Source organism: Candidatus Zixiibacteriota bacterium (genome assembly GCA_034003725.1).
Lineage (GTDB): Bacteria > Zixibacteria > MSB-5A5 > GN15 > FEB-12 > WJMS01.
Genome location: JAVEYB010000018.1, coordinates 1 through 49,076, shown reverse-complemented (window position 1 = coordinate 49,076; position 49,076 = coordinate 1). Strand labels below are relative to the sequence as shown.

General features: G+C 57.8%; 40 protein-coding genes and 1 tRNA gene. 30 read left to right on the top strand and 11 right to left on the bottom strand.

Annotation, left to right across the window (positions count from 1 at the left end; all coding sequences use genetic code 11):
• Positions 1-97: 97 nt before the first annotated feature.
• Positions 98-174: transfer RNA gene (locus RBT76_14985), tRNA-Met, on the bottom strand.
• Between the two features lie 280 nt (positions 175-454).
• Complete coding sequence (locus RBT76_14980; protein MDX9859089.1) at positions 455-1,807, bottom strand: cation:proton antiporter; 1,353 nt, start codon at positions 1,805-1,807, stop codon at positions 455-457.
• Between the two features lie 226 nt (positions 1,808-2,033).
• On the opposite strand from RBT76_14980, the gene motA reads away from it, so the two are divergent.
• Together motA and RBT76_14970 are read left to right on the top strand one after the other, a co-directional pair.
• Positions 2,034-2,894 carry a flagellar motor stator protein MotA gene (motA, locus tag RBT76_14975; GenBank protein ID MDX9859088.1) on the top strand — a complete coding sequence of 287 codons (861 nt, stop codon included), beginning with the start codon at positions 2,034-2,036 and terminating at the stop codon, positions 2,892-2,894.
• Positions 2,895-2,899: 5 nt separating this feature from the next.
• On the top strand, positions 2,900-3,751 hold the full coding sequence (locus RBT76_14970) for a flagellar motor protein MotB (GenBank protein MDX9859087.1): 852 nt from the start codon (positions 2,900-2,902) through the stop codon (positions 3,749-3,751).
• A 10-nt stretch (positions 3,752-3,761) separates the two neighbouring features.
• On the opposite strand, the gene RBT76_14965 is transcribed toward RBT76_14970, so the two are convergent.
• On the bottom strand, positions 3,762-4,256 hold the full coding sequence (locus tag RBT76_14965; protein MDX9859086.1) for a hypothetical protein: 495 nt from the start codon (positions 4,254-4,256) through the stop codon (positions 3,762-3,764).
• Between the two features lie 643 nt (positions 4,257-4,899).
• Between RBT76_14965 and mfd the strand changes: the two genes are divergently transcribed.
• On the top strand, positions 4,900-8,334 hold the full coding sequence (gene mfd / locus RBT76_14960) for a transcription-repair coupling factor (GenBank protein MDX9859085.1): 3,435 nt from the start codon (positions 4,900-4,902) through the stop codon (positions 8,332-8,334).
• Between the two features lie 63 nt (positions 8,335-8,397).
• On the top strand, positions 8,398-8,883 hold the full coding sequence (locus RBT76_14955) for a DinB family protein (protein MDX9859084.1): 486 nt from the start codon (positions 8,398-8,400) through the stop codon (positions 8,881-8,883).
• A gap of 325 nt (positions 8,884-9,208) precedes the next feature.
• On the opposite strand, the gene RBT76_14950 is transcribed toward RBT76_14955, so the two are convergent.
• Positions 9,209-9,892 (bottom strand): HNH endonuclease, encoded by a 684-nt coding sequence (locus RBT76_14950; protein ID MDX9859083.1) that lies wholly within the window; start codon positions 9,890-9,892, stop codon positions 9,209-9,211.
• Between the two features lie 123 nt (positions 9,893-10,015).
• Here RBT76_14950 and RBT76_14945 point away from each other — a divergent pair, with 123 nt between their 5' ends.
• The 3 genes from RBT76_14945 (at position 10,016) to RBT76_14935 (ending at position 13,172) form a co-directional block, all read left to right on the top strand.
• Positions 10,016-11,092 carry a hypothetical protein gene (locus RBT76_14945; protein MDX9859082.1) on the top strand — a complete coding sequence of 359 codons (1,077 nt, stop codon included), beginning with the start codon at positions 10,016-10,018 and terminating at the stop codon, positions 11,090-11,092.
• A 338-nt stretch (positions 11,093-11,430) separates the two neighbouring features.
• Positions 11,431-12,051, top strand: a complete 621-nt coding sequence (locus tag RBT76_14940; GenBank protein MDX9859081.1) for a hypothetical protein — start codon at positions 11,431-11,433, stop codon at positions 12,049-12,051.
• A gap of 137 nt (positions 12,052-12,188) precedes the next feature.
• Positions 12,189-13,172 (top strand): HD-GYP domain-containing protein, encoded by a 984-nt coding sequence (locus RBT76_14935; GenBank protein MDX9859080.1) that lies wholly within the window; start codon positions 12,189-12,191, stop codon positions 13,170-13,172.
• 72 nt (positions 13,173-13,244) lie between these two features.
• On the opposite strand, the gene RBT76_14930 is transcribed toward RBT76_14935, so the two are convergent.
• The gene (locus RBT76_14930; GenBank protein MDX9859079.1) at positions 13,245-14,360 is read right to left on the bottom strand and encodes a right-handed parallel beta-helix repeat-containing protein; all 1,116 of its coding nucleotides are present in this window, start codon (positions 14,358-14,360) and stop codon (positions 13,245-13,247) included.
• Positions 14,361-14,722: 362 nt separating this feature from the next.
• A complete protein-coding gene (locus RBT76_14925) occupies positions 14,723-15,808 on the bottom strand; it encodes a tetratricopeptide repeat protein (GenBank protein ID MDX9859078.1) in 1,086 nt (361 codons plus the stop codon).
• Positions 15,809-15,973: 165 nt separating this feature from the next.
• On the opposite strand from RBT76_14925, the gene RBT76_14920 reads away from it, so the two are divergent.
• The 14 genes from RBT76_14920 to RBT76_14855 all read left to right on the top strand — a co-directional run bounded on the left by RBT76_14920 (position 15,974) and on the right by RBT76_14855 (position 28,310).
• Positions 15,974-16,360, top strand: coding sequence for a RidA family protein (locus tag RBT76_14920; protein MDX9859077.1), 387 nt, complete (start codon positions 15,974-15,976; stop codon positions 16,358-16,360).
• A gap of 260 nt (positions 16,361-16,620) precedes the next feature.
• Positions 16,621-16,974, top strand: coding sequence for an NADH-quinone oxidoreductase subunit A (locus RBT76_14915; GenBank protein ID MDX9859076.1), 354 nt, complete (start codon positions 16,621-16,623; stop codon positions 16,972-16,974).
• Positions 16,971-17,474: an NADH-quinone oxidoreductase subunit B family protein gene (locus tag RBT76_14910; protein ID MDX9859075.1), complete on the top strand. Its 504-nt coding sequence runs from the start codon at positions 16,971-16,973 to the stop codon at positions 17,472-17,474. The genes RBT76_14915 and RBT76_14910 overlap by 4 nt, the downstream gene beginning before the upstream one ends.
• Before the next feature lies 1 nt (position 17,475).
• Positions 17,476-17,952, top strand: coding sequence for an NADH-quinone oxidoreductase subunit C (locus RBT76_14905; GenBank protein ID MDX9859074.1), 477 nt, complete (start codon positions 17,476-17,478; stop codon positions 17,950-17,952).
• Entirely contained in the window at positions 17,949-19,061 is a 1,113-nt protein-coding gene (locus RBT76_14900; protein MDX9859073.1) for an NADH-quinone oxidoreductase subunit D, read from the top strand. The genes RBT76_14905 and RBT76_14900 overlap by 4 nt, the downstream gene beginning before the upstream one ends.
• Positions 19,061-20,107 carry an NADH-quinone oxidoreductase subunit NuoH gene (gene nuoH, locus RBT76_14895; protein MDX9859072.1) on the top strand — a complete coding sequence of 349 codons (1,047 nt, stop codon included), beginning with the start codon at positions 19,061-19,063 and terminating at the stop codon, positions 20,105-20,107. The genes RBT76_14900 and nuoH overlap by 1 nt, the downstream gene beginning before the upstream one ends.
• A gap of 16 nt (positions 20,108-20,123) precedes the next feature.
• Positions 20,124-20,759 (top strand): 4Fe-4S binding protein, encoded by a 636-nt coding sequence (locus tag RBT76_14890; GenBank protein MDX9859071.1) that lies wholly within the window; start codon positions 20,124-20,126, stop codon positions 20,757-20,759.
• A 2-nt stretch (positions 20,760-20,761) separates the two neighbouring features.
• A complete protein-coding gene (locus tag RBT76_14885) occupies positions 20,762-21,265 on the top strand; it encodes an NADH-quinone oxidoreductase subunit J (protein MDX9859070.1) in 504 nt (167 codons plus the stop codon).
• Positions 21,265-21,564, top strand: coding sequence for an NADH-quinone oxidoreductase subunit NuoK (gene nuoK / locus RBT76_14880; protein ID MDX9859069.1), 300 nt, complete (start codon positions 21,265-21,267; stop codon positions 21,562-21,564). Before RBT76_14885 ends, nuoK begins: the two co-directional genes overlap by 1 nt.
• 10 nt (positions 21,565-21,574) lie before the next feature.
• Positions 21,575-23,659, top strand: coding sequence for an NADH-quinone oxidoreductase subunit L (gene nuoL / locus RBT76_14875; GenBank protein MDX9859068.1), 2,085 nt, complete (start codon positions 21,575-21,577; stop codon positions 23,657-23,659).
• A gap of 28 nt (positions 23,660-23,687) precedes the next feature.
• Positions 23,688-25,166 carry an NADH-quinone oxidoreductase subunit M gene (locus tag RBT76_14870; GenBank protein MDX9859067.1) on the top strand — a complete coding sequence of 493 codons (1,479 nt, stop codon included), beginning with the start codon at positions 23,688-23,690 and terminating at the stop codon, positions 25,164-25,166.
• Between the two features lie 6 nt (positions 25,167-25,172).
• A complete protein-coding gene (locus RBT76_14865; GenBank protein ID MDX9859066.1) occupies positions 25,173-26,681 on the top strand; it encodes an NADH-quinone oxidoreductase subunit N in 1,509 nt (502 codons plus the stop codon).
• A gap of 76 nt (positions 26,682-26,757) precedes the next feature.
• A complete protein-coding gene (locus tag RBT76_14860) occupies positions 26,758-27,411 on the top strand; it encodes a DUF502 domain-containing protein (GenBank protein ID MDX9859065.1) in 654 nt (217 codons plus the stop codon).
• Positions 27,408-28,310, top strand: a complete 903-nt coding sequence (locus RBT76_14855) for a CBS domain-containing protein (GenBank protein MDX9859064.1) — start codon at positions 27,408-27,410, stop codon at positions 28,308-28,310. Before RBT76_14860 ends, RBT76_14855 begins: the two co-directional genes overlap by 4 nt.
• Positions 28,311-28,393: 83 nt before the next feature.
• Here the strand turns inward: RBT76_14855 and RBT76_14850 are convergent, their stop codons facing one another.
• Positions 28,394-29,074: a PhoU domain-containing protein gene (locus RBT76_14850; protein ID MDX9859063.1), complete on the bottom strand. Its 681-nt coding sequence runs from the start codon at positions 29,072-29,074 to the stop codon at positions 28,394-28,396.
• A gap of 6 nt (positions 29,075-29,080) precedes the next feature.
• Positions 29,081-30,205, bottom strand: coding sequence for a Na/Pi symporter (locus tag RBT76_14845; GenBank protein MDX9859062.1), 1,125 nt, complete (start codon positions 30,203-30,205; stop codon positions 29,081-29,083).
• A 464-nt stretch (positions 30,206-30,669) separates the two neighbouring features.
• Between RBT76_14845 and RBT76_14840 the strand changes: the two genes are divergently transcribed.
• The 6 genes from RBT76_14840 (at position 30,670) to RBT76_14815 (ending at position 40,225) form a co-directional block, all read left to right on the top strand.
• Positions 30,670-31,110 (top strand): hypothetical protein, encoded by a 441-nt coding sequence (locus RBT76_14840; GenBank protein MDX9859061.1) that lies wholly within the window; start codon positions 30,670-30,672, stop codon positions 31,108-31,110.
• A gap of 166 nt (positions 31,111-31,276) precedes the next feature.
• Entirely contained in the window at positions 31,277-32,998 is a 1,722-nt protein-coding gene (gene secD, locus RBT76_14835; protein ID MDX9859060.1) for a protein translocase subunit SecD, read from the top strand.
• 14 nt (positions 32,999-33,012) lie between these two features.
• A complete protein-coding gene (secF, locus tag RBT76_14830; protein MDX9859059.1) occupies positions 33,013-33,939 on the top strand; it encodes a protein translocase subunit SecF in 927 nt (308 codons plus the stop codon).
• 166 nt (positions 33,940-34,105) lie between these two features.
• Positions 34,106-34,834 (top strand): DUF4159 domain-containing protein, encoded by a 729-nt coding sequence (locus RBT76_14825; protein MDX9859058.1) that lies wholly within the window; start codon positions 34,106-34,108, stop codon positions 34,832-34,834.
• Between the two features lie 73 nt (positions 34,835-34,907).
• Positions 34,908-38,327 (top strand): hypothetical protein, encoded by a 3,420-nt coding sequence (locus tag RBT76_14820; protein MDX9859057.1) that lies wholly within the window; start codon positions 34,908-34,910, stop codon positions 38,325-38,327.
• Positions 38,328-38,338: 11 nt separating this feature from the next.
• Complete coding sequence (locus tag RBT76_14815; protein MDX9859056.1) at positions 38,339-40,225, top strand: tetratricopeptide repeat protein; 1,887 nt, start codon at positions 38,339-38,341, stop codon at positions 40,223-40,225.
• Positions 40,226-40,239: 14 nt separating this feature from the next.
• Here RBT76_14815 and RBT76_14810 read toward each other — a convergent pair whose 3' ends face one another.
• Positions 40,240-40,461 carry a hypothetical protein gene (locus tag RBT76_14810; GenBank protein ID MDX9859055.1) on the bottom strand — a complete coding sequence of 74 codons (222 nt, stop codon included), beginning with the start codon at positions 40,459-40,461 and terminating at the stop codon, positions 40,240-40,242.
• 184 nt (positions 40,462-40,645) lie between these two features.
• Here RBT76_14810 and RBT76_14805 point away from each other — a divergent pair, with 184 nt between their 5' ends.
• Positions 40,646-43,414, top strand: a complete 2,769-nt coding sequence (locus RBT76_14805; GenBank protein MDX9859054.1) for a DUF2723 domain-containing protein — start codon at positions 40,646-40,648, stop codon at positions 43,412-43,414.
• Positions 43,415-43,497: 83 nt separating this feature from the next.
• Here RBT76_14805 and RBT76_14800 read toward each other — a convergent pair whose 3' ends face one another.
• Positions 43,498-43,995 carry a DUF2087 domain-containing protein gene (locus tag RBT76_14800; GenBank protein MDX9859053.1) on the bottom strand — a complete coding sequence of 166 codons (498 nt, stop codon included), beginning with the start codon at positions 43,993-43,995 and terminating at the stop codon, positions 43,498-43,500.
• Between the two features lie 195 nt (positions 43,996-44,190).
• On the opposite strand from RBT76_14800, the gene RBT76_14795 reads away from it, so the two are divergent.
• Complete coding sequence (locus RBT76_14795) at positions 44,191-45,078, top strand: EamA family transporter (protein MDX9859052.1); 888 nt, start codon at positions 44,191-44,193, stop codon at positions 45,076-45,078.
• Between the two features lie 7 nt (positions 45,079-45,085).
• Here RBT76_14795 and RBT76_14790 read toward each other — a convergent pair whose 3' ends face one another.
• Positions 45,086-46,981 carry a hypothetical protein gene (locus RBT76_14790; protein ID MDX9859051.1) on the bottom strand — a complete coding sequence of 632 codons (1,896 nt, stop codon included), beginning with the start codon at positions 46,979-46,981 and terminating at the stop codon, positions 45,086-45,088.
• Between the two features lie 181 nt (positions 46,982-47,162).
• Between RBT76_14790 and glnA the strand changes: the two genes are divergently transcribed.
• A complete protein-coding gene (gene glnA, locus RBT76_14785) occupies positions 47,163-48,575 on the top strand; it encodes a type I glutamate--ammonia ligase (GenBank protein MDX9859050.1) in 1,413 nt (470 codons plus the stop codon).
• Positions 48,576-49,076: the final 501 nt, after the last annotated feature.

Genomic DNA, 49,076 nt, shown 5'->3' with positions numbered 1-49,076 from the left:
GATCTTCGCTGTAGCCGGTGTACCGTCGCCCCGACTCAGACAAAATGACATAGACGGTAAACAGAATTCCCTCTCCCCAGAGGAATGGACTGCTATTTGGTGGCGGGGGCAGGATTTGAACCTGCGACCTTCGGGTTATGAGCCCGACGAGCTACCAGACTGCTCCACCCCGCGGTTTCTATCTTTTCACGTCGCGGCGAGCTACTCCGCCAGTGGCGGACTCCACCCCGCGGTTTCTATCTTTTCATGTCGCGGCGAGCTACTCCGCCAGCGGCGGACTCCACCCCGCGGTTTCTATCTTTTCATGTCGCGGCGAGCTACTCCGCCAGCGGCGGACTCCACCCCGCGATCAGACCCCGATAATAACGGGCTCACCACGGTCCTGTCAAGCGCCTCGCCAAAGAATTCCGATTTTTATTCGCGTCTGGCCCATCCACAGGCCCCGCGCCGAGCATTACGCCGCAGGAGGCAAAACCTTGGAACCGCGCTTCATTGACCAAACCAGCAGCGGCGGTGTAACGAGGGTCGTGACAATCACCATAATCACGACCGCGGAATACGTGGAACTGGTGATCACCGCCTCACCGTCAAGCATCAGTTTCGCCCCGATTCCGGCAAAAATGAGCCCCACCTCGCCACGGGGAATCATTCCCAGGCCGATCGCAAGACGGTTTGTGTCACGATCCCAAATGGCCAGCGCACACGCCTGTTTGCCCGCAATAGCCGCCAGTGTCAATACTGCGGCGAATCCGAGAATCTCAACCTTGGCAAACGTGGACAAATCGACCAGCATTCCCATCCGCACAAAGAAAATAGGGACTAGAAACGTCGCGATCGGTGCGATCAGTTCCTCAATTACGTGCTCGCCTCGCTCAGTGAAACCCTTGTAATGGATATCATCCAGTATCAACCCTGCCGCAAACGCTCCGACGATCGGTGCGAGGCCGACTTTGCCCGCGATATATGCCAGTGAGAAACAGACCAGAAGCGCGAACGAGAGGAATACGCCCTTTCCTTTTAATACGATGGCAAACCGGAAAAAGTAAGGCAATACCAAAGACCCGATCACGATCGCGCCGACCACGAACAGCACTGACTTGCTGATAATCCAAAGCACCTGCAGTGAGCTTACTCCGCCGTCGCCGCCGCTCGCAGCAGCCGTTATAATTCCCGTAACGACCGCCAGAATCACCAGACCGAGAATGTCGTCGATAACCGCGGCCCCAAGAATAATCTTGGCTTCCCTCGTGTTTATCTTGCCCGTGTCTTTGAGTACCCGCGCGGTAATACCGACGGAGGTTGCGGTGAGCGTCGCTCCGATAAAGACATGGACCAGCGTCCCGTGGTCCGGAATGAACCACGCCCCGACTCCCCATCCGAGGAAAAACGGCGCGATGACGCCAAACGTGGCGACCATGAACGCCGTACCGCCGACCTGGAGCATTTCCTTGACAGTGGATTCGAGCCCCACCTCAAACAGCAGGATAATAACCCCGATCTCAGCCAGTATCTCCAGCACGATGTGGGTCTTGAACGGCTCGAAAACGTCGAATCCCACCAGATGGAGATTTCCGATGACAATTCCCATGACCAGTTCGCCCAGCACAGCCGGAGCGTTGAAGCGCTCGAACAAGTCGCCGCCCAGCTTTGCTGCCAACAGGATAACGACCAGCTCCAGCAACGTGGAGAGGACTTCGCCGCCATGACCACCTTCGCCACTCTCGGAACCGAATGCCAGAGAATGTCCTAGATAGACCGTGATTACGGCGAGAAACAACCACCAGCGACGGCCAGTCAGTACTCGCACGTCAGTTCCTCCTTCCAGGGCCGACAATTTTTCGCGGAATCTAGGGCCATCGCCCGTCCCTGACAAGTGTTTTTGGCCCCGGCCTGACTGCTCATTTACTGCACCGTCGAAAGCCACTGGAACAGCAGAGACAGGCAACGGCTTCAGGTTTTGCCGCGACCTGACGAAAATCATAGTAATATGCAATTGGGCTCGAACCACTCCTGAAGAGGCAAGACGCGCACCTATGCTGTTTTTTCTTGGAGCAATCGTGGTACTGGGGAGCGTTCTGGGCGGGTTTATGTGGCACGGCGGTCATCCACTGGCCCTGAACCAGCCGAACGAGGTGCTGATCATCGGCGGCGCCGCTCTCGGATCCCTGATTATTGCCACCCCGATGCCGGTCATCAAGGCGCTGATCGGCCAACTGAAAGGCGTGCTCGTCGGGGGTGGGTATAAGAAACAAGACTACCTCGACCTGCTCGTCATGATGTACGAGATCTTCAACGTTGCCCGCCGCGACGGCCTGGTCGGTCTGGAAAACCACATCGAGCACCCCAACGAAAGCGAGATCCTCAAGCGGTACCCCAAATTCCTGAAGAATCACCATGCCGTTGCGTTTTTTGCCGATACCATGCGCGTCGTTATCTCCGGTTCCGTGCAGCCTCACGACCTGGAGGACCTGATGGATTCGGATCTTGAGGTCCTGCACGACGATGAGGGACGGCCGTCGGACGCCGTCGGCGCAGTCGCGGACGCGTTACCGGGACTCGGTATCGTCGCTGCCGTTCTCGGTATTGTCATCACCATGGCCCAGCTGGACTCGGGACCTGAAGTGATAGGTCACAGCGTGGCCGCGGCTCTCACGGGGACGTTTATGGGCGTATTGGCCTGTTATGGATTTGTAGGACCGATTGCCCACAGCATGAAGCACCGGGTCAAAGAAAACGGCCAGTACCTGACCTGCATGAAACAGGCGCTGCTTTCCTTCCACAAAGGGGTAGCGGGGGTGATTGCCGTGGAATTTGCCCGCCGCTCGCTGTTCGCCGAAGTGCGGCCCACCTTTCTGGAGCTCGAGGATGCCTGTAATCAGGCCAAACGCAGGTAGCAGCCATGGCTGACAGCGAACAGCCAATCATCATAAAACGTGTCAAAAAATACGGACACGGCCACCACGGCGGGTCATGGAAGGTCGCCTTTGCTGACTTCATGACGGCCATGATGGCCTTTTTCCTTGTGATGTGGCTCGTCGGTCAGTCCGACCAGGTCAAGAAAAACGTCAGTGAGTACTTCCGTGATCCCGGCAAGTATCAGACGAAAGGCGGAGCCGGCGTCCTCAAAGGCAGTGCGTCGGTGTTGAAAAAGGAAGGCAGCTCGGCGAATACGCTCGTGAAGGAAGTCATCAAAAAGGAACATCTCCCCAGCGCCGAGGAACAGAAACAGATGGCCGCCGCCGCGCAGGGAATTCTCCATGAACTGGAAAAACAAGACGCCTTCAAGCGTCTCAAGAAAAACGTCAAGTTGCAGATGACCTCCGAGGGTTTGCGGATTATCCTCAACGAATCGGAAAACGCACCCGCCTTCTTCGAGCCCGGGTCGTCCAAGCTTCTTCAGAAGAGCGCCATAATCCTGGTAACGATCGCCCGCCAGCTCGGCCAACTCCAGAACTCCCTGGTCGTCGAGGGGCACACTGATCGGTCCATTACCGGCGATGCTGCATACTCCAACTGGGAGTTGTCAGCCGACCGCGCCAACGCCGCGCGGCAGTTGATGGAGGTCTCCGGCCTGCGTTTCGGGCAGGTGCGCGAGGTTCGCGGGTATGCGGACAAGATCCCCATGATCGCGCACACTCCGGATGACCAACGCAACCGCAGGGTCAGCATACTTGTGCTGTACGAGTCACGCGAACGGGCGTATGACCAGATGGAAGTTGGTTCGGATCTGATGGCCGAGGTTGGAGACTGAGCTTGACCGCCTACGCCAGGTACTCCGCCGGCAGCGGCACATTCGGCGTCTCGTCTTCCCAGAAGATCGTGAGCACCCACCACCGGTCGTGGTGGTAGACCAGTTGAATGCTGTTGATTCCGCGCGTGAACGGCTCACCACCGTCGGCGAACGACGACTGATAGGTACTCCAGACATGCACGATACCGCCGAACCGCTCGATACGCCGGGTGATTTCTCTCTCGATAAAGCCTCTGCGAAGAAACTGCCCGGCACGCAGTACCGGTTCTGATCGCGTGATAAACCCCTCGATGTTCATGGACTGGACTTCCGGCAGGGCGCCGGGACGACGGGGAATCAGTCTTCCGGAATCGAGAAACAACGAACGCAATCGGTTCCAATTGGGCTCAGAACCGGGCTCGAACGATACCGACTCGTACAACGCGGTGATGATCGCTTCGATCGACCCCACGTCATTCGGGTCCGCAATGAATCGTCTTACCGGACTGCCGGCACTTCCGGTCATACCCCGGGCTCCTTTCCCTGACACCTGTCAACCGTAGTCCTATCGCCGCTAATCATATACATAAGATCGGCAGTGGCAAGACTTTTGGCGAGAAAAGGGGGCACCGAGTTCAGTAGGTGCGGCTGAGCGCGACTTTTTTCTTGGTGTCGAGGACGCGGAACGACTCACCTGAATGCCGGTGTTCCCGCGCCGTCTCGGGAGCCCGTATTACACTTTGCTCAGGGACCGCTCGCCGAAGACCGGGGGCACCGGGCCAAAGGCCACGGCCGCGAACGCCAGTAGTGTCATTATTATCTCTGCTTTTATAACGCCGGCTGATTGAATGCAGAGTGACCGCCATGAGTCAGAGTCTATAAACCCCGTTAACCATCAAATAGCCGCTTGCTAACACAATCTTGACAATTCCTCCCGCGCCGCCACGGTTTGCCATATCTCATCATGCAACATATACTTATGACCCGGGCCGGGATCCCGTCCGGCGGACGCAACGTAGTGTTCTATAGTCCATATTATACGCACCGATACGTCCCGCAAAAAACTTGTCGAATTCGACCGAAATATGTATACTGCTGGCCGCATACCAGTACAGACCCCGGTAAGAAGCTTGCCGGGGGTTTTTGTGTTGGCGCAGTAACGGAGAACAATGAACGATCGAATGGAAACCCGCGCCGCTTCGCGTACCCGACTCGAGTACGTATTCGAACGCTTTATGTCCGGCCGACCCTTCGTTCGGCTGTCACACATGCTCGAGCAATCACAGCCGGGGATTCCCTGTGTCGTCACCGGGCTCGCCGGGTCGTCCACGGCGGTGCTGATCCGCTCGCTTGCCGCCACAGGGAAATCACCGATTCTGGTCGTCACGCAGCGCTCCGAAGAGGCCGGTGACCTGTATGAGGATCTGCTGTTTCTCCTCGGACCCGAACGGGTCGGACATTACCCCTCGCGGCAGATTCTTCCCTACGACTTCCGCGCGCCCGTCGGCGAGATTATGGGAAAACGTATTTCCACGCTGGCCGCTTTGCGCGCGGGCGATCTCGATGTCGTCGTCACGCCTGTTCGAGCCCTGATGGAACCGACTATCCCGCCGGAGAACCTTGCCTCGGCGATGATTGACCTGAAGGCTGGCGACGAGCAGGACATCGATAGCCTGGTCGACAAGCTGGTATCGCTGGGGTTTCATCGTGTACCCCTGGTTGAAGAAGTCGGCGATTTCGCACGTCGCGGTGGGTTGGTGGATTTTTTCACTCCCGGCGCCGAGGCGCCTGTCAGAATAGAGTTTTTCGGCGACGAGATCGAAACCATTCGACATTTTGACGTCGGCACCCAGCGCACTGTCGATTCTCAAAAGCGCATCACCCTCCTGCCTCGACGTGAAATCCCCATCACGCAGGAGACCCTCGAGCAGTATCTCGCCGAGATGCCCGAAGACGACGGGGATTATATCCGTCGACGCTACGTCAATGATCCCGAACTGCCCGGACTGGAATGGCTGGCCCTGCTTTTCGGCATCCCGCAAGGGCGCTTGTCCGACTATCTCCCCCGGGATACGGTGGTGATCTTCGACGGCCACGGAACAATCGGCGAGGAAGCTGACTCCATCCTTGCAGAGGCAGGCTCGCTGCGTGAGCGCCTCGCCGGCCGTCTGCAGCGGCTCCCCGATCCGGACCAGTATTATGTGACGCGGAGTCTGCTGTTTGACCGCCTCGATCAATTTCGACAGATTGACCGCGTTCCCTTCAAGGGGGGACGCGGCGAGATTGTCAGCTTCGACTGCCGCGAGCATCCGGCGCTCGGCTCCCGGTTGGACCTGCTCGGTGAGACCATCCGTGAGTACGAATCGGCCGGCATCACCTATTTCATCGCCACCGATTCCGAGGGACAGGCCGCCCGGCTCGACGAGTTGATCGCCGAGAAAGCCAAGCTCGATACCCGTCCCCCGATCGAAGTCGCTGACCTCAAAGGCGGGTTTGTCTGCCCGAGCGACGGTTATGCAATCCTTACCGACCACCAGATTTTCAGTCGCTATCACCGCCGCGTCCGTCGCAAAAAGTTCAAAGAAGGCGTGGCGATCGCCGACTATTCGTCCCTGAACCACGGTGATTATGTCGTTCACACCGATCACGGCATCGCCCGTTATATCAAACTGGAAACGCTGACAGTGGATGGTCGGAACCGGGATTGCCTGCTGCTGCAGTACGCGGAACAGGACAAGCTGTACGTCCCGATCGAGGAATTCAACCGTGTGTCAAAATACGCGGGAAAGGACAGCGCACCGGCGCTGACACGACTCGGCGGGCCGGGTTGGGATAAACTGAAAGCCCGGACCAAAAAGGCGGTCGCCGATATGGCCGCCGACCTCATTAAGCTGTACGCCGAGCGAAAGTCACAGCCCGGGTTCGCATTCGGTCCCGATACCACCTGGCTCAAACAACTCGAGGCGTCGTTCCCGTTCGAGGAAACACGTGACCAGACAAGGGCGATCGCCGACGTCAAACGCGACATGGAAAAAGATCAGCCGACCGACCGCCTGATTTGCGGCGATGTCGGCTACGGAAAGACCGAAGTCGCCGTCCGGGCGGCATTCAAAGCCGTCGATGCCGGCAAACAGGTTGCCGTGCTGGTACCCACGACTATTCTCGCCCAACAGCATTACGCGACCTTTCGCGAACGTCTGGCCGAGTTCCCGGTACGCACCGAAGTCCTTTCGCGCTTTCGCACCCGCGCCGAGCAGCTTGCAACAGTCGATGGTCTCGCTGCCGGGACCGTTGATCTCGTCATCGGCACTCACCGACTGCTGTCGGCCGACGTTCATTTCAGGGATCTGGGGCTGCTGATCATCGATGAAGAGCACCGATTCGGTGTTCGGCACAAAGAAAAGCTGCGACGGCTCAAGGCGAGTGTTGACACGATTGCCATGACGGCCACCCCGATCCCGCGCACACTGCAGATGTCTTTGATGGGAGCGAGGGATATGTCGATCATCAATACCTCGCCCAAAGACCGCCTGCCGATCATCACGGAGATTGTCGAATTCGACCCGGCCGTCATTGCCACCGGTATCCTCCGCGAAATCGACCGGGGGGGACAGGTGTTTTTCGTTCACAATCGGGTCCAGACGATCGAAGCGATGCACCGCTATCTCAAAAAACTGCTGCCCCAGGTCCAGTTTGCCGTCGCTCACGGCCAGATGCACGAGAAATCGCTCGAGGGTATCATGCTCGGGTTTATGGCTAAGCGATATGACGTGCTGATCTGTACGTCCATCATCGAGTCAGGTCTCGACATCCCCTCAGCCAATACGATTATCATAAACCGCGCCGACCGCTTTGGACTGGCGCAACTGTACCAGATACGGGGCCGGGTAGGACGATCATCGCGGCGCGCCTATGCATACCTGATGACACCGCCGACACGGTTGATGAACGCCGACGCCATCAAGCGGCTTCGTGCGCTCGAGGCGCACTCGGATCTCGGCGCCGGATTCGCCCTGGCCATGCGCGATCTGGAAATCCGCGGCGCCGGGACTATTCTCGGGGCACGACAGTCGGGATTCATCGAAGAGGTCGGATACGACCTGTACAACCGACTGCTCGAAGAAGCGGTCGCCGAGCTCCGCGGACAACCTCTGCAGCGCCTCCCCGAAACCCGCATTGAACTCGATGTCGAGCTCTTCCTCCCCGGGAACTACGTCAATGACAACCAGCAGAAAGTCGATATTTATCGACGGGTCGCGGATTGCCGCAACCTCGACGAACTCGAGCGTCTTCGCGATGAAATCACCGACCGCTTCGGCAAACTACCACCGTCGGCGGTGAACCTCTTCGATGCCGCAGGCGTCAAGATCTGCGCGTCCATGATGGGACTCGAAAAAGTGACCATGCGCGCCGGACGGGTCAACTTGTTCTATGAAGAGCAGCACCGACTCAGTCGCGCCGAGGTCGAGTCCCTGCGCAAGGCTACCGACCAGCCGATGGAGTTCTCCATGCTTGGTCACCCGCGAATCACCCTTGACCTCGGTCAGATAAACCACCTCCAGCGACTCGGCTACCTGCGCGGCGTCCTGAGCAAGGCAATATAGGAACCTGCTCGACTGTTGTGACGTTTAGGCTGTACTTCACGTGATCAAACCCAGGAGGAAATTATGCATCCCAGCATCAAAAGCATGGCCGATCTGTACGCCCTGCACCACCGGATTCTCGAAATGACGATCAAAGGCGTGCAGGAGGAAGATCAATTCGTACGGCCGGTGAACAAGGCGAACTCGATCAATTTCATCGTCGGTCATATCACCTCGATTCGCTTTGCCATCGTGCGCATGCTGGGCGAGCAGATGGAGACGCCCTGGGGAGATATCTACGACCAGGGTAAGCCTGTTCTCGAGAACAGCGCGTATCCCGTGCTCTCCGAAATACTCGTAGAGTGGAAAGCAATTGCCGACCGCCTTCCGGCCCTGCTGGAACGCGCCACCGAGGAACTCCTGTTGAGTGCGGCTCCGTTCGAAGGGCCCGGGCAGGAGAAAAATCTCCGTGGGACCATTGCGTTCCTGCTGACACACGAAGCCGTTCATCTCGGGCAACTTGCCTATATCCGTCGGTTGCTCGGCTACAGCCCCGCCTTTGACCGGTGATGCTTCATCCGCCGAGACATACCTTGTGACCGAAGCAGATGGGTAGAACTTCCAGATGCGATCTTGTATGCGGATCCTAAGCAGTAGGATAAGGGTGGTGGTGACGATGTTGAGGCGGATAAAGGGGCGGAGATTCAAGGATTCACTCGGATTCATCACAGCAGGGCTATCCGAGATCCGATAGAGCGACTTCCCTCTGGTCGACGATATTTAACCCTACTACCGCACCTTGCTGAGTTCAAATTGGCGGGATATGTGCCATGTAAGCCGATTACTTTACCGACTGCCAGGTATTCAGTTAACATTCTCCAAATCTCGACTATCGCTATTCTATGCGACTGCTCTTCTTGAGATTGTGGCGGGCACAAAGAATGCGCACGTTCGCCGCTGTAATACTCGTACCGCCTTTCGAAAAGGGTATTTCGTGATCAAAATGCAATTCGTCCGTCGCTCCACATATGACACACTTTCCTCCGTCGCGCTTCCAGACCTCCATCTTTACATTTGATGGAATAATCCTGCTCCTCACCGGCAAGTCACGCTCCCTGTTCTCTGGTACTCGATCACAAAGGACCAATCTGAACTTGAATACATTACGAATTCCATCACTCACAAACTGATAGTCTATCAATTCAAATAGACCCTTGAAAGACCACACGCCCGAGAGTACTTTTTCGTAGACTTTTACAATCTCGGCTGGTTCGCCACTCCTGAAACGCTGTACTGCTTCGACGAATCGACCATTCTGGGTTAGCCCTCCGTTCTTGGTGAATTGGGGCTGGTCTACGGATTTCGGACTTGGTTCATCAGGCGTTTTCGGTGTATCATGTCCTTCATAGATTATTGTAATCCCATCTGGCAGAATCTCGTCTCTATATGGAGCATTGTTGCGCTGCGACATCAGAATTACACTGTAAGCAGGATTCAGCCGGAAGTTCATGCCCCGCTGCAGGGTCTGCACCTGTTCAGAGTCACACATCTGACGATAGGTGAGAATATCATCTTTCATATCGTTCCTACCCCTTGATTCCGCACGATGGATTCGAGTTGACCTCGAATAAGAAATTACTATAATCCGATTGTGAGACCAAGCGGCTTATGTCTGAAAATCAGAATGAGGAGAATAAGCACTTTGTACAACACGTATGTTCTTGCGATTATTCTGCTGCTCGTCACAGGCTGCAGCCAAAAAGCCGAACAGGCGAAAAAAGCGGACACCCCCGCCGCCACACCTGTCATGGCAACTATATTTGAAGGCGAGAAACACCTAACGAATGTCCGGCAGTTGACGTTCGGCGGCCAGAATGCCGAAGCGTACTTCAGTTACAACGCCGACGAACTGATTTTCCAGGCGATGGTCGACACCATGCAGTGCGACCAGATCTTTCGGATGAATGTCGATGGCTCCAACAAGCGCATGGTCTCGACCGGCAAGGGGGTCACGACATGCTCATTCATTTCACCCGACGGCAATTCAATCATCTACGCCTCGACTCATCTGGGTGGCGACGAGTGCCCTCCCAAACCGGATATGTCGCGAGGCTATGTCTGGCCGCTCTATGATACCTACGACATTTTCAAGGCCGACTCGGACGGCTCCAATCTTGTCCGGCTGACCGATACCCCGGGTTACGACGCCGAAGCAGTCTATTCGCCGCAGGGAGACAAGATTCTGTTTACCTCGGTGCGTTCCGGTGACCTGGAGTTATATACGATGAATCCCGATGGTTCCGGTGTCGAGCAGATTACCGATATGCCGGGCTACGACGGGGGCGCGTTTTTCTCGTACGACGGGAAATGGATTGTCTGGCGCGCCTCCCGGCCGGACGGGGAAGAGTTGGAAGATTACAAGGCGCTTCTGGCGGATGGCCTGATCCGGCCAAGCAAGCTCGAGATATACATCATGAACCTCGAAGAACGGCAGCCGATTCAGCTGACCGATAACGGGGCCGCCAATTTCGCCCCGTATTTTCATCCCGATCAGAAACACGTGATTTTCTGCTCCAACGTTCATTCCGAGAGCGGTCGCGAGTTCGACCTGTTCCTCATCAACCTGGACACCCGCGAAATAGAGCAGGTCACCTACAACGACACGTTCGATGGGTTTCCAATGTTCTCCCACGATGGCACGAAACTGGTGTTTGCCTCCAACCGCGACAACAGCACTCCCGGAGAGACCAACGTGTTTATCGCCGACTGGGTTTGGTGATCAAGCTGACTGCAAGCCATCATCATTAAAGAAGCGGGCGCCCCTGACTCGGGCGCCCGTTTTCTTTTGCCCAAAGGCGACTTTATAGTCGCTGGTCCGGGATCCGCAGCCGTCTTACGATCATGAGCTACCCTGCGATGAATCTGCCGACGGGCGCATTTGCTTGCGCATTTCGGCGGTCAGTCGCCGGGCCCGCACAAGCTGGTTGTCTCGGCTTAAGTTGTTGTCCAATCGCGTCTTAGCCAATTACCCCGGTGTCGAACGCCGCTGCTGTCCGTCACGGCACAGCGTATGCAGTTGGACCCTGCAGCGATAGCAAACTGACAGGAGTGGCAGGAATGTTGGAAGCCAAATATCACCGAGGGTTCTCGCAGGAACGGCTGGGCACCGGTACCGAGCCGAGAGTCCGCCACGACGAGTACGGGCACTATATCATGTCGCTGTCCGAAAACGCGAAAGTCTACTTCGAAGACTTCTACCAGTTTCTGGAGAACACGTACAACCGGGCGCTGGCCGAACGCGATATCATTCAGGCCAAAATCTTCGGGACCACTCCCGCTCAGGGCGAAACCATGGCCTATTACCGCGCCCGACTCGCCATTATCGACCAGCTGCTCAAATCGATCCGGCGCTTCTATACGGATGGCTCCAATTTCGGCGTCATCATGACCCCCTGGTGCTTCGGCACGGTTATGCTGGAAAAAGTCGAGGTGTACAAAGAGCGCATCGGCAGGGGAGAGGTACATGATGCCGACCTGGGCGACTATCCTTTCGACGTCATTCGGTACATCGACGAGATATACAAGGCGACCCTGCTGGAACTCTTCGACTTTCCGGAAGAGGCCTTCCGGATGCGCTGGCAATACTCGGAACTACTGAAACGATATTCCCAGATGCTTTCAGATATAACGACTTCCCTCCAGTCGGTCATCAAGTCGGTCAAGAATCTGGGAGCCTGAAAAAAGCCCCCCTCCCACGGCTCCGAACGCAGTCCGCGTCTCCCGCCCGTCGCCCGGGCGGGAGTTTTTTTAAGCCTTTGCGCCTGTTCTGCCGATACAGTGAACGATACCCGCGAGACGGTTATCGGGGATACGACATGGCATCAACGGCTATCAAAAACCGCACCGAACAGAAATTCATGCCGATCTACCTGGACTCGCTCCGGGTCGATTCGGTCCTCGATTTTGACCTGTACCTGCTGGTGAACAACCGCCTCGTCCTGTACCGGTCCGCCAACCTGCCCTTCACCGAGCGGACCCGACGTAACCTGCTCGAAAACCGCGTCGACCGACTCTTCATAACCAGCGCCAATCGAAGCAACTACCAGCACTACATCGAGCAGAACCTCGAGAAGATCCTCCGCGATCCCTCGGTGCAGGAAGACAAAAAAGCCGGTATCCTGTACGATACCTCGACCAATCTGGTCAAGGAAGTTCTGTCCAACCCGACCTACGGGGAAAACGTTCGCCGATCAAAAGACCTCGTTACCCATACGGTCGAGTACATTCTCAAGGGTCGCGACGCCTTTCTCAATCTGCTGAGAATCACGTCGTTCGACTACTACACGTACACCCATTCGGTCAACGTCTGCACGTTTTCGATCGCCCTGGCCCAGCAACTCGGCTTCAAGGACGAGGAGTTCTTGAACGAACTCGGCATGGGCTCGCTGCTGCACGATATCGGCAAGTCCAAGATATCCGACCGAATACTCAATAAGCGGTCGACCCTGAATCCGATCGAATTCGAAATAATGAAAAAACACCCGCAGTGGGGCGTGGAAATCCTGTCCGAGTCGGATATGATGTCCGATGCGTCATATTATCCCGTCCTGCAGCACCATGAACGCGGCGATCGCCGCGGCTATCCCCATGGGCTGTCGCTGGGCGAGATGCACCTGTACTCCAAGATCGTCGCCATCACCGATTCCTTCGACGCGATGACGACCGAGAGAGTATATCAGCGCGCCATGGATACCTTCCCGGCCATGAAGATCCTGTTCTCTCTCAAGGGCGCCTACGATGAGCGGCTCCTTCGTTCATTCGTCGAACTGATGGGGCCGACCGGTCTGCTCGAGGTCTAATCCCCGGCCGTCGATCCAGCCACGGCGCCCGCGCTGCTCGCGGCCTGCACCGATGCACTCAATCCACGCGCGTTATTTTGGCGCCTCGCATGTGTCCGCAGCCCCCGGCCCGAACGCCACGCTTCCGGCACCTGACACCTCGATATCCGTCCCGCAGACAGGGGGCATATTCGGCCAGGTGTTGCCCAGCGCGCTGACCATCGCCACCGACTCCGAATACACGCATGGTCCGCCCCCCGCGGCAAACGTGTTCCCGCCCGGCTCACCCGCCGTTCCCAGGTCGGGATTGGCGTTCCCGAGAATCTGCACGCAGTACCCGGCGTTCGCCGTAATCGAGGTATTCCGGACAGTCGGAGTCGCCCCCGACATTAACCGTAACGCCGCGTATACGTAAGAACCGACGATCACATTGCTATCGATAAAGGCTGAATGATTGTTGGACGAGATCGCCCGATGCGCATTGCCCGAAAACGCATTGTGGATGATGTTTGCGTCACCTGTGACGTTCTCGATATATGAGCCATCAATGAACTCATTATCGCGGATCAGCGCTACCCCCGTGCAGTTACTGTATACTCCATAGTAGCTCGATGACAGCGTGTTGTCGCTGATAACGGGGTCGCCGCTGCCGAGCAATCGAATGCAGCCGTACTCGCTGCGGAACGTGTTGGCGATTACAGTGCACGTTGCGTCCTCGCTGACAATTCCATAGCGCGTCAGCGCCGTGCTCGGCTGACGGATAAAGAACCCCGTGATCACCGAACTGTCCCCGGCTACCAGCGTCGCCCAGTTTGTACCGTCATAGTCGCCGACCCCGTCGATCCGCACGGTATCGTCTCCGACGCCGCGGTTGACTACGTCGCCGATCAGGGTGATACTGTCCGGGATGGTGATCGGGAAGGTCTCGCCGGACGCGGCATTGTACGTGCCCGGACGCACCTTGATCGAATCGCCGGGCTGCGCCACCGACAACGCGTGTGTAATAGTCTTGAAGCACGAATCTCGGCTACCGCTGTAGCCGTCGCTGCCGGTTGTCACGTCGACATACAGGTCATAGACCGGTTCCGGCTCTCCGCTTGGACCGGACACTTTGTCGTCGTCGTCACTACACCCGGCAAGCCATGCCCCGGCAACCGCCAGCGCAAGCGTCACCAACCCGATCGCCGCCAACCTTCGTCTGCCTCTCATACAACCCTCCTGACCGTGAAATCCCCATGCCACTGATGAATCAAGCTATCGGCCCGTTCACAGGCTCGGCTCGGACTTCCATCGGGCTTACTACGCCCCTGCAAAACCGCCGACTGCCTGCGTACCGGTCGGATTCTCACAGTACGTATTGCACTACCGTTGCGGATTCGTATTGGCGCTCTCGGCGCACCAGTCTACAACGGATGTGAGAGTCTTTACCCGCTGTCGTGCTGTGATTCGAGGGAGACCGTCATCAATGATGAGAAATCGTCGAGACCGACAAGACTCAGATGTAAAATCAATACGGAATAAATCGGACGGATACAAGCAGAAAAACGCCGGTCGTGGAATCGCCGTCAGCGCTATTCTGAATCTGGAGCCGCCGAATCCGGTTCGCCGCCCGCCTCAGCGGCGCGCGATGAGTCCACCGCCAACGCCATCGCTTCAGACAGTGATTTCCGTACATCGAGCACGGCCCGGTGTGACGGACCGGCCAGTGACATCAGAAGAGCCTCGGCCTCACGCAAGGATTCCACCGCGCGGTCATACTGACCGCTCCCCAGAAAGATTTCCCCGCGAAGGACCAGAGACTGGGCCACTTCGGGACTCCCCTCGCCCGGTGTCACTCGAAACACGTCGAGTGCGAGTGACGACAGCCGCTCAGCCTCGGTATATCGTTTCTGACGCAGATACAGCCGCGCAAGATTGTCCATGCAGTATGCCGATGCTACGTCGTCGGGACCGTTAACCTGTTCCACGATCGTCAGCGCCCGCTGGTACACCCGTTCGGCTTCTTGTAACGAGTCGAGCGCGACCAGGCAGACTCCGATACTGTTCAGTGTCTGGGCAACCGAGAGGTTGGCCGGACCTTCAAGCGTGTTGCGGATCTCCAGCGACCGCCGGTACGCCGGCAAGGCTGACTCGCAGTTTTTCAAGGCGCGGTATGCCTCGCCCTGCGTGTAGTACGCGTCGCCGACATGCTGGTCCCGGCTCCCGAGCGTGGCCTCGAGTACGACCGCAGCCCGCGCAAGCGTGCTCACGGCGTCGCCGGGTCGTCGTTTCTCCAGCTGAATCGTCCCGTAATTGTAAAGGGCCGCTCCGAATAGGGTACTGTCGATCGGCGGATGCTGCTCCCAGATCGTGAATATTCGCGTATACAGGCTTTCGGCTTTCTCGATCCGGCCCCAGTTGTACATGAGCGCCGCCAGTCCGTTGAGACTGAGGGCGGTTACCGGATGATCCGGTCCGAGGACGCCCTCGCTCAGGCGAATCGCACTGTCGGCTGCGATCCAGGCGCTGTCAAGCATCCCGATCCTGTCGAAACGGGCCGCAGCCTCGTTGAGCGTTATGACCTGCCGTTCGGTATCAGTCGCCTGTGTGTTAACGGGCGAACCACAGCCCAGAATAAGCAGGGAAAAGCACCATACCCGCGAATAACTGGCTCTCACCGTGATACTCCTCCGTTGAAACTACCTTGGTTATACCGCATCTTCGCCGTTGACGCAACGGAATAGTCGTAGATTCCCCAGCGAGTGCCTCGGTATGCCGCCGCATTTCAACCTTGCAAACCGATGGCCCTCCGGCTATGCTTAAGAGATTGACAAGGAGGTTTCATGAAGCAGGTTATTCAGACCGATACCGCCCCGGCCGCGATCGGACCCTATTCACAAGCCGTCAAGGTGGCCAGCGGCAGCTTCGTCTTTTGCTCCGGCCAGATACCACTTAATCCCGCCACAATGGAAGTCATCGGCAATAATGCCGCCGAGCAGTGCGAACAGGTGATGAAGAACATCGGCGCCGTACTCGCAGCCGCCGGGCTGGATTACGGTGATGTCGTAAAAACCACCATCTTTCTCAACGACATGGCCGACTTCGCCGCCATCAACGAGGTGTACGGACGATACTTCGTCGATAAACAGCCTGCCCGCTCCACCATTCAGGTGGAACGGCTGCCGCTGGACGCCATGCTCGAGATCGAAGTGATCGCCATCGAGAAATGAGTGGCGCGTGTATTGACCGCATTCGCGTAACGTGAAAAAATAATGGTATAATCTACCGTATTAGTCCATTTACGTGACTCTGACAAATGTCTGCCGGTCGGCAAAACGTGTTGTCGGGCATACTGATTGGCAATAAAGGAGTTGTACGGTTGGAGATTCAAAAAAGTGCTTGACAATATCCAAAATCCCGCTTTCTTGCGGGGTCAAATATTGTGAATTCGGTCACATAGTCGGACCGACGAGGTGAGGGTTGAGGCAGCATGACCGAGTATCTTGCGGTTCTTTGTTTTATCGCTGTAGGGACAGGAATAGTCCTGTTTACCTTTTTCTTCTCCCGGCTCATCCGGCCCCATAACCCCTATCCGGAAAAAGATCTCAACTACGAATGCGCCGAGTTGCCGCAAGGTGACTCGTGGATTCAGTTCAACAACCGCTTCTACATCTTCGCCCTCATTTTTGTCATTTTTGATGTTGAGGCCATCTTCCTGTTCCCCTGGGCGGTTGCGTTCGGTCAACTGGGGCTGTACGCGCTGGTTGAGATGGTCATCTTCATTCTGATCCTTATGTTCGGTCTGTTTTACGCCTGGAAAAAAGGAGCCCTCAAGTGGGTGTGATAAAGAAGATTCCGGTGTATGCCGAGCGCATTCCGGGCGGTTCGATTGTGACGACCAGTCTGGAGGCGGTGTTGCATCACGGCCAGGCGTCCTCGTTGTGGTACCTGCTGTTTGGAACCGCCTGTTGCGCTATTGAACTGATGTGTACCGGCGCGTCGCGCTACGATTTCGACCGTCTCGGGATGATCTTCCGCGCGTCGCCGCGTCAGTCCGACCTCATTATAGTAGCCGGCACGATCACCAAGAAGATGGCCCCCCGCCTCCGCCGCCTGCACGATCAGATGGCCGAACCGCGCTACGTTATCGCCATGGGCGGCTGCACCATCAAGGGCGGTCCGTTTTACTACGACTCCTATGCAGTCGAAAAAGGCGTCGATCATATCGTACCGGTCGACGTGTATATCCCCGGCTGTCCGCCCCGTCCCGAGTCCTTGCTCGAAGGATGTCTGACCCTGCAGAAGAAAATCAAGCAGCAGAAGCTGAGTGACTGGCAGAAGTAAGATGACGCACGACGAAGTCAAGACCTGCATACAAAATACGTTCAGCGGCAAACTGACTCTGCTGGATACCGGGCGTGCCGAGCCGGTGTTCGAGGTCAAAGCCGCCGACCTTCGCGATGTGGCCCGGGCGCTTCGGGATGATCCGACACTCCGATTTGACTACCTGTGCAACCTTGGCGGTACCGACACCGGCGAGCGCCTCGAGGCCCACTATCATCTCGCGTCCGTTGCCAACGGCAACCGCGTGGATCTCAAGATCTTCCTGTCCTACGAAAATCCGTCCGTGCCGAGCGTCCGTGATATCTGGCCCGCCGCCAACTGGTACGAGCGCGAGATGTGGGAGCTGTTCGGTATCAATGTCGAAGGACACGACAATCTGACCCGATTCCTTCTCCCCGAGGACTGGGATCAGGGGCACCCGATGCGCAAGAACTGGGATGCGCCCGACTTCGTCCGTTTGCCGGAGTTTGAAGCATGAGCACGCTTCGCACCGAAGAATTCACCGTCAATATGGGGCCGCACCATCCGTCGACCCATGGCGTCTGCCGTTTGATTTTGACGATGGATGGCGAGCGGGTGGTCAAAGTCGAGCCCGTGATCGGCTACCTGCACCGCGCGATCGAAAAGATCTGCGAAAACCGTACCTATGTGCAGTGCATCCCCATCCTCGATCGCTTTGAGTACGTCACCGCCATGTCGTGCAACTATGTCTTCTCGCTCGCGGTGGAAAAACTCGCGCAAATCGAGGTTCCCGAGCGCGCCGAATATATCCGGGTGATCATGCTTGAACTGAACCGGATTGCCTCGCACCTGCTCTTTTACGGCGTCACCGCGATGGACATCGGCGCCCTGACGCCGTTTCTGTACGGTCTGCGCGAGCGGGAGCTGATTGTTGACCTGTTTGAGATGACCTGCGGACAACGACTGACCTACAATTATATACGAATCGGCGGTGTCTCGCGCGATTTGCCGCCCGAATTCGTCCCCAAATGCCGCGAGGCCGTCAAGATCATATCCGGGAAAATGTCTGACTACGAAGGACTGCTTAACGAGAACCCGATCTGGAAAGTGCGCAACCAGGGTGTCGGCGTCCTGTCGGCGCAGGATGCGGTTGCCTACGGCGTGTCCGGCCCGGTTCTTCGCGCCTCAGGCGTCAACTACGATATCCGCCGGAACGACCCCTACTCGATCTACGACCGGTTCGACTTTGACATACCGGTTCACCACAACGGCGATTGCTACGACCGATACCTCCAGCGCCTGGCGGAGATCAAGCAGTCGCTGCGCATTATCACGCAGGCCCTCGACGGACTTCCGGAAGGGGAGATCCAGCCCAAGAAGAAGATCAACGCCATTACGTTCAAACCGCCGGCCGGTGAGGTGTATGCGCGAATTGAAAACTCCCGTGGCGAACTCGGCGTGTATGTTCTTTCCGACGGTACCACCAAGCCCGTGCGGGTGAAGACCCGGGGCGGTTCATACAATCAGTTGCAGGCTCTGCCCATCATGATCAAAGACTGCCTTATTGCCGACCTGGTCGCCGTTTTTGCCTCGCTCGATATCATTATGCCGGAGGTTGACCGGTAGTGGAACTCTACGGCATTTTCACCTGGATGTACGGACTTCTGGCCGATACGGGCCTGCCCGAACCCTGGCTGACAGTCGTGGTATACGCCGGGCTCGGCGCCGTCATGTTCGGCGTCCTGTCGGTCCTGGCCCTGTTTCTGGTGTGGTGGGAGCGCAAAATCGCCGGCCATATCCAGCAGCGCTTCGGTCCGATGCGCACCGGCTGGCACGGCTGGTACCAGACTATTATGGATGCCGTCAAGCTGCTGCAGAAGGAAGACATCCGCGTCGCCACCCGCGATCGGGCGGTCTTCTTCTGGGCGCCTGTCCTCTGCTTTGTGGCCGCGTACCTTGCCTATGTCGTCATCCCGTTTGGCGAGAACCTCTGGGTAGCCGACCTCAATGTCGGCATCCTGTATATCATCGCCGTGACCACCTTCACGGTTATCTCGCTGCTGATGGCCGGGTGGGGATCCAATAACAAGTATGCCCTGCTGGGCGGCATGCGCTCCGCGGCTCAGGTCGTCAGTTACGAGGTTCCGATGGCGGTGTCGATCATGACGATCGTGCTGTTCGCCGGGTCGCTCTCGATGGTGGACATTGCCAACGCGCAACAGGGGAATGGCATTTTCAACTGGTTCATCTTTAAACCGCCGTTCGGGATCATCGCGTTTCTGACCTATATCACGGCGGCTACCGCCGAAGCAAACCGCACGCCGTTCGATATCCCCGAGGCGGAGCAGGAACTGGTCGCCGGTTACAACGTCGAATACTCCGGGATGAAGTTCGCGATGTTTTTCCTCGCGGAGTTTGTGAACCTGTTCACCGTGTCGGCGATTGCGACCACGCTCTTTTTCGGCGCCTGGCACGGACCGCTGTTGCCGTCCTGGATCTGGTTCCTGCTGAAGACGTTCGCGGTGGTGCTGTTGCTGATGCTGTTTCGCTGGACCTTCCCGCGTCTGCGGGTCGACCAGTTGATGGAATTCGCATGGAAGTTTCTCGTGCCGCTCACGTTCGCCAACCTGATTCTGGCCGGTTGGATGAAATACGCCGGGTGGCACTGGTAATAGAGGATACGGTCCGATGGGTGTCTTGAAAGACTTCTTCAATCTGGTCAAAGGGATGACGATCACCGGGAAACATCTCGGCCGTCACGCCATCACGATCCAGTATCCTGAACAGAAGATGCAGATGTTCGAACGCTCCCGCGGCGTCGTCGTGCTGCTGTCGGACAAGGAAACCGGCGAGTTGAACTGCACCATGTGCATGCTGTGCATGCGCGCCTGCCCGACCGCCGCGATTCAGATAGACGCTCCGCGCGACGAGAACAAAAAGCGCCAGCTCAAGTCATTCGTCGTCGACAACACCCTGTGCTGTTACTGCGGTCTGTGTGAAGAGGCGTGCAATTTCTCGGCCATCAAGCTGGCTCCCAAGTACGAATTCTCGACCTGGAACAAGGAAGACCTCGTCTGGGACACGAGGAAACTGCAGGAAATGGGTCGCGACGTTCCGTACGAAGACACGCGCAAGAAAAAACCGGCCGCTGAAAAGACGACCGCGAAGCCCGCCCCCAAAGCGCCGGCAGAGCCGATACCGGCCGACGCCGCGGCCAACCCCGGTCAGCACGGTACCCCGGCCGACACGCCCGCACCCCGGCCCGACAGCGATCCGGCGCCGGATACCACGCCCTCGGATGACGACAAGAAAGGAGACGCCTGAGCATGGATGCCTCCGTCGGTCCGGTGTTCTGGATTGTGGCGGCCGTCACCATCCTGTCGGCAATCGCCGTCGTATCTCTGAAAAATATCTTCCATTGCGCTTTGTTTCTGATCCTCTGCCTGTTTTCCGTCGCGGGGATTTTCATCCTGCTGCATGCGGAATTTCTCGCGGCCGCACAGGTCCTCATCTACGTCGGCGCCGTGGCGATACTGATGATCTTCGCCATCATGTTGACCTCCAATCTCGCTTCCCGAACGATCAAGCAGGTCAACCGGCACGCTCTGCCGGCCCTGTTTGCCTGTGTGCTCTTTGTCTTTGTCGTGATCGGTCTGATCTACAAGAGCAACGTCTGGAATTGGGCCAAGCAGGGACTGCCCGACGACAACGTCCTGACCATCGGAAAACTGCTGATGACGAAGTATATGCTTCCCTTTGAGGTCGTGTCGGTGCTGCTGCTGGCAGCCCTGATAGGCGCCGTTGTCCTCGCGCGGGGGGAGAGATCCTGATGCATCATTATCTCTATCTTGCCGCAATCCTCTTTGCGATCGGCCTGTTCGGCGTCATAACCCGACGCAACGTGATCGGGATCCTCATGTCGCTTGAACTGATGTTTAACGCCGTCAATATCAATCTCGTTGCCTTCAACAAATATATGGCCGGGGAACCGCTGGCCGGCCAGTTGTTCGCCATCTTCATCGTCGTCGTCGCCGCCGCCGAAGCTACCGTCGGCCTGGCCATCGTCCTGCTCGTCTATCGAAACTGGCGCGGCGTCGAAACCGACAACTTCAGCGTGATGAAGTGGTAGGGATACGATCATGACACAATATGCATACCTGATCGCGCTGGTTCCGCTGTTCTCGTTCGTCATGATCATCTTCTTCCTGCGATGGAACGAGAAGCTGTCTGCCGGATGGTCCATCGCCTCGATCCTGACTTCGTGGCTCATGTCGCTTGCGGTCCTGATCGAAACACTCGGACGACACGGCGTACCGTACGAGTCGTATTTCTATCTGACGACCTTTAAAGGCATCAATTTCGAAATCGGCATTCTTATCGATGGTCTCACCGCCGTCATGCTGATGGTCGTGACCACCGTCGCGTCGTGCGTTCACATTTACTCGCTCGGCTACATGAAGGACGATCCCCGCTTCAGCCGGTTCTTCAGCTACCTGTCGCTGTTCTGCTTCTCGATGCTGGGGCTGGTGCTCGCCAACAACTTCTTCATGATTTTCATCTTCTGGGAGCTGGTCGGTCTGACGAGCTACCTGCTGATCGGGTTCTGGTTTGAGAAGAAGTCCGCTTCCGATGCCGGCAAGAAGGCGTTTATCACGACCCGCATCGGCGATCTCGGGTTTATTGTCGGTCTGATGATGGTCGGCGCGTACGCCGGCACGTTCAACTACGGCGGCGTGTTCGAGAAAGCGTCGACCGGCCAGATTCCGACCGCGGTGCTGACCGTCATGGCCGCCTTCATCTTCTGCGGCGCGATCGGAAAGTCCGCCCAGTTCCCCCTGCATGTCTGGCTGCCGGATGCAATGGAGGGCCCCACCCCGGTCTCGGCGTTGATCCACGCGGCCACGATGGTGGCGGCCGGTGTATACCTGGTCGCTCGCTCGATGCACCTCTATGTCGGTGCGCCCGACGCCGCGATGTTTGTCGCGACGATCGGCCTGATAACCTCTTTTGTCGCGGCTACCATCGGGCTCGTCCAAAACGACATCAAACGCATCCTCGCATACTCGACTGTCAGCCAGCTCGGCTACATGATTATGGCGCTCGGTCTTTATGGGTACGATGTCGGTATGAATCCGCACGCTCATTCCGCCGGATTCTATGCCGGCACGTTTCATCTCATGACACACGCCTTTTTCAAAGGCCTGCTGTTCCTTGCTGCCGGGTCCGTGATCCATGCCGTCCACACGAACGACATCCAGGAGATGGGCGGCCTGCTCGGTAAGATGAAAACAACCAGCGTAACGTTTATTCTCGCGTCGCTCTCCATCGCCGGTATCTTCCCGCTGGCCGGGTTCTGGTCGAAGGATGAAATTGTCGCCACAACCCACGGTCATCCGATTTTCAACATCCTGACGCTCGTCATCGCTTTTATGACGTCGTTCTATATGTTCCGGCTGTGTTTCCTCACCTTTTTCGGCAAACCCCGCGACCATCATCGCCATGAACACGCCCATGAGTCCCCGCGGGTGATGACGTGGCCGCTTGCCTTCCTCGCCTTTCTGGCGGTAACGGCCGGGTGGGTCGGCATTCCGACCCTGCATGGATTCAGTTCGTTTGTATTCCACGGCGAACCGTACCACACCAGCTTCCACTGGGATGTGATGATCATCTCGACCATCGTCGCGGTTGGCGGCATCGGCCTGGCTTACCTGATCTATTACAAACAGGCAATCTCCGCCGATCGGCTCGCCGAACGGTTTCGTCCTATTCACACCTTCCTGTACAACAAGTGGTACTTCGACGAACTGTACTCACTCATCATCATCCGACCGATTCTGGCGTTCGGACGCTTTCTCTGGACTTTTGATGCGCGGATAGTCGACGGCGCCGTCAACGGCACGGCCTGGCTGACTATCGTCTGGTCTGATATCAAGATGTGGTTTGACACATGGATCATTGACGGCGCGGTGAACGGATCCGGCTGGCTGGTGCGCCAGGGCTCCGCCATGCTGCGGCTGATTCAGAACGGCGCGGTGCAGTATTACGCGCTGTTTATACTGGCCGGTGTACTCGTTTTTGTGGCCTACAAATATGAAGCGGTGCACGTCGCGCTCGATTGGCCGTGGCTGTCCATCATCATTGTCGTCGCCCTGATCGCTCTTTCGTTCATGGCGAAACGGTCGGCCGGCCGTGAGGCGGCCGCCGAAACACAAACGGAAAAGTAGGTACCCTTCTGGGAGGCTCGAACATACAATGCTCAGTTCGCTGATATTCATTCCGCTGGCGGGAATGCTCCTCGTGATGCTGCTGCCCAAAAACGCCAAATGGGCCATCCGATGGACTTCGGTCGCCGCGAGTATCCCCCCGCTGGTCGTCTCTTTCTGGCTGTTGTACGATTACTACATCAACCACGCTTCATCAGCGGCGATGGCGTTTGTGGAAGGCCCGTTCAACTGGATCCCGTTGCTTAACGTGCAGTATTACCTCGGCGCCGACGGCATCTCTGTGCCGCTGCTGGCGTTGACCGGCCTGTTGAGCACCATCTCGTTGCTGGCCTCGTTCGGGATTGAAAACCGCGTCAAGGAGTACTTCGCATTCTTCCTGCTCCTGGAATCGGGCATGATGGGCGTGTTTGTCGCGCTGGACTTCTTCCTGTTTTACATCTTCTGGGAAGTCATGCTGGTGCCGATGTATTTCCTGATCGGGGTGTGGGGGGGACCGCGCAAGGAGTATGCGGCCATCAAGTTCTTCCTGTATACCTTGTTCGGCTCGATTTTTATGCTGGTGTCCATCCTTATCCTGTACTTCACCTCCGAGCCGCACACCCTCAATATGATGGAACTGATCGAGTCCGGATCAAACCTGCCGCACACGCTCCAGCTGGTTTGCTTCGCGTTCTTCTTCATCGCGTTTGCGATCAAAGTCCCGGTCTGGCCCTTCCATACGTGGTTGCCCGACGCGCACGTCGAGGCGCCCACCGCGGTGTCGGTGATCCTCGCCGGCGTCCTGCTGAAAATGGGCACATACGGTATGCTCCGGATCAGCTGGCCGATGTTTCCTGATGCCGTGCGCTACTTCTCTTTCTGGATCGCCCTGCTCGGCGTGATCGCCATCATTTACGGCGCGCTGGTGTCCATGGCGCAGAAGGACCTCAAAAAACTCGTCGCGTATTCCTCGGTCTCCCATATGGGCTATTGCATGCTGGCGCTGGGCGCCATCACGTCCGTGCAGGCCATCGCCGGTTGCATGTTCCAGATGATCTCTCACGGCTTAATCACCGGCGCCCTGTTCCTTTTGGTGGGCGTGCTGTATGACCGCGCCCACACCCGTGAAATCGCACTGTTCGGAGGGCTCGGCTCCAAACTGCCTATCTACACCGGCATCATGGTCTTTTTCTCGATGGCGTCGCTCGGGCTCCCCGGCATGTCCGGGTTTGTCTCCGAGTTTATGATCTTTGTGGGCTCCTTCAGCGCCCTCAACAAAGTCATGGTTGGTATCGCCGTGCTGGGCGTGGTCCTGGGAGCCGCTTACATGCTTCGCATGGTGCAGAATGTCTTCCTCGGAGAATTCAACCTCTCCAGGTGGGGCGGATTGACCGAAATCAACTTCCGAGAGATAGTGACGGTGGCGCCGCTGATGGTGTTCACCCTGTGGATCGGCCTGTATCCCAAACCGCTCAACGAGCTGATGCAGGCTACGCTCGAACACCTCGTGACCCTGATGGCGCGGTAAGGATGTATGGACTTCCAGCTTCCTCCAGTTAATCTGCGCGTGATGGCCCCCGAGCTGGTGCTGTTCGTCTGGGCGCTGGCGACCATTGCGTACGACCTGCTGACAAAGCGCCGCTCGGGAACGACCACCGGTTACGTCGCGATGCTCGGTCTTCTGGTGACCGGTGTCGTATTGGCGGTGACGCCTGAAGGCGCCGGTTTTGGCGCCATGTTCTATAACGACGCCGGCTCGCTCTTCTTCAAGGTCATCTTTATCGGGGCGGCGTTTATGGCGATCGGATCCTCATTCGGATCACTCGAACAGAGAATCCAGCACCATCGCGGCGAGTTCTTCGGGCTGATCATGCTGTCGACTGTCGGCATGATGTTCCTGGCGTCCTCCAACGAACTGCTGTCGCTCTACATTGGACTGGAACTGACCACTATCCCGCTCTTCGTGTGCGCCGCCTTCTTCAAGGACAACCGGCTGTCAGTTGAGGCGGGCGTGAAGTACCTGATTGTCGGCGCCTTTTCGTCGGCGCTGCTGCTGTACGGGATCTCCTTCCTTTACGGCCTGTCCGGTACGACCGACCTGCTCCAAATGCGCGTCAACATAGCGACCACGCACCTGACGTTCCGCGAAATCGGTCTGCTGCCCATGCTTGGTATCGTGCTGCTGGTTGCCGGCCTCGGCTTCAAGCTTGCGTTGCCGCCGTTCCATCAGTGGGCTCCCGATGTCTATGAAGGCGCGCCGACTCCGGTCGCCGCTTTCCTGTCGGTCGGTTCGAAGGCCGCCGGCCTCGTCGCCTTCGCCAAAATCATGATTAATGGTCTTCAGGTCTTCTACGAGCATGTCATGGCCCCCAATGACTGGGGCGTACTTGTCGGCGTCCTGGCCGCGGCCGCAATGATCTGGGGGAACGTCGCGGCCGTCCGGCAAACCAACATCAAACGCATGCTTGCGTTCTCATCGATCGCACAGGCCGGCTACATCATGATCGGCATGCTGGCCCTCAATGATATCGGGCTGGCGTCCGTTTCATTCTACATGTTCACCTACCTCTTCGCAAACATGGGCGCGTTCGCCGTGGTGGCGATCTTCGAGGACAAGACCGGCTCGACCCAGATCAGCAGCTACGGCGGCCTCGCTCGGACTGCGCCCTTTTACTCCGCCTGCATGTCGGTCTTTATGCTGTCACTCGCGGGCATTCCCCCGCTGGCGGGATTTTTCGCCAAATACTACGTCTTCGCCGCCGCCATCAAGATGGCCGGATCGAATGAGGTGCATACCTGGCTGTACTGGCTGGTGGGAATCGGACTGATCACGTCCGTCTTCGCGCTGTACTACTACGCCAACGTGATCAAGACGATGTATTTCGCCACCGAGGAGTCGCCTTACGCGCTGCCGATGTCAATGCCGGGTTTTGCCGTCGTCCTGATCGGGCTGGTGGGCGTTATCCTTTTCGGCCTCTATCCGAGCCCCATCATGGAATTCGCCTCAGGCATCCCCGCGGCGTTCGGCCTGCTGGTACCCTGACGCCCATGAATCTCGTTGACAGTAACCGGCAGGCCCGATATTTTCCGATCGGACGCAGAATGCGCGGGCTGGCCGGATGAACATCATTCGCTCACTACTTGACATCATCAAGCGGTACTTCGTCAGCGGCGTACTGATCGTCGTTCCGCTGATTCTGACCTACCTCATTCTGCGCCTGTTTTTCGATGCGGTTGACGGCATTCTCGGACCGGTCATCCTGAAGATTTTCGGATACTACGTTCCGGGGCTGGGGCTGGTCGCCACGCTGTTGCTGATTTTGCTGGCCGGTGTGATTACGCGCAACTTCATCGGCGCTCGTCTCTATGATTACGGTGAGCGCGTGCTGGTGCGGCTGCCGCTCGTGCGGCCGATCTACTCGTCGGCCAAGCAACTGCTGCAGGCCATGACCGCGACGCAAAACGCCGGTTTCAGCGAGGTGGCCCTCGTGGCGTACCCGCGAAAAGGATCGTACTCGATGTGTTTTGTGGCCGGACGAACGCAAATGGAGCAAGACGGAGCGATGGTCGATTCCATTATCGCCTACGTGCCGTCAACCCCGACGCCCGTTTCAGGTATGGTTGTGGTTGTGCCCGAAACCGATGTCATTCTGCTCGATATGACCGTCGAGGAAGGTATTAAATTCATTGTCTCCGGCGGCGTCGCGTCGCCTGCGATACTGCGACGTCGCGCGCCCGGTGGACAATCCGCAGACAGTGAGGATAAATCGTGAAACTGGCCAATCTTCTGATGGAACGTCGGATCAGGCTCGGCCTCCGCGCCACCACCAAGGACGAGGCGGTTCGCGAGTTGCTGGACATGCTCAAAGCCGAGGGAGTGTCGTTCGGATACGACGCCGTCCTCGAGTCTGTCCGCGAACGCGAAGAAATCGAAAACACCTCGTACGGCCACGGCTTCGCGTTTCCCCACGCCCGTACCGACGCCGTCTCCGAGTTGTTCATCCTCATAGGCATCTCCCGGCCCGGTATCGTCGAGACCGGCGTCCCCGAACCCGTGCACGTGGTCTGCCTCCTGCTTACCCCGTCCCATATCGCCAAATTGTATCTCCAGACCCTCTCCGGGCTGGCGCGTCTCGCGCGAACGACGTCAATACTCGATCGCATCATGAAGATCGAATTGCCTTCCGATTTCATCAAACTCGTCTCCGACACCGGCGTTTCCATTGACAAAGAACTCTCGGTCCGCGATGTCATGCGCTACAAGGTGGCCAGCGTTACACCCGATGACACGCTCAAGGACGTGGCCAACGCCATGTTCCGCTACCGCCTCTCGGCGCTGGCCGTCGTTGACCACAGCAATCGCCTGGTTGGCGTGATCAACGACCGCGACCTCATCAAGGCCGCTCTGCCGGATTACAAATCGCTCATTTCGAACCTGAATTACTCTATCGATGTCGAGCCCTTCGAGGAGCTGCTCAAACAGGAAGACAAAATCAAAGTCTCCCAGCTCTACCGCGAGGATTACGAAACCACAACCCCCGATACCCGCATCGTGGAAGTGGCCGCCATGATGATTTTCAAGGACGTCAAGCGCGTCTTTGTCATCGAGGAAGGCAACCTCGTCGGCGTGCTGCTCCGCAAGGACATCGTCAATATGATCATCCGGGGCTGACCCCGGCTTACATCCAAATGCGAACGGCGCGAGCGATCGTCATCGATCGTCTCGCGCCGTCTGTGCTTTGGTCGTCCGCTGCGCTAGTCGGCCTGGCCGGGCTTTTCACGGAAGCTGATCCGGGGGAACGGATTGACGATGGCGCTCGCAATATTGGTCAGGTGGGCGTTGATCCGCTTGAGGTACCGGGCGTACAACGCCACGGACACCGCGTCACCGACGCTCAACTGCGGACTGCCGCTCTGGACCAGTTCCGATACGATACCCTCCGCCTCCTTGCCGAACTGGTCTTCCGCCCGCATGATTTCTCTCGCTGCATCCTTGTTTTGCTCTCGAAGCACCGGCACGATCATGTCGAAATGCTGTTTGACAAGCGCCTCCAATTTGACAAGCGTCTGCTCAAACGGCCCGCCGTGCAGCTTCGCCTGGTGAAGCTTCGCCAGGTCGACAATGTTCTTCGTGTAATCCCCGATTCGCTCGACATCGACAACCACCGACACCAACACCATCCCCGGAACGAGATTTGCAATGCCGGCGATCGTCAAGTGCGTAAGGACGTTCCGGCGCACCTCCCGCTCGTACTTATTGATCCGGCGGTCCATCTGCCTCACATCGAACGGCAGCTCGTTGGTGTTGCTGTCGCGAAGGCTGTCACGCGACGCCTGGTACATCTGGCGGTCGAACTCCAGCATCTTGACCGTGGTGTCAAACGCCGTATCGAGCAGGTTCTCTGAACTGAACAGCTCCTTGAATTTCTTGAACATCGAACCTCATCCCGCGAAATAGATTATGACTGCCGGAATAATAAAAAACACTGTCGCAATATACAAGATCGGAACCAGCCTGCTTCGCTGCGTCCACTTTGCCAGCGTCTCCGCAAGGAATATCGGAACTCGTTTCAACGGCCAGAATATCACGATCCCGTACGCGTTGAAGAGCAGGTGCGCGAACGCGATACTGACCGCCTCGTGCGACCCCACCGCCAATGACGCCAAAAATGCCGTCACCGTCGTCCCCACATTGGCCCCCAGCACGTAAGGGAAAATCTGGTGCATCGACAGCACACCCGCGCCAATCAACGGCACGATCAACGATGTCGTGATCGATGACGACTGCACCAGAACCGTCAACACGATCCCCAGCAAAAATCCCAACGCACTGTTTCGGAACACGTACCGATCGAAGAATCGCTCAACCTTCGACAGCACCATATCCTTCAGGACGACGACGATATAACGAAGCGCCACGAACAACATCACCAGCGCAACAACCGCCACCACCCACCCGTTGTCCGCCAAAACGTGCGCGAGCGTGGTGCAGACGGGATTGGTGATATCGGCGATCGGCGACGTAAACGTCAGCCCCCCCGTTCCCCGAAACAGCTTCTCCACCACGTGCGAAGAATAAGAGATTATCCCAAACGCTCGTTCCAGTGGAAACAGAACAATCACCGTACAGATATTGAAGAAATCATGGACGGTCGATCCGGCGAATGCCCGCCGGAACTCATCGCCGCGCGAAATATGCGCCAGCGACACCAGCACGTTTGTAATCGTGGTTCCGATATTTGCGCCCATGATAATCGGGACGGCGTTGTCAAACGAAAGGGCCGCTGTGCCGACCATTCCCACCACTATCGATGTTGTCGTCGACGATGACTGTATGATGGCCGTCGATAGAAGCCCTATCATCAAGCCCACCATGGGATTCGAGGTCGCCTGCAGAATCGACTCCGCCACCCCCTTGCCCATCAGCTTGAACGCCGCCCCAAGCATAGTGATGGACAGCATGAACATGTACAAAAGACCCAGAAGAATGAAAACGCGAAGAACCAGTCCCCACGGACTGGATGCTGAAGACCTCGGATCAGGGACGGTCGCGGGGTGAGCCGCCATTACACTACCAGCAAATCCTAACAGAATCTTGACAATTCTCGGGCCAATATACCCCCGACCGCCCCCATGTCAAGCGCTATAACCAATTCCCATCAGATTGCGATCCGTCGCGCTATTGCATTGAAAGACTGTCGCTTACGGGTGCGAGTCAGGACCGGACCGAGGTTATTGGACCACCCCACCACATCCCGATGCAAAAGGAAATGTGGCAGAAACTGTCCGGCATCAGCACGTGCTTCAAACGCTGCGACGCGGAAACCGCAAAACCGATTTGTAACCGATATACAATAGTGAAGCGACCACTGTGCGGCCTGCGACACGAATCCGGATCCCGACACCGCCGGCCGCCGGCTTTTCCGGACATCTGTGCCTGACATGCACATCTGGGCGTGGACGGCGGGTCCAACCGGAAATCTAAATTGACATAAAGGCAGCCACCGCTATATTGCCGCAACGAGTAACGAATGAACACTCTTCTCAACAAGTTTATCGAGTCTGTCCGGCGGCTTGTGGTGCTGGTGACGGTAGCTGCCCTCGCGCTGTGCGGTGCCACCGCCGCCGAACGCCAGGCTGCCCTGATTGCCGCGCAGCAGATCCAACAAGCCGGTACGTCACCAACCGCCGATCTGCTGGAACCCTCTGGGGACGAAGCTCCGGGGGGAGAGATGGCTCCCGGCAAGTCCCTCAACGTTGAACCGTCGGGCTGGCTTGTCCCGCTGGGCGTTCACAAGACCGGTAACGATGATCTCCGGACGGCGATTGCCTCGACGATTACCTCCGGCGTCAGGGCCCCCGAGGCCGCCCGACCGAACCTCCCTGCGATTGCGACGTCCTCTCACCAAATCAGTTCATCGCTTGGTCGCCAGTTTACGCTGGTCGGAGCCAAGCCGTCCGGCACAAGCTAAACCGCCGACTCACCGTACTCCCCGACTCGTCCGACTGTTCGCCCCGTAACAACCCGTGTGATTGTGGACATGCGACAGCCGAACCTCTCGGGAGCCGGAGGGCGGCGCCCTCGACCATCACTTCGACAACAACTGTATTGAACGATAACGTACGAAAGGACCGTGTATGTCTTCACAAAAGTGGCGACTGGGACTCACCGCCATCATGATTGTGCTGGCGCTGATCGCGTTCTGGGACACGTTCCGGCTGTGGACGATGTCCAACGAGGAAAAGGCCGCCATGCAGGCGGAGAACCCCGATGAGTTGCTCTCCCTCCAGCAGAGCGCTATCCGCCTCGGCCTTGATCTCCAGGGCGGTATTCACGTCGTGCTGCGGGTCAAAACGGAAGAAGTTGACGAAGCTGCCCGCGATGGCGCCGCCGACCGCGCCATCCAGGTGATCCGCAACCGCGTCGACGGGCTCGGCGTCGCCGAACCCGTAATCCAGAAACAAGGCAACGAGCGCATCATAGTCGATCTGCCCGGTTACACCGACCCCGAACGGGCGGTAGAACTGATCGGCCAGACCGCCGTCCTCGAGTTCAAGCTGCTCGAGACGATCGACAACGCCAATCTCATTCTCGCGCGTATCGACTCCGTTGTCGCCGCCTACGAGGCGACCCACGGGCGGGATGCAGGCGAGTCTCAGGCCGCACCTGAAGAGTCGACTCCGATCGAGACGGCCGCCCCGGACTCGACGCGGAAAGACATCCTGGCCGAGCTGATGGGCGACTCCGCCGCGGATACCATGGACTTCGGCTTCGACGAAAGTATCGACGTGATCGACGAAGAGCACCCCTTCACCGCAAAACTCGAAATGGCCCTGTACAACAACAACACGGGCATCAACTGGCCGGGCTATTCCGTCTCCAAAGATGACCGGCAGCGCCTCGAGCGCTGGTTGAACCTGCCGGAAGTACAGCGAGTGATTCCGATCGACGTGCAGTTCGGGTTCTCCACCCGCTCCGAGATCCGGAACCAGCGCGAAGTCTACGAGCTGTACCTGCTCAAGCGTAAAGTAGAGTTTGTCGGGCGGTTCCTCGAAGACGTGCGGTTCGGCCGCGACGAATACAACAAGCCCAAAGTCGACTTCCAGCTGTCCGGCGATGGCGCCGCGCGGTTTGCCGATTTGACCGGCCGCAACATCAATAAGCCCCTCGCCATCGTGCTCGACAACAGGGTGGAATCGTCGCCTTTCATTAGCTCCAAGATCCGCCGCAACGGTACGATCACCATGGGTTCCTCGGCAACCATCGAGGATGCCGTGAACCTCGAGATCGTTCTGAAAGCGGGATCACTGCCGGCCCCCGTAGAAATCATCGAGAAAAACGTCGTGGGCGCGACCCTCGGCGCAGACTCGATCCGCAAGGGGTTCTACTCCTCGCTGTTGGGGCTGGTGCTCGTCCTGCTGTTTATCGGCGTTTACTACCGCGTATCCGGCCTTATCGCCGACATGGGCCTGATTTTCAACATCTTCTTCCTGCTGGCGGTCCTGGCCGGACTCGGCGCGACTCTAACCATGCCGGGCATCGCCGGTATCATCCTCACCGTTGGTATCTCGGTGGATTCGAACATTCTTATTTTCGAGCGCATCCGTGAGGAAATGAGATCCGGCAAAACTGTGCGAGCGTCCATCGACGCCGGGTACGAGCGGGCATTTACGGCCATTCTCGACTCGCACGTCACCACCCTGATTACCGCCGGCGCCCTGTTCCTGTTCGGCTCCGGTCCGATTCGCGGCTTTGCCGTGACCCTGTTCTGGGGCGTGACGATTTCGCTGTATACGGCATATATCATTACCAAGGCGATCTTCGACATTCGCAAGGGCTACAAGTCCCTGTCGATTTAACGTGAGGTCAGAACATGTTTAGAATAGTACCCGATACAAACATAGATTTCATCGGCAAGCGAAAAGCCGCCTTCGCGTTGTCCGCGATCCTGGTCATTCTGGGCATCGTGGCGCTGGTGATGGTCTTCACCGGCAAAGCCAATCTCGGTATCGACTTCGCCGGCGGCGTAATGATCCAGGGGCATTTCGACCAGCCGGTCGCGATCGAAGAACTTCGCTCGGCCCTTTCGTCGGAATTTCCCGACGTCCAGGTGACCAAAGTCGAAGACTTTGAGGTTCCCAACGCCTTCATTATCAAAACCAAACGACCCGAAGACGAGGCGGCCGGCGAAGCGCGGCTCAATCGCATCACCGAAATCGTTGAGACTACCTTCGTCGGTAACACCTTCACCCGGGTCTCTTCGCACGTGATCGGACCTGCCGTCGGGGAGACGCTCCGTCGCGACGCTCAGTGGGCGGTGATCATATCTCTGCTCGGGATTCTCGTTTATATTGCAGTTCGATTCGACTTCCGCTCCGGAGTGGCTGCGACCATAGCGACGTTTCACGACGTCCTCGCGGTACTTGGAATTATGATCCTGTTGGGTAAGGAGTTCGACCTGCTACTCATTGTCGCGCTCCTGACCCTTGCCGGATATTCACTTTCCGATACCGTTGTGATCTTCGACCGAATTCGCGAGAATTTCAAAAAGTATCGTGGAAAGTCACAGTATGTGTCGGCGGTGAACTTGTCGATCAACGAGACGCTTGCACGAACGATAAATACGTCGTTAACCGTGCTGATCGTCGTCGCCATTCTCTTCGTCTTTGGTGGCGAAGTGCTTCGGAACTTCTCACTGGCCCTGATCCTCGGCGTCCTCATCGGAACGTACAGCTCCGTTTTTATCGCCAGCCCGATCGTGGTAGAATGGGAAGCCCGCAGCCCGAGACGGTTCAAATGATCCGAAACGTCCGGGAGATCATCGTACCCGTGTTGTCACCGGAAATTGCCTGACGACACGGGACCTGAACCGTCTCAGCCAGTAACTCTCTGTCGGCCGTCCCCTCCGGACGGCCGCTTTTTTTGAGTCGGAAAGTGGAGCGCAGGCGTATATTTAGTGTATGCGCATGTTCGGACCTACAAACCTCGTCGGCGCTTTTCTGATCTTTCTGGCCCCCGCCGTCACGACCGCTCAGAATGCGCCGTTTTTCCCCGAGCCGATGGACGAGGACTATCTCACCCAGCGGTACAATCCGAACCCGTCCGCGATTAAGGTCGCCCGCCTGCATTATTCGGGAGGCGGCGACTGGTACTGGGGGGCGTCGGCTGTACCCAACTTCCTCGAATTCGTCCGCGACAACGCTCCCTTCCCGGTCGACACCCTCGAACGACAGGTCACGATCACCGATCCCGACCTGTTTCAGTACCCGTTTCTGTTTGCAACCGGCCACGGCACAATCGAATTCTCCCCCGAAGAAAGGGAGCGACTGCGGACTTACCTGCTGGGCGGCGGCTTTTTGTTCGTCAATGACTCGTACGGCATGAGAACGGCCTTTCTTGAGCAGATGCGCTCGCTGTTTCCGGAGCGCGAAGTCGTTGAACTGCCGTTCGACCACCCCATCTACCATTGTTTCTACGACTTCCCGAACGGCCCGCCCAAAATCCACGAACACGACAACGAGGCCCCCCGTGGCTACGCGTTAATCATCAACGGGCGCGTCGTCGTCTATTTCCTGGTGGAGTCGGATATCGGCGACGGGTGGGAAGACCCGCAGGTGCATAATGACCCTCCGGAAAAACGCGATGAAGCCCTGCGCATGGGACTGAACTTACTGACCTACGCTCTGTTATACTAAACACCGATACTCACGATAGAGGGTCGGCCCGGCGCCGACGTATACCCGCAATGCCAGCTTCGAGGATTTCGACATGACACAGCTCGCCTCCGGTTCCGAACTGGTTCGACGGCTGCGCGCCGTCCTGATCAAACAGCGTCTGGTCCTGTTTGCGGCGGGGCTGGTTTTGACCGCTGCTGCCGTAACCGCTTGTGCTATCGCACTCTCGCTGCTGGCGAATGTCGTGGTCCTGCCGGTCTGGCTGAAAATCTCGCTTCTGGCGCTCACCGCCCTCGTGACCGTGTTCCTCTTCGGTCGATACGCCCTCGCCCGCCTGTTCGAAGGCAACATCGATCGCGTCGCCGCGACCCTGGAACGCCGATACCCCGATCTCAAGGGTCGTCTGGTGGCGGCCGTGCAATTTGCCCGATCCGCAGCCTGCGAGGGGTTTTCGCAGGACTTGATCCGCGCCAACGAACGACAGGCGCTCGAAAAGGCCGGCCTCATCAGCTTCAATGCCGTGCTGTCGTTCCACCCGGTCCTCAAAGCCGCGCGCCTGCTGGCGGTGTCTGCTGTCTTAGCCGTGCTGTTGCTGGCATTCTTCCCGGGACTCTTCAGTTACTCGTACGAAGTCTACTCCAATCCCACCGAGCTGGTCGCACCGCCCCTCGCCTATGACCTGACCGCATACCCCGGGTCTACTGAATGGGTCAAGTACCGCGACATAGAGATCGGCGGCGTTGTGGTCGGCCAGCGGATTCCCCGCGATGCCACCGTTTATTACCGGTATGCCGGCGGACAGTGGCAGCATGAACGTATCAGCCTTGTCGGCCGCGACCGATTCCCCGTCACCGCCGGCGACTCCCTGACCTTCGGCTTGACGCTTCGGCAGGTCAATAAATCCTTTGACTACTACGTCGAATCCGGCCGTCTCAAAACTGAAATTCAAAAAGTCGATGTCGTCGACCGCCCCCGTATCAACGACATCCACCTGTCGATATTCTATCCCGCCTACACCGGACTCGCGCCGACCACCATCGAAGAAAACAACGGTTCCTTCTCGGCCGTCGTGGGTAGCCGGGTTGCCGTCAAAATAGAGACGAACCTTCCCGTCCTGACCGCCGAGATGGCGTTTGATGACTCGAGCAGCGTCCCGTTCGACCTGCAGGGCAAAATCGGCGATGCGTCGCTCGTGGTCGACCGGTCACGGTCCTATTTCTTACGACTTACCGATCATCTCGGCGAATCCAATCCCGATCCGATCGAATACTACATCACCGCCATTCCCGATGAGTACCCGTCGGTGGACGTCATCAGACCGGGGTTCAACGCCAACCTCTCCGACGAGATGATCCTCCCGCTCATGGTGCGAATTTACGACGACTACGGTTTCTCCTCGCTCGTACTCAAATACCGCATCGTCTCCGGTGGTCGTACCTCCGATGAAAACGTCGCCGTTCTCCACTTCTCCGACCGAATCAAGACCGAGGGAGAAGTATCCTTCAACTGGGATATGGACCGCCTGAATCTGTTCCCCGGCGACTATGTCAGCTACTACTTCGAAGTTGCGGATAACGATCAGATCTCCGGTCCGAAAATCGGCCGCAGTCGCACGTACATCGCCCGGCTGCCTTCGCTTGACGAAATCGTCGCCCAATCCGAGCAGGAAACCGCCGCGCGTATTACCGACACCGAGAGCCTGCTGCGCACCGGCAAAGAACTTACCCGGCGGCTCAAAGATGCCGCTCGCAAACTGCAGGCCCAGGACCGCTCCGAACAGTCTGCTGACTGGCAGCAGAAAAAGGAGTTGGAGTCAATCGCGCAGAAAAACGAAGAGATCGTCTCGCAGGTGGAGAAGATGGCCGACAAAATGGAGCAGTCGCTCGAGCAACTTCGCGATAATGCCCTCATGAGCCGAGAAATTATGGACAAGCTGCAGGAAATACAGAAGCTGTTCGAGGAAGTCGCCACACCGGAAATGCGCGAGGCGCAGAAAAAACTCCTGGATGCCCTCCAGCGCATGGATCGAGACGACCTGCAGCAGGCCATGAAAGACTTCGAACTCAGTCAGGAAGAGATGCTCCAGCGGCTCGAGCGTCAGCTCGCCCTGCTGAAAAAGATGCAGATCGAACAGAAGATGGAAGCGATGCTTCGCAAGGCCGAGGACCTGCTCAAGCGGCAGGACAAAATGAATGCCGATACCGACAGCGCCGCCGCCGACGAACTGCCCGCCATGAGTCGCACCGAAGATGAGATCGCCGGCGATCTCCAGTCGCTCAAGCAGGAGGCTGACGAGCTTTCCCGGATGCTCGAGGACGAGCGCGTCAGCGCCCTCACGGAACCACGGACCTTTGCCGAGGCGCTGGAAAAGACCGATGCCGATCGAGATATGCAGCAAATGTCGCAGTCGATGCAGCAGCAGCAAAAACAGCAGTCGAACGAACAGGGCAAACAGGCGTCCTCCAAGCTTGCCCAGATGATAGCGCAGATGCAGCAACAGCTCGCGCAAATGCAGGGGCAGGACAGCAAGGCGATTCAACAGGCCATGCGCCGCGCCCTCGAAGACGCCAACTATCTGTCGCAGAAACAGGAAGACCTCCTGAGCCGCGTCGATGAACTTGCGCCCCGATCGGCTATGATGCGCGAGATGGCGCTCTCCCAGCAGGACCTCATGGCAGCCTGCAGCGGGCTGAAAAACAACATCGCCGATCTCGGCAAGCAGTCCCCGTTCGTCGCCGCCGAATTGCAGTCGCTGGTGGATCAGGCGGTCTCGGCCATGGAACAGTCGATGGGAAACCTCGACGGACTGCGAAGCGCTCAGGCGACACAGCTCCAGCGCGAGGCGATGGTTCAATTGAATAAGGCGTCCATCCGCCTGATGGAATCGCTCGACCAACAGCAGCAAGGCAGCAACGGCGGTCAATGCGATAAAAACATGGCCCAGCTCGAGACCCTCAGCAAAAAACAGCAGCAGCTCAACCAACAGACGCAGAACCAGTGCAACAGCAACCCTCAGCAGGGTCAGGACGGAAAAATGTCCGAGGCCCAGCAGCAAATGCGCGAGGGACTCCAGCGGCTGGCCGGTGAACAGGGCTCGATCCGCAAGTCACTCGAGCAGCTCGCTGACGAGTTTGCCGGTTCGAGGCAGATTCTCGGAAGGCTCGATGACATCGCCCGGGAAATGAAAGAAGTCGAAGAAGATCTGTCGGAGGGCGCCGCCGGACCGGAAACCACCGAGCGCCAGTTGCGCATCTATTCGAGAATGCTCGAAGCCAGCCGGTCTTTGCAGCGCCGCGACTTCAACGACCAGCGCAAAGCCACCACCGCCGAATCCAGCCCGGTCCTGGTCCCACCGGCACTTCCCCCCGGACTGCTGGAGGACCGCACGCAGTTCGAAGACCGCCTCAATCGGTATCTCGGCGACGATTACCCGCCGCAATACGAAGAACAGATTCGTGCGTACTTCCGCGCCCTGATACAGAACAGCGAACCTGAGACGGGAACCACCCGCTAAGAGGGGAGCATATGACGATCAGGTCGCTGTTCGCCATGATGTTCCTCTCGCTGGCCGCACTGCCGGCCGGTGCGCAAACGCAAGTCACACAGGCCGATAGCAGCGAACTCGCGCCTCCCCTGGATTCCACCCGTCTCCGGGACTTCCGAGTCACCCGGTCCGCTCCGCAAGGAGTGCTTTCCGAGGCCGAACGACGTATCGCTGTCGCCCGCACGCTCATACGTCAGGAAAACCACGAGGCCGCTGCCGCCCTCCTGGAATCCGTGCTCGAATCGGAGCCCAACAACGACGCCGCGCAGAATCTCCTGCTCGTTTGCTACCGGGAATTGAACTACACCCTCAAAGCGGAGGCGCTCCTCCGTCAGTTGCTCGCCCGCGATCCCGCCAGTTACTATCTTCGTGTCACACTCGCTGAAATGCTGGCAGGGCAGGGGAAAACCGACGAAGCAATCGCGGCTTACAGCGATGCCGCCGAATTGCTGACCGACTGGAATGATCCGCGCATCCCGAATCTTATCCGCAGCCAGCTCAACAGCGGAGTCGTCGACCACGCCCTCGACTATGTCAACCGCGCACGCCACGAAACAGGTGATTCAACCCTCTTCGCGCTCGAGTGCGGCCAACTGCTGGAACGGCAGGGCAAATACCGGCGCGCCGTTCGCGAATATTTCCCCCTGCTTGCCGATGATACGTCCCGCATGGCCGCCGATGCCGAAAAGCGCCTGTTTGAAATGCTCACTTTCGTCGGGTCGAGCAAAGAAACCGAAGACGCGCTGCTCCATGTCAGCGCCGATGCGCTCAATCCTCGCGCCCTTCGACTGCTCTCCACTCACTTCATCCAGACCGAGCAATTCGTCCGTGCCTATGAAACTACGCTGCAGCAGGATTCGGTCGACAACGGTCAGGGAGAGGCGCTGCTGTATTTCATTCGCCAGTGTGCGGAGCGCCGCCAGTACGCCCAGGTCTGCCGCATGGCGGAACGTGTAGCGTCGCGGTATGACCTCCGCAGCCCCGTGTTTATCGATGCGCTGTTTCACTACGCCGATGCCCTCGCCGGTCTCGGCAAGCCGGACTCGGCTGTGATCGTGCTCCAGCAGGCAGTGGCCGCTTCCCAGTCGGATAACGACAGGGGAGAGGCGTTGTATCGAATCGGTACGATATACTCTGATGAATTGAACGACTGTGACCGCGCTCTTGTCTACTATGACTCCGTTGTCGCCGGCTACCGGCGGGGGATGGGCTATCTCAACGCCCGGCTGCAGATACCGCGCTGCCAGATTCGACTCGGGGAACTCGAAATCGCGACTCGCACATACACCAACCTCCGGGACAGCCGCCTGACCCCGGAGATGAACGAGGAAATCGACTACCAGCTGGCCATGATTCGCGTATATCGCAAGCAGTTCGACAGCGCCCAGGTGGCGCTGCGAAAGCTCATGGTCGACTACCCGCGCGGCTTCTATGTCAACGACGCCCTTCGGCTGGTGGTGACCCTCAACGAGATTGGTGAAAACGAGCAGGCCGCGTATGACTACTCCGATGCCCTGTACTTTGCGGCCCGAAGGATGCCGGACTCGGCGCGCCTGCGTTACGATCGCCTCGCTGGCGGTCAGGAGCTGGCCGATATTGCGCTGCTGAAACTCGCTGAGCTCGACCTGGCCGACCGTGATTCGACTTCAGCGATGCAGTCGCTGAACCGGATGATCGAGCGATTCCCCGACTCGTATTATTTCCCGTTTGGATTGAAGGCCAAGGCGGACCTGATGATGGTGGACAGCAAAACGGTTGAGGATGCGGTAGCGATTTATCGGCGACTGCTGGCGGATTTCCCCAATTACCCCTTCATATCCGAGGTCCGACAGCGACTGCGTCAGTACGAGCAGCGACGAGTCGGGTAATAGACGCGCCGCGACTAGAACTTCCCGAGCTTCTCCCGGCCCTGCTCCATGGTCCGGAGTTTCTGCTCAAGCACGTAAATGTCCCGTTTCAGGCGCTCCTTGGTACCGTCTTTCTTCTTGGTCGTCGTCCGAACCAGCAACCCCAGTGACAGGAGCATAAACAAGACAGAATTGATGCGCCTGAAGATCTCACCCATATTCAGCAGGGAATCGGCAAACGCCAGAATTCCCAACATAAACAGTATTCCACACCAGATTAACATGTAGCACCTTGCCCCGTATTAATCCCCTTCGGGATTGGCCGGTAAAATAACTGTTGAGATTTGAGGTCCCATTGCTATATTTGGCGCAATTGCCTGTCACAACATCTAGTTACTAACTAAGATCGGCCGCCGTGAATCGTGGCTTTAGGAGGAGATTTTGTCCGACCCGTTAGCCGTGCCCCGCAAGGTTTTTGACCGAACCAACGCGATTGTCGCCGGCGTAGTCTTCGCCATCGCCTTCATCGTATACGCCCTGACCGTCCAGCGATCCTTCTCGTTCTGGGATTGCGGCGAGTTTATCGCCTGTTCGTACATCCTCGGCATACCCCATCCCCCCGGCACTCCGCTGTTCGTCCTTATGGGGCGGGTGATGTCACTTATCCCGTTTGTCGAAGATATCTCCTACCGGATAAACTACCTCTCGGTCATCTCGTCCAGCTTCACCGCCCTGTTCGGCTATCTGGTAACGGTACGGATGGTCGGCTACTTCTTCGGTGACCAGAAGGACGCCCCGCTGAATCGCTGGACCGCCTACATCGGCGGTGTCGTCGGCGGCCTGTTTGTCGCCTTCTCGACTACGAACTGGTCGAACTCGGTCGAGTCCGAGGTCTACGGACCGTCCCTGGCAATCATGACCGTGATGCTGTGGCTGACTCTGCGCTATTTCGAAGAGCACAATCTCGCCCGAAAACTCCGCCTCATGGTCCTGGTTTATTTCATCGCCCTGACGGCGGTCGGGATCCACATGACGCCCTTCCTGATCGTGCCGGTCCTGTCCATCTTCTATATCCTCAATGATCAGGCGACCCGACGCGACTGGATCATGATCTGCAGCTTTATCGTTGTCGAACTGCTGCTGATTATCGTCTTCGCCAACGGCAGGGGAGGAGCGCCCATGTTTTATGTCGTCACGCTGGCGCTCGGCGCGCTGCTTCTGGCGTTCCTGTACCGAAAAATCAACTGGGCCATCACGATTGCCATCGTCTCGCTTTCCTCGCTGATGCTTGAGTTCTCCACGTTTATGATCGCGGCCCCCGCCGGACTGGTCGTCCTCGCCTTCCTCGGAGTTCTGGCTCGACGGTTCGGCTGGAATGTCGAATGGAAGACGGCCATGGCCATCGTTCTCGTCGGTATTATCGGGTTCTCGGTTCACATGTATATACCGGTGCGATCGGCCCACAACCCGCGGATCGACCAGAATAACCCCGACCGCGACTACGATACCTTCAAAAACTATCTCGACCGCAAGCAGTACGGTCAGCAGTCGATGATGGATCGCATGTTCGAACGGCGCGGAACCTGGGAAAACCAGCTCGGGCGCCATCCCAACATGGGATACTGGTCCTATTTCGAAGAGCAATACTCCTCCGCCGGCTGGAACTTCGCGCCCTTTTTCCTGCTCGGGCTTTTCGGCATGTACGTCGCCATTCGCAAGCGCGCCGAAATCGGTATGGTGTACTTCACCTTGTTTTTGGTCTGCTCGCTCGGTCTCGTGCTGTATATGAACTTCGCCGACGGGACAAAGTACGACGGCGCCGACGCGTATCTGGAAGTCCGCAACCGGGACTATTTCTTTACCCCCGCGTTTGTCTTCTTCGGCATCGCCATGGGGCTCGGTATCAGTGGGCTCATACAGCTGCTTCGTGAGAAACTGGCCGGCGCCAACGAATCCATGCAGAAAACGCTCGTGTACGCCAGCACTGTGTTGGTCCTGCTGCCGGGGTACACGCTCGTCGATAACTATCACGAAAACGATAGATCGAAAAACCTCCTGCCGTACAACTACGCGGCCAATCTGCTCGATACGTGCGAAGAAAACGCGATCCTCTTCACGTCGGGCGACAATGACACCTTCCCGCTCTGGTGTATTCAGGAGGTGTACAAGTATCGAACCGATGTTCGGGTGGTCAACCTGTCGCTGCTGAACACCGACTGGTACACCTGGCAGATGAAACAGCAGTACGACGTTCCCATCTCGCTCACGAAAGAGCAAATATGGTGGTACCCGTACGAGTCGCCGATGGGGGAGACTCGCCAGCCCACCGATCGATTCCGCGACCGCCCGCGCGGCCGCCTGGCATATCTCCAGGCGACTCCGTACCAGGGGCGCATCCTCAAAGTGGCCGATATGATGGTCGACGAAATCGTGCTCGAAAACCGGTGGGAGAATCCCGTCTATTTCAGTTCTCCTCCGTATGACGCCTCGCCGCTGAATCTCCGCGATCGCGCCACCGCCGTCGGCGTGCTCTATCGCCTCGACCGTGAACCCCCGGCCGACAAAATCGATATCGATCGCGGCCTGGACCTGTTCCGAAATACCTACCGGTTCGACGGTTTCGAGAATTCAAAGGTCTATCGCGATGACAACGCGACCGGCATCTGGCTCGGTGTCGGCATGAACGCCGTCCGCTTGTATGACGCTCTCGATCGCAACGGCCGGAACGACGAAGCGCGTACCTTCATCCGGACTTTCATCGAAAAGTATCCGGAGTACTGGCAGGCCAGCTATGTGTTGGCCGAGGATCTGGAACGCAGCGGCGATTCGGCTGCCGCGCTTGCTGTCTATCGCCAGCTTCAGGACACCCTGTCTGCGTTCCTGGAGTCCAATCCGCAGAACCTGTTTTATATGCAGGATCTCGGCATGACGATGTACGAAATCGGACAGCGAACTGCCGATCAACCTCTCATGGATCGGGGACTGGACTACATGTGGCGTGCGTTTGAGATAAACCCGAACAGCAGTTACGCGTTCCGCAAGCTGGTCACGATTCTCGCCCGCACGAACAACGTGACCGATTTGCGGCAGGCGGCTACCTTGATCGCGCAGTACAAGATCAATCTCAGCGATCCCTACGTGCAGCAGATCCTGCGCGCCACCGGCGGCACCCTGCCCAGCAATATTCCGCCCCCTGCGTTCGAGGATTGAGTCGCCCGTTTACAAACACAAAAAGCCCCGGCAATCGCCGGGGCTTTGTCTTTTCGTCACATGGAAATCGATCTTCGCGAAGATCAGTCGGAGAACGTGTAGCCCGAGCGGCGACGGTACCCGCCTCCGGCCTTCTCCAGCATGTTCTCAGCAACAAACTCGCGACGGACGGTCGCGAAATCATCGTAGTACCGGCTGATCACGTTGTTGACCTCATCCTCGCTATACGTCCTGCTGGGCTCGAACTGTGCGAGGATAAACTCGAGCAGGTACTTCCGCTCGAAACGTTTCGACGGCAGTTCCCGGATGTGATCGCCCGTGACATAGTCTTTCACGACCTTGGCTTTGCGCCCATGCCCGTTCCCGTTGCCGTTACCGTTGGAACCGTCGTTCACGTGACGCTCCAGCCATTCGTGTACCGCCGACTCGGGGATGCGCCAGTCCTTGCCGATCTTAAACGCCCGGATCTCGCCCGCCTGTACTTTACGGGTGATGACCTGGACGTTCATTTTCAGCTTCTTGGCCAGCTCAGCGGTCGTGAAAAACTCCGTGTTCTTGATTATCCCTTCAACATACTCCATTAAAAATCTCCATGTAGTTTCAACGGCAGGATGAGCAAACCAACGCTGTTTTTGCACTATTGTCAAACTCTTTTTCGGACTATGACGTATTCGCACGTCGCGTTGCGGCGACCCGCGCCGCCAACCGGGTGATTTTCGCTATGCCGTTGACTTTGTCCGATCGCTCCGCCTTATTATCCGCCGATGACCGCCTTCGTGTACGTGCTACTGTGCTTGATCTGGGGCTCAACCTGGATCGCCATCAAAATCGGTCTGACCGCCGCCCCGCCGCTCCAAACGGCTGCACTCCGATTCATGCTCGCCACGCTCATCCTGAACGGCGTCATCTTTCTCATGCGCTATCCCTATCCCCGAGATATTCGGTCATGGTTGCGAGTCGGCTACCCGGGCATATGGATGTACGGCGTGAACTACGCGCTGATCTACTTCGCTCAGGTCTTCATCAGCTCGTCGCTCACTGCCGTGTTGTTCGCGTCGCTTCCGTTTTTTGTGGCGGTGCTATCGACTTTCAGGCTCAACGATGCCCGGGTGACCCCGGCCGGATGGATCGGCATAGCCCTCGGTTTCGTAGGCGTCGCCTTGATCTCTTATGACCAGTTGCAGACCGGCGACGATCTCTTCCTCGGGACTATTCTGGCCGTCGTAGCAACCTACTCCGCCGCCCACGGCCTTATCATTCACAAGAAATTCCATGCCGGGGCGAACATCGTCGTCACCGCCAGCATCCAGATGCTGCTGGGTAGTATGCTCGTGCTCCTGTCTGCGATCATCTTCGAAGACTGGGCGGACTTCCACGTCACCGCGGCCTCGATCGGCTCCATTCTGTATCTGGCGTTGATGGGAACGATTGTCGCGTTTCTGTCTTACTACTGGCTGCTTGCCCGCATGTCCGCTCTGTCCGCGTCTCTTATTGCGTTTATCACTCCCCTGGTGGCCCTCTTCATCGGGGTCGTGTTCTTCGATGAAACCGTGTCCGCATCGATTGTGATTGGCACGACCCTGATCCTCTCCGGCGTCGGTCTTTCCATCGAACGCAAACGCAAGGCCGAGCCCCGGACGGTTCAGCCGGTCTCGACCCCCTGACCGGGTCTCAGAAGTCTATCCCGACTCCGATTGCAGCCCGGTTCGGCCGGTTGGGGTCCGAGGCGGGACCTATCCAACGTCGTCCGTTCGCCGCCCATTCCTCGTTGTACGTGTCGTCTCCGCCTCCGTCGACAAAGATGCCGAAACAGGCGAGGACCGACCGGATTCCCGATTGCTCCGCATTCGCCCGGCCCAGGGTCGTCGTGCCGGTTTTGGTCATGTAGTAATCGTTGCCGCTGTGATCGTGAAACAGCCCCATGCCGTTGGCGTTGCCCCCGCCCAGCGACAGGTTGGGCACCGTGTACCGGTCGTCGCCCGCACGCTCGTTGAAGTAGCCGATCGTGAAGTCATGCCCCGCGCCGACCGCCATATTGTGTGTGGCGGTATACACATCATTGCCGCCGAAATCGTCGAGATACCCCACTGCAAAATGCGCGCCGCTGCCCATGACGTACCAGACGCCGTCGTACGTGTCGTTTCCCGCGGCATCGAGCAGCATCCCCACCGAAAACCAGTACGCACACCCCTGTGCGAACAGCCCCGCCGAATACGAGTCGGCGCCCGCGATATCGCACAAAATCCCGACTCCGCCCGCCCAGCTGTGGCCGTCCACGAAGTCCGCGCGCCGGCCGAACCCGACCCCCTGAGCCAGCGAGTTATTGTGCTCGGCGTTCTGTGACGACGCCGAAAATATCGTCTCATCCTCGGCGACGTAGCGATCGTCTCCGTCGCCGTTGACCAGCAGACCGCACCCCCGACTGTACCCGTACCCCTGCGACATGGTCCAGCAGTACAGGCTGTCGTTACCGGTTCCGTCCGCCAGCACGCCCAACCCGAAACTCCCGCTGCCCTGCGACAGATAACGCGCGCTGTACGTATCGTTTCCCTCCCGGTCGATTACCGCCCCCACTCCAAAGACACCCGCCCCCTGGCACACATGATGACCCGTATACGAATCGTTTCCGCCGAGATCGAGCACGTACGAGATACCGATCAACCCGCCGCCGATCCCCGGCTTCGTGGTGTCGGACGACACGTACGTGTCGTCGCCGCTGAGATCGATGATCGCCGCGATCGGTCGTTTCTCGTTGCCGCCGGGAAAGTCGTACCTGTCGTTGCCGCCGCCATCGACAATCAGCAGCGGCGCCTGGATGAACTCATAGCGATCATCACCCGTCGTGCCGACATAGATGTCGCCGTGCGATGAGCTGATCTTCACCACGTAGTCCGGAAACCTGCACTCGGGCAGGACGGCTGCCAGTCGCTTGAGCGCTTCCGCAATATCCTCCGCACCCGCCACCAGCCGCCCCATGTCGACCTTGCCGTACAGCTCCTCGACAACGTCGGCCGCGGCCGACGAGTCGAAGATGAAGTAGCTCCACAGATCGTTACGATACTTGTTTTTGTCGATTGGCTCTATCGCACGGCGGAACAGGTTGTTCTTGTCGTCGACGACCCGATAGAACAGATCGATAGCGTCGCGAAGCGTCTTGTTCTCATTGCCCGTCAGGACATTGCGCTTGTAACAGATCGAAAACAACGGCAGTGAATCCGCAGACGCTGCATATGGCTCGAGCTGGTCGCCGATCAGGCCGCGACGGATCGGCTGGTCGGCGCGACGTCCCGCAAACGCCACCAAACCGGGAAGGTCCGCCAGCTTGCCGCGGAGTTCCTCGACAATCAGCTCCCCATGACCGGGCAGTGAAAACGGGTTTTTGTGGTACAGGCTGAAATAAGACATCCGCCAACGGTCACCCTGCCAGGTCGCCATTTCATCCTGATTGAATCTGACATCCTCCGACGTGATCCCCACCTGCGCCAGGACAGAGTCAAACAGCGAGACATCCTGACCTGTCACCGGTCCACCGGGCAACAGCAGCATGAGAAAGACAAGGAATCGCATGGGCGGCACTCCATTGTGTGACATGCGTATTATTCGTGATTCCTAAGCTAGCAGCCGGCGCGCCCGGAGCAACCTTTTTCTGGCGCGCTCCGACTCGCCCGGATCCGGATTCGCTTGCCTTTTGCCGGTTTTTGCCTATGTTCGCCTTGGTGTACTTATGCCTGTTGGCAGGGAGGTATGGATGAATCTCGACAAGCTCAAGAAGATGGTCAAAGACAATGGGGTGGAGTTTTTCGACCTGAAGTTCGGCGATCTGCTGGGCCTCTGGCATCATATCACGCTTCCTATCGATGAACTCGGTCCGGGGCTTTTCACCAACGGTGTCGGTGTCGACGGCAGCTCGCTGCCCGGATTCTCACGGATCGAACGCGGCGACATGATTATGCTGCCCGTCGCCGAAACTGCGTTCATCGACCCCTTTTTTGAACGTCCCACGCTCTCCATGCTGGGCAACATCATGGAAGTCGGTGACAAGGTGCTTCCGTATTCGCGCAACCCCCGACGGGTCGCCGCCGACGCCGAAGCATATTTGACCAAAACGATCAAAGGCGCCAAAATCATCCTCGGTCCCGAATTCGAATTCTACATCTTCGACCGCGTGAACTTCTTCCAGGGACCCGATACCGCCTTCTACGATCTGGGCTCGAGCGAGGCCATGTGGCAGGCCCCCGATGACGGCGAAAACCTCGGCTACAAGATCCCATCGAAAAAAGGCTACCACATTGCCCCCCCGATGGACCGTATTTACAACCTCCGCTCCGAAATCTGCTCCATGCTGGCGAAAGTCGGTGTAGGACTGAAATATCACCATCATGAAGTGGGCGGCGGCGGCCAGCATGAGATCGAGGTGCAGTTCGCGCCGCTTCTGGAAATGGCCGACAAGTCCATGCTGGTGAAATATTTCGTCAAAAACCAGGCCTTCCGCGTCGGAAAATCGGCGACCTTCATGCCCAAGCCGCTCTTTAACGAACCCGGCTCCGGGCTGCATGTGCACCAGTATATCGCCGACGCCAAGGGTTCCATCTTCTACAGCAAAAACGGCCGGGCAAACTTCTCCGATATCGGCCTGTGGTACATCGGCGGCATGCTCAAGCATGCCGATTCACTTCTCGCATTCACCAACCCGTCGACCAATTCCTTCAAGAGGCTCGTACCCGGGTTTGAGGCGCCAATCGCAGGAACCTATTCGGTCGGAAATCGCACCGCGTGTATCCGCATTCCCGGCTACCAGCGCGATCCCAAACAAATGCGCTTCGAGTTCCGGCCCCCCGACGGTACCATGAACCCGTACCTTGCGTATGCGGCCATGCTCATGGCCGGTCTCGATGGTATCAAGCACAAAATCGATCCGGGCACTCCGTTTGATCGCAACCTCGATGAAATGAAACCCGAGGAACTGGCCGACATGCACATGCTGCCGACCTCGCTGAACAAGGCCCTCAACTCCCTCGAGGAAGACCACGATTACCTGATGGCTGGCGGCGTGTTTACCGAAGACCTGCTGGAAAGCTGGGTAAAGCTAAAACGAAAGGAAGTCGCCGAGATTCGCATTCGACCGACTCCCTACGAGTTCGAGATGTACTACGATCTCTAAGCGTTGACAGCCGCAGAATTGAAAACGGGCGTGACCTGTCGGTCGCGCCCGTTTTGCAGTTTCAAACAAAACTCAATCGTCGTACGAAAGGTCTGTCTTCGGACCTGCCGTCAGCGACCCCTAATGCCAAATCAGGAAATCGTAGGGCGGCTCCGTCTTCGAAACCGCCATGATAACCGTAGGTCAGCTCCGTTTGCACGTCCACTGTCCCGACAATCCAAACCGCCCTCTCCCGCAAACGGTGCTGACACCCACCCTTCAGATCGGCCATCACGCGATTAGTAGGTCAGCTCCGTTTGCACGTCCACTGCCCCGGCAATCCAAACCGCCCTCTCCCGCAAACGGTGCTGACACCCACCCTTCAGATCGGCCATCACGCGATTAGTAGGTCAGCTCCGTTTGCACGTCCACTGACCCTCCGAACCACACCGCCCTCTCCCGCAAACGCTCCTGACACACACCCATCAGATCGGCCAGCACGCGATTAGTAGGTCAGCTCCG

Bases quoted from the DNA above. Each gene is read 5' to 3' on its own strand.
- RBT76_14865 (MDX9859066.1), top strand. From the start codon at position 25,173: ATGGACTTCCAGCTTCCTCCAGTTAATCTGCGCGTGATGGCCCCCGAG.
- RBT76_14850 (MDX9859063.1), bottom strand. From the start codon at position 29,074: ATGTTCAAGAAATTCAAGGAGCTGTTCAGTTCAGAGAACCTGCTCGAT.
- RBT76_14970 (MDX9859087.1), top strand. From the start codon at position 2,900: ATGGCTGACAGCGAACAGCCAATCATCATAAAACGTGTCAAAAAATAC.
- RBT76_14860 (MDX9859065.1), top strand. From the start codon at position 26,758: ATGAACATCATTCGCTCACTACTTGACATCATCAAGCGGTACTTCGTC.
- RBT76_14845 (MDX9859062.1), bottom strand. From the start codon at position 30,205: ATGGCGGCTCACCCCGCGACCGTCCCTGATCCGAGGTCTTCAGCATCC.
- RBT76_14885 (MDX9859070.1), top strand. From the start codon at position 20,762: ATGGATGCCTCCGTCGGTCCGGTGTTCTGGATTGTGGCGGCCGTCACC.
- RBT76_14825 (MDX9859058.1), top strand. From the start codon at position 34,106: ATGTTCGGACCTACAAACCTCGTCGGCGCTTTTCTGATCTTTCTGGCC.
- RBT76_14905 (MDX9859074.1), top strand. From the start codon at position 17,476: ATGACGCACGACGAAGTCAAGACCTGCATACAAAATACGTTCAGCGGC.
- secF (MDX9859059.1), top strand. From the start codon at position 33,013: ATGTTTAGAATAGTACCCGATACAAACATAGATTTCATCGGCAAGCGA.
- RBT76_14815 (MDX9859056.1), top strand. From the start codon at position 38,339: ATGACGATCAGGTCGCTGTTCGCCATGATGTTCCTCTCGCTGGCCGCA.
- nuoK (MDX9859069.1), top strand. From the start codon at position 21,265: ATGCATCATTATCTCTATCTTGCCGCAATCCTCTTTGCGATCGGCCTG.
- RBT76_14915 (MDX9859076.1), top strand. From the start codon at position 16,621: ATGACCGAGTATCTTGCGGTTCTTTGTTTTATCGCTGTAGGGACAGGA.
- nuoL (MDX9859068.1), top strand. From the start codon at position 21,575: ATGACACAATATGCATACCTGATCGCGCTGGTTCCGCTGTTCTCGTTC.
- RBT76_14840 (MDX9859061.1), top strand. From the start codon at position 30,670: ATGAACACTCTTCTCAACAAGTTTATCGAGTCTGTCCGGCGGCTTGTG.
- RBT76_14890 (MDX9859071.1), top strand. From the start codon at position 20,124: ATGGGTGTCTTGAAAGACTTCTTCAATCTGGTCAAAGGGATGACGATC.
- mfd (MDX9859085.1), top strand. From the start codon at position 4,900: ATGAACGATCGAATGGAAACCCGCGCCGCTTCGCGTACCCGACTCGAG.
- secD (MDX9859060.1), top strand. From the start codon at position 31,277: ATGTCTTCACAAAAGTGGCGACTGGGACTCACCGCCATCATGATTGTG.
- RBT76_14965 (MDX9859086.1), bottom strand. From the start codon at position 4,256: ATGACCGGAAGTGCCGGCAGTCCGGTAAGACGATTCATTGCGGACCCG.
- RBT76_14870 (MDX9859067.1), top strand. From the start codon at position 23,688: ATGCTCAGTTCGCTGATATTCATTCCGCTGGCGGGAATGCTCCTCGTG.
- RBT76_14900 (MDX9859073.1), top strand. From the start codon at position 17,949: ATGAGCACGCTTCGCACCGAAGAATTCACCGTCAATATGGGGCCGCAC.
- RBT76_14955 (MDX9859084.1), top strand. From the start codon at position 8,398: ATGCATCCCAGCATCAAAAGCATGGCCGATCTGTACGCCCTGCACCAC.
- RBT76_14820 (MDX9859057.1), top strand. From the start codon at position 34,908: ATGACACAGCTCGCCTCCGGTTCCGAACTGGTTCGACGGCTGCGCGCC.
- RBT76_14950 (MDX9859083.1), bottom strand. From the start codon at position 9,892: ATGAAAGATGATATTCTCACCTATCGTCAGATGTGTGACTCTGAACAG.
- glnA (MDX9859050.1), top strand. From the start codon at position 47,163: ATGAATCTCGACAAGCTCAAGAAGATGGTCAAAGACAATGGGGTGGAG.
- RBT76_14790 (MDX9859051.1), bottom strand. From the start codon at position 46,981: ATGCGATTCCTTGTCTTTCTCATGCTGCTGTTGCCCGGTGGACCGGTG.
- motA (MDX9859088.1), top strand. From the start codon at position 2,034: ATGCTGTTTTTTCTTGGAGCAATCGTGGTACTGGGGAGCGTTCTGGGC.
- RBT76_14800 (MDX9859053.1), bottom strand. From the start codon at position 43,995: ATGGAGTATGTTGAAGGGATAATCAAGAACACGGAGTTTTTCACGACC.
- RBT76_14810 (MDX9859055.1), bottom strand. From the start codon at position 40,461: ATGTTGGGAATTCTGGCGTTTGCCGATTCCCTGCTGAATATGGGTGAG.
- RBT76_14935 (MDX9859080.1), top strand. From the start codon at position 12,189: ATGGCATCAACGGCTATCAAAAACCGCACCGAACAGAAATTCATGCCG.
- RBT76_14940 (MDX9859081.1), top strand. From the start codon at position 11,431: ATGTTGGAAGCCAAATATCACCGAGGGTTCTCGCAGGAACGGCTGGGC.
- RBT76_14920 (MDX9859077.1), top strand. From the start codon at position 15,974: ATGAAGCAGGTTATTCAGACCGATACCGCCCCGGCCGCGATCGGACCC.
- RBT76_14930 (MDX9859079.1), bottom strand. From the start codon at position 14,360: ATGAGAGGCAGACGAAGGTTGGCGGCGATCGGGTTGGTGACGCTTGCG.